General features: G+C 75.0%; 49 protein-coding genes (1 of these 49 cut by a window edge). 27 read left to right on the top strand and 22 right to left on the bottom strand.

The window, feature by feature from the left end; all coding sequences use genetic code 11:
* Together ACWEO5_RS12785 and ACWEO5_RS12780 are read right to left on the bottom strand one after the other, a co-directional pair.
* On the bottom strand, window positions 1–269 hold the beginning of the coding sequence (locus ACWEO5_RS12785; protein WP_452162430.1) for an MFS transporter. 1015 nt of this gene lie to the left of the window's left edge; 269 of the gene's 1284 nt are visible here — the first part of the coding sequence; the start codon lies at window positions 267–269; its stop codon lies beyond the left edge, outside the window.
* On the bottom strand, window positions 266–772 hold the full coding sequence (locus ACWEO5_RS12780) for a MarR family winged helix-turn-helix transcriptional regulator (RefSeq protein WP_452162426.1): 507 nt from the start codon (window positions 770–772) through the stop codon (window positions 266–268). Before ACWEO5_RS12780 ends, ACWEO5_RS12785 begins: the two co-directional genes overlap by 4 nt.
* Window positions 773–893: 121 nt before the next feature.
* On the opposite strand from ACWEO5_RS12780, the gene ACWEO5_RS12775 reads away from it, so the two are divergent.
* From ACWEO5_RS12775 to ACWEO5_RS12765, 3 genes are all read left to right on the top strand, one after another.
* Entirely contained in the window at window positions 894–1220 is a 327-nt protein-coding gene (locus ACWEO5_RS12775; RefSeq protein WP_452162425.1) for a hypothetical protein, read from the top strand.
* A gap of 67 nt (window positions 1221–1287) precedes the next feature.
* Window positions 1288–1653: a hypothetical protein gene (locus ACWEO5_RS12770; RefSeq protein WP_452162424.1), complete on the top strand. Its 366-nt coding sequence runs from the start codon at window positions 1288–1290 to the stop codon at window positions 1651–1653.
* A 51-nt stretch (window positions 1654–1704) separates the two neighbouring features.
* Window positions 1705–2703 (top strand): SDR family oxidoreductase, encoded by a 999-nt coding sequence (locus ACWEO5_RS12765; RefSeq protein WP_452162423.1) that lies wholly within the window; start codon window positions 1705–1707, stop codon window positions 2701–2703.
* Here ACWEO5_RS12765 and ACWEO5_RS12760 read toward each other — a convergent pair.
* The 3 genes from ACWEO5_RS12760 to ACWEO5_RS12750 all read right to left on the bottom strand — a co-directional run bounded on the left by ACWEO5_RS12760 (window position 2694) and on the right by ACWEO5_RS12750 (window position 9241).
* Window positions 2694–3782 carry a helix-turn-helix transcriptional regulator gene (locus ACWEO5_RS12760; protein ID WP_452162422.1) on the bottom strand — a complete coding sequence of 363 codons (1089 nt, stop codon included), beginning with the start codon at window positions 3780–3782 and terminating at the stop codon, window positions 2694–2696. The genes ACWEO5_RS12765 and ACWEO5_RS12760 overlap by 10 nt on opposite strands.
* A gap of 193 nt (window positions 3783–3975) precedes the next feature.
* Entirely contained in the window at window positions 3976–6246 is a 2271-nt protein-coding gene (yicI, locus tag ACWEO5_RS12755; RefSeq protein ID WP_452162421.1) for an alpha-xylosidase, read from the bottom strand.
* A gap of 145 nt (window positions 6247–6391) precedes the next feature.
* Window positions 6392–9241: a beta-glucosidase gene (locus ACWEO5_RS12750; protein ID WP_452162429.1), complete on the bottom strand. Its 2850-nt coding sequence runs from the start codon at window positions 9239–9241 to the stop codon at window positions 6392–6394.
* A 228-nt stretch (window positions 9242–9469) separates the two neighbouring features.
* On the opposite strand from ACWEO5_RS12750, the gene ACWEO5_RS12745 reads away from it, so the two are divergent.
* The 8 genes from ACWEO5_RS12745 to ACWEO5_RS12710 all read left to right on the top strand — a co-directional run bounded on the left by ACWEO5_RS12745 (window position 9470) and on the right by ACWEO5_RS12710 (window position 21006).
* Window positions 9470–11152: an ABC transporter substrate-binding protein gene (locus tag ACWEO5_RS12745; RefSeq protein WP_452162420.1), complete on the top strand. Its 1683-nt coding sequence runs from the start codon at window positions 9470–9472 to the stop codon at window positions 11150–11152.
* Window positions 11149–12129: an ABC transporter permease gene (locus tag ACWEO5_RS12740; protein ID WP_344553366.1), complete on the top strand. Its 981-nt coding sequence runs from the start codon at window positions 11149–11151 to the stop codon at window positions 12127–12129. Before ACWEO5_RS12745 ends, ACWEO5_RS12740 begins: the two co-directional genes overlap by 4 nt.
* Complete coding sequence (locus tag ACWEO5_RS12735; RefSeq protein ID WP_452162419.1) at window positions 12126–13121, top strand: carbohydrate ABC transporter permease; 996 nt, start codon at window positions 12126–12128, stop codon at window positions 13119–13121. Before ACWEO5_RS12740 ends, ACWEO5_RS12735 begins: the two co-directional genes overlap by 4 nt.
* A gap of 92 nt (window positions 13122–13213) precedes the next feature.
* Window positions 13214–14260: a LacI family DNA-binding transcriptional regulator gene (locus ACWEO5_RS12730; protein ID WP_452162418.1), complete on the top strand. Its 1047-nt coding sequence runs from the start codon at window positions 13214–13216 to the stop codon at window positions 14258–14260.
* Window positions 14261–14268: 8 nt separating this feature from the next.
* On the top strand, window positions 14269–15753 hold the full coding sequence (locus ACWEO5_RS12725; RefSeq protein ID WP_452162417.1) for a glycoside hydrolase family 43 protein: 1485 nt from the start codon (window positions 14269–14271) through the stop codon (window positions 15751–15753).
* Window positions 15754–15829: 76 nt separating this feature from the next.
* A complete protein-coding gene (locus ACWEO5_RS12720; protein ID WP_452162416.1) occupies window positions 15830–17839 on the top strand; it encodes a beta-galactosidase in 2010 nt (669 codons plus the stop codon).
* The gene (locus ACWEO5_RS12715; protein WP_452162415.1) at window positions 17836–20019 is read left to right on the top strand and encodes a glycosyl hydrolase family 95 catalytic domain-containing protein; all 2184 of its coding nucleotides are present in this window, start codon (window positions 17836–17838) and stop codon (window positions 20017–20019) included. Before ACWEO5_RS12720 ends, ACWEO5_RS12715 begins: the two co-directional genes overlap by 4 nt.
* Window positions 20020–20025: 6 nt before the next feature.
* Window positions 20026–21006 carry an acetylxylan esterase gene (locus tag ACWEO5_RS12710; RefSeq protein ID WP_452162414.1) on the top strand — a complete coding sequence of 327 codons (981 nt, stop codon included), beginning with the start codon at window positions 20026–20028 and terminating at the stop codon, window positions 21004–21006.
* Window positions 21007–21069: 63 nt separating this feature from the next.
* Here ACWEO5_RS12710 and ACWEO5_RS12705 read toward each other — a convergent pair whose 3' ends face one another.
* A complete protein-coding gene (locus tag ACWEO5_RS12705; protein WP_452162413.1) occupies window positions 21070–21756 on the bottom strand; it encodes an MBL fold metallo-hydrolase in 687 nt (228 codons plus the stop codon).
* A 144-nt stretch (window positions 21757–21900) separates the two neighbouring features.
* On the opposite strand from ACWEO5_RS12705, the gene ACWEO5_RS12700 reads away from it, so the two are divergent.
* Window positions 21901–22758, top strand: coding sequence for a CHAD domain-containing protein (locus ACWEO5_RS12700; RefSeq protein WP_452162412.1), 858 nt, complete (start codon window positions 21901–21903; stop codon window positions 22756–22758).
* A gap of 178 nt (window positions 22759–22936) precedes the next feature.
* On the opposite strand, the gene ACWEO5_RS12695 is transcribed toward ACWEO5_RS12700, so the two are convergent.
* A complete protein-coding gene (locus ACWEO5_RS12695) occupies window positions 22937–23683 on the bottom strand; it encodes a uracil-DNA glycosylase (RefSeq protein WP_452162411.1) in 747 nt (248 codons plus the stop codon).
* 108 nt (window positions 23684–23791) lie between these two features.
* Between ACWEO5_RS12695 and ACWEO5_RS12690 the strand changes: the two genes are divergently transcribed.
* Window positions 23792–24706: a slipin family protein gene (locus ACWEO5_RS12690; protein WP_452162410.1), complete on the top strand. Its 915-nt coding sequence runs from the start codon at window positions 23792–23794 to the stop codon at window positions 24704–24706.
* 108 nt (window positions 24707–24814) lie between these two features.
* A complete protein-coding gene (locus tag ACWEO5_RS12685; RefSeq protein ID WP_344553378.1) occupies window positions 24815–25237 on the top strand; it encodes a CBS domain-containing protein in 423 nt (140 codons plus the stop codon).
* 353 nt (window positions 25238–25590) lie between these two features.
* Here ACWEO5_RS12685 and ACWEO5_RS12680 read toward each other — a convergent pair whose 3' ends face one another.
* Window positions 25591–26052: a PaaI family thioesterase gene (locus ACWEO5_RS12680; protein WP_452162409.1), complete on the bottom strand. Its 462-nt coding sequence runs from the start codon at window positions 26050–26052 to the stop codon at window positions 25591–25593.
* Window positions 26053–26151: 99 nt separating this feature from the next.
* Between ACWEO5_RS12680 and ACWEO5_RS12675 the strand changes: the two genes are divergently transcribed.
* Together ACWEO5_RS12675 and ACWEO5_RS12670 are read left to right on the top strand one after the other, a co-directional pair.
* Window positions 26152–27255: a PP2C family protein-serine/threonine phosphatase gene (locus ACWEO5_RS12675; protein ID WP_452162408.1), complete on the top strand. Its 1104-nt coding sequence runs from the start codon at window positions 26152–26154 to the stop codon at window positions 27253–27255.
* 297 nt (window positions 27256–27552) lie between these two features.
* Entirely contained in the window at window positions 27553–28551 is a 999-nt protein-coding gene (locus ACWEO5_RS12670) for a Gfo/Idh/MocA family protein (protein ID WP_452162407.1), read from the top strand.
* On the opposite strand, the gene ACWEO5_RS12665 is transcribed toward ACWEO5_RS12670, so the two are convergent.
* The 4 genes from ACWEO5_RS12665 to ACWEO5_RS12650 all read right to left on the bottom strand — a co-directional run bounded on the left by ACWEO5_RS12665 (window position 28536) and on the right by ACWEO5_RS12650 (window position 34752).
* The gene (locus ACWEO5_RS12665; protein ID WP_452162406.1) at window positions 28536–31424 is read right to left on the bottom strand and encodes an FAD-binding and (Fe-S)-binding domain-containing protein; all 2889 of its coding nucleotides are present in this window, start codon (window positions 31422–31424) and stop codon (window positions 28536–28538) included. The genes ACWEO5_RS12670 and ACWEO5_RS12665 overlap by 16 nt on opposite strands.
* 219 nt (window positions 31425–31643) lie before the next feature.
* Window positions 31644–32471 (bottom strand): hypothetical protein, encoded by an 828-nt coding sequence (locus ACWEO5_RS12660; protein WP_452162405.1) that lies wholly within the window; start codon window positions 32469–32471, stop codon window positions 31644–31646.
* 228 nt (window positions 32472–32699) lie between these two features.
* Window positions 32700–33695 carry a glycosyltransferase family 2 protein gene (locus ACWEO5_RS12655; RefSeq protein WP_452162404.1) on the bottom strand — a complete coding sequence of 332 codons (996 nt, stop codon included), beginning with the start codon at window positions 33693–33695 and terminating at the stop codon, window positions 32700–32702.
* 235 nt (window positions 33696–33930) lie between these two features.
* Window positions 33931–34752 carry an aggregation-promoting factor C-terminal-like domain-containing protein gene (locus ACWEO5_RS12650; RefSeq protein WP_452162403.1) on the bottom strand — a complete coding sequence of 274 codons (822 nt, stop codon included), beginning with the start codon at window positions 34750–34752 and terminating at the stop codon, window positions 33931–33933.
* Between the two features lie 560 nt (window positions 34753–35312).
* Here ACWEO5_RS12650 and ACWEO5_RS12645 point away from each other — a divergent pair.
* On the top strand, window positions 35313–36662 hold the full coding sequence (locus ACWEO5_RS12645; protein ID WP_452162402.1) for a metallophosphoesterase: 1350 nt from the start codon (window positions 35313–35315) through the stop codon (window positions 36660–36662).
* Between the two features lie 52 nt (window positions 36663–36714).
* Here ACWEO5_RS12645 and ACWEO5_RS12640 read toward each other — a convergent pair whose 3' ends face one another.
* Window positions 36715–37155 (bottom strand): DUF2000 family protein, encoded by a 441-nt coding sequence (locus ACWEO5_RS12640; protein ID WP_452162401.1) that lies wholly within the window; start codon window positions 37153–37155, stop codon window positions 36715–36717.
* A 49-nt stretch (window positions 37156–37204) separates the two neighbouring features.
* Here ACWEO5_RS12640 and ACWEO5_RS12635 point away from each other — a divergent pair, with 49 nt between their 5' ends.
* Window positions 37205–38002, top strand: coding sequence for an AraC family transcriptional regulator (locus ACWEO5_RS12635; protein ID WP_452162400.1), 798 nt, complete (start codon window positions 37205–37207; stop codon window positions 38000–38002).
* Between the two features lie 68 nt (window positions 38003–38070).
* On the opposite strand, the gene ACWEO5_RS12630 is transcribed toward ACWEO5_RS12635, so the two are convergent.
* Window positions 38071–38520 (bottom strand): hypothetical protein, encoded by a 450-nt coding sequence (locus tag ACWEO5_RS12630; RefSeq protein ID WP_452162399.1) that lies wholly within the window; start codon window positions 38518–38520, stop codon window positions 38071–38073.
* 242 nt (window positions 38521–38762) lie between these two features.
* On the opposite strand from ACWEO5_RS12630, the gene ACWEO5_RS12625 reads away from it, so the two are divergent.
* On the top strand, window positions 38763–39989 hold the full coding sequence (locus ACWEO5_RS12625; protein ID WP_452162398.1) for a glycoside hydrolase family 6 protein: 1227 nt from the start codon (window positions 38763–38765) through the stop codon (window positions 39987–39989).
* Window positions 39990–40036: 47 nt separating this feature from the next.
* Here ACWEO5_RS12625 and ACWEO5_RS12620 read toward each other — a convergent pair whose 3' ends face one another.
* Window positions 40037–40414: a hypothetical protein gene (locus ACWEO5_RS12620; RefSeq protein ID WP_344553399.1), complete on the bottom strand. Its 378-nt coding sequence runs from the start codon at window positions 40412–40414 to the stop codon at window positions 40037–40039.
* On the bottom strand, window positions 40398–40934 hold the full coding sequence (locus ACWEO5_RS12615; RefSeq protein WP_452162397.1) for a MarR family winged helix-turn-helix transcriptional regulator: 537 nt from the start codon (window positions 40932–40934) through the stop codon (window positions 40398–40400). The genes ACWEO5_RS12620 and ACWEO5_RS12615 overlap by 17 nt, the downstream gene beginning before the upstream one ends.
* Window positions 40935–41073: 139 nt before the next feature.
* Here ACWEO5_RS12615 and ACWEO5_RS12610 point away from each other — a divergent pair, with 139 nt between their 5' ends.
* From ACWEO5_RS12610 to ACWEO5_RS12600, 3 genes are all read left to right on the top strand, one after another.
* Window positions 41074–41922, top strand: coding sequence for an alpha/beta fold hydrolase (locus tag ACWEO5_RS12610; protein WP_452162396.1), 849 nt, complete (start codon window positions 41074–41076; stop codon window positions 41920–41922).
* A gap of 83 nt (window positions 41923–42005) precedes the next feature.
* Complete coding sequence (locus ACWEO5_RS12605; RefSeq protein WP_452162395.1) at window positions 42006–42734, top strand: ABC transporter ATP-binding protein; 729 nt, start codon at window positions 42006–42008, stop codon at window positions 42732–42734.
* Window positions 42731–44485, top strand: coding sequence for a hypothetical protein (locus tag ACWEO5_RS12600; RefSeq protein ID WP_452162394.1), 1755 nt, complete (start codon window positions 42731–42733; stop codon window positions 44483–44485). Before ACWEO5_RS12605 ends, ACWEO5_RS12600 begins: the two co-directional genes overlap by 4 nt.
* 45 nt (window positions 44486–44530) lie before the next feature.
* Here the strand turns inward: ACWEO5_RS12600 and ACWEO5_RS12595 are convergent, their stop codons facing one another.
* Entirely contained in the window at window positions 44531–44890 is a 360-nt protein-coding gene (locus ACWEO5_RS12595) for a 5-carboxymethyl-2-hydroxymuconate Delta-isomerase (protein WP_344553407.1), read from the bottom strand.
* A 704-nt stretch (window positions 44891–45594) separates the two neighbouring features.
* On the opposite strand from ACWEO5_RS12595, the gene ACWEO5_RS12590 reads away from it, so the two are divergent.
* Window positions 45595–47607, top strand: coding sequence for a SpoIIE family protein phosphatase (locus ACWEO5_RS12590; protein WP_452162393.1), 2013 nt, complete (start codon window positions 45595–45597; stop codon window positions 47605–47607).
* Between the two features lie 72 nt (window positions 47608–47679).
* Here ACWEO5_RS12590 and ACWEO5_RS12585 read toward each other — a convergent pair whose 3' ends face one another.
* The 5 genes from ACWEO5_RS12585 to ACWEO5_RS12565 form a co-directional block, all read right to left on the bottom strand.
* On the bottom strand, window positions 47680–48105 hold the full coding sequence (locus ACWEO5_RS12585) for an SRPBCC family protein (RefSeq protein WP_452162392.1): 426 nt from the start codon (window positions 48103–48105) through the stop codon (window positions 47680–47682).
* 117 nt (window positions 48106–48222) lie between these two features.
* Entirely contained in the window at window positions 48223–48594 is a 372-nt protein-coding gene (locus tag ACWEO5_RS12580) for a tetratricopeptide repeat protein (RefSeq protein WP_452162391.1), read from the bottom strand.
* A 100-nt stretch (window positions 48595–48694) separates the two neighbouring features.
* Window positions 48695–50101: a hypothetical protein gene (locus ACWEO5_RS12575; protein WP_452162390.1), complete on the bottom strand. Its 1407-nt coding sequence runs from the start codon at window positions 50099–50101 to the stop codon at window positions 48695–48697.
* 235 nt (window positions 50102–50336) lie between these two features.
* The gene (locus ACWEO5_RS12570) at window positions 50337–50762 is read right to left on the bottom strand and encodes a Zn-ribbon domain-containing OB-fold protein (RefSeq protein ID WP_452162389.1); all 426 of its coding nucleotides are present in this window, start codon (window positions 50760–50762) and stop codon (window positions 50337–50339) included.
* 178 nt (window positions 50763–50940) lie between these two features.
* On the bottom strand, window positions 50941–51669 hold the full coding sequence (locus tag ACWEO5_RS12565; RefSeq protein ID WP_452162388.1) for a TetR family transcriptional regulator: 729 nt from the start codon (window positions 51667–51669) through the stop codon (window positions 50941–50943).
* A 97-nt stretch (window positions 51670–51766) separates the two neighbouring features.
* On the opposite strand from ACWEO5_RS12565, the gene ACWEO5_RS12560 reads away from it, so the two are divergent.
* From ACWEO5_RS12560 to efeU, 4 genes are all read left to right on the top strand, one after another.
* A complete protein-coding gene (locus ACWEO5_RS12560) occupies window positions 51767–52918 on the top strand; it encodes an acyl-CoA dehydrogenase family protein (protein WP_344553414.1) in 1152 nt (383 codons plus the stop codon).
* Between the two features lie 324 nt (window positions 52919–53242).
* Complete coding sequence (gene efeO / locus ACWEO5_RS12555; RefSeq protein ID WP_452162387.1) at window positions 53243–54397, top strand: iron uptake system protein EfeO; 1155 nt, start codon at window positions 53243–53245, stop codon at window positions 54395–54397.
* A 172-nt stretch (window positions 54398–54569) separates the two neighbouring features.
* A complete protein-coding gene (gene efeB, locus ACWEO5_RS12550; RefSeq protein ID WP_452162386.1) occupies window positions 54570–55865 on the top strand; it encodes an iron uptake transporter deferrochelatase/peroxidase subunit in 1296 nt (431 codons plus the stop codon).
* Window positions 55866–55908: 43 nt separating this feature from the next.
* Window positions 55909–56760 (top strand): iron uptake transporter permease EfeU, encoded by an 852-nt coding sequence (efeU, locus tag ACWEO5_RS12545; protein ID WP_452162385.1) that lies wholly within the window; start codon window positions 55909–55911, stop codon window positions 56758–56760.
* The last annotated feature ends 100 nt before the right edge of the window (window positions 56761–56860 follow it).

The following is a 56860-nucleotide window of genomic DNA, read 5'->3' as shown; positions in this document are numbered from 1 at the left end:
GCGACGGACAGCAGGTACAGCGCCCGCCGGTCCGCGCGGTCCACCAGCGCGCCCGCGAACATCCCGAGCAGCAGCAGCGGCAACGCCTGCGCCAGGCCCACCGCGCCGGTCCACACCGTACTGCGGGTGTCCTCCCAGACCTGGAACACCACTGCGACCAGGGCCAGTTGGCTGCCGAAGCCGGACATCGCCCCGCCGGTCCAGAGCCGCCGGAACGCCGCCGAACCGCGCAGCGGGGCGAGGTCGAGCAGCAGCCGCCGTCCGGTCACCGCCACCGCGGGTCCTCGGCGAGCTTCGCGGTGAGCCGGTCGTGGAAGCCACGGCGGGCCAGCGCCTGCTCGATGTCCGCCACCACCCGGCTGAGCGGGTACGGCAGTTCGGCCTCCAGCTCGACCAGCGCGGCCTCGGTGGCCTCCCACTCGGCCGCCAGCCGCCCGACCACCTCCCGGGCCTTCGGCGTCAGCGCGACCCGCTTGCTCCGGGCGTCCTCCCCCGGCAGCGTCTCCACCCACCCGGCCCGCCGCATCGCGGCCACCTTCTGGCTGAGCGCCGAATGCGTGCGGTGCACCGACTCGGCCAGCTCGGTGATGGTCATCGGCCCGCGGGCGTGCAGTCGCAGCAGCTCCATCACGAAGCTCGACCGCAGCCCCTCGACGGGTGCCTCGGCGTACACCCGGGCGATGTCGGCCTCGATCGCGTCCTGCAGCAGGCGCAGCGGGCGCCACAGGCTCTGCTCGGTGGGGTCGGTGCCGGGAGACGGGTTCTCGGTCATGGCGCAATCGTAACAGTGCTTGTATAAGTGCTGTTGGATTTGGCGGGGAACCAGACGGACGCGGAAGGACCCGGCGGGGAAGGGTGGTCGACGGGCGAACGCCCGGCAGGAGAATGGGGTCATGAGACCTGAAGTGCGGGCGTTCGCCGCCGACGGCCCACTGCCCGACTGGGACGCGGAGGAAGCGGAGATCGACCGGCGGGGCGGGCAGATCGAGGCGATCCCGCGGCCGGTCACGGCGGAGGAGGCGGCCGCCCTGGCCGACTGCTTCGGCCCCGACGACTGCTACGGCGTCGCCTGGACGCTGCTGCACCTGATCGAGACCGGCCCCGGTCCGGCGGTGACCGTCCGCCCCGATCCGGAGACGGACGAGTGGCGCCACCGCCTGTGGCGGCGGGCCGTCAACGGCGGCTTGCTGCCCGGGGAACCGGGCGACGACGGGCGGTGAGCGCGGTGAGCCGGGCCGCGGGCCGAAACCGGCGGCGGGGGCGGCCGCCCGTTCGGTAGCCTCCGGCATGGACTTCACCTCGGGCGGGACGGACGGGCCGCGCTTGGACGCCGCCGCCCTCGAACGGATCGGCCTCGGCGACAACGTGTGGGGCTTCCTGCCGGGGGCGGCCGACGCGCGGAGCGCGGCCGAGGCGTTCTACCGGGCCGGATGGCGGGTGCGCAGGTCGGCCTCGGACGAGTACCGGGTCGAGTGCGCGTACGCGGAACTCACGCTCGCCCCCGGGGCGCCGGTGTCCTTCGGCGGCTTCGTGGACCCCGAGCGGATGGCCGAGTGGACGGCGGCGCTGGAGCGGACGGGACCGGCCTCCGACGTCGAGTTCGCGGACGCGCCCCCGGACGCGCCGATCGCTGGGGACGTGATCGAATGGTGAAGAAAAGAAAGGTGACGCGTTCTGTCACCTTTGGGGTCGATCGTTGAAGGCATGGAGAACATGAACGATGCCGGTGAACGCTCCCGCGACAGCCTCCCCGCCCGCCCGCTGACCGGCCGGATCGCCCTGGTCGCGGGCGCCACCCGGGGCGCCGGCCGGGCGCTGGCGGTGGAACTCGGCCGGGCGGGCGCGACGGTCTACGTGACCGGGCGGACCACCCGCGCCCGGGTGAGCGAGGTCGGCCGGACGACCGAGACGATCGAGGAGACCGGGGAACTGGTGACGGCGGCCGGCGGCACCGGGATCGCGGTGCCCACCGACCACCTGGACGAGGAGCAGGTGCGGGCACTGTTCGGGCGGATCGAGGCGGAGCACGGGCACCTCGACGTCCTGGTCAACGACCTGTGGGGCGGCGAGCACCTGACGGCCGGGTCGATCTTCGGGAAGAAGAGCTGGGAGACCCCGCTCGCCGACGGCCTGCGGGTCCTGGAGCTCGGCGTCCGCTCGCACGTCGTCACGGCGGCGCTCGGCCTGCCGCTGCTGGTGCGCTCGGACGGGCCGGTGCTGGTGGAGGTCACCGACGGCACGGCGGAGTACAACCGCCGGTACCGGGAGAACCTCTACTACGACCTGGCGAAGAACGCCCCGATCCGGATGGCCTACGGGCTGGGCCGGGAACTGGCGGAGTACGGCGGCACGGCGGTCTGCGTGACGCCGGGCTTCCTGCGCTCCGAGCAGATGCTCGCGCACTTCGGCGCGGCGGAGCGGAGCTGGCGGGACGTCATCGCCGTCGAGCCGACCTTCGCGATCGCGGAATCGCCGCAGTACCTCGCCCGCGGGGTGGCCGCGCTGGCCGCCGACCCGCGCCGGGCCGAGCGGTGGAACCGGAAGTCCACCTCCAGCGCCGAACTCGCCCGGGTCTACGGCGTCACGGACGCGGACGGCAGCCGGCCGGACGCCTGGGCGTACTTCGCGGCGCTGGAGGAGCAGGGGAAGCGGGAGGAGCAGGGGGAGCAGGGGCACCCGGTTTCGGCGGAGGACTACCGCTGAGAACCGGCGGGGCCTGAGCCCGGCTCCGCGCCCGGCTCCGCGCCCGGGTCCGGGTCCGCGTCCGGGTCCGCGTCCGGTTCCGCTGCCGCGTCGCGGTAGAGCGCGGCGAGGGACCGGGCGTGCCGGGCGAAGCGGGCGCGGAGGGCGGGCGGGGCGAGCACCTCGGCGTCCGCGCCGAGCCGGACCAGTTCGGCGAACGCGATCTCCTCGGACTCCACGGCGAGTTCGAGGGTGACGCGGCCCTCCGGGTCCGGCGCCGGTGCGGCGGCCAGCGCCCGGCCGGCCGCGGTCGGGTCGGTGACCCCGGGCAGGCGGCGCGCGCCCTCCGGGGTGAGCCGCAGCGTGACGGCGGCGCGCAGCAGGGAGCGGGCGAACCGGGCGCTGTGCTCCTGCCAGTACGCGGCCAGGTCGAAGGACGGATCGCGGGTGAACGCCCCGTCCGGGAGCGTGCGCAGCGCGGTGATCCGGTCGGCGCGGTGGGTCAGGAAGGCCGGACTCCCCGCCGGACCGGGGACCCGGCCCACCAGGTACCAGACGCCCGCCTTCAGGACCAGCCCGTACGGCTCCACCCGGCGGGGCGCGCCGGGCTCGCGGCCGGGGCGGGCGTAGCCGAACTCGACCGCCAGGTCCGCCCAGAGGGCGCGGGCCAGTTCCGGCAGCAGGTCGGGGGTGGACGGTTCGCGGAACCAGGCCGGGGCGTCCAGGTGGAAGCGCCGGGCCGAGGACTCGGCGGCCGCCCGCAGCGAGGGCAGCAGGGTGGCGGACAGCTTCAGCCGGGCGGTGTCGGCCGCGTCGGACAGCCCGAGGTCGCGCAGCGCGGAGGGCAGGCCGGACAGGTACAGGGTCTCGGCCTCGGTGGGGTGCAGCGTGGTGAGCCGGGTGCGGTGGCCGGGCGCGAGCCGGTAGCCGCCGGTCCGGCCGCGCTCCGACCGGACCGGGACCCCGGCGTCCTGGAGCGCCTGGACGTCGCGGATGACGGTCCGTTCGGAGACCTCCAGCTCCCGGGCCAGTTCGGCGGCGGTGAGGCCGGGGGTGGACTGGAGCAGGAGGGCCATGCGGATCAGGCGGGCGGCGCGCATGCGCACCAGCATCGCCGATCCGCGACCCGAGCGGGTACGGGAGGCCGAACGCGCGGCCCGGACGGATCCGCAGCGAGCGGACGTGCGTGCGCGGCCCACGCGGACGTGCGGCTCGCGCGGACGCGCCTGCGCGGCTCGGGCGGGGGAGTTCCCCGGGGGCGCGGCCCCGCCCCCGGGGAAGTGTGAACGGCGCTCAGGCCAGCGGCAGTTCGGCCTCGGTGGTGCCCGCCGGGAAGGCGTGCTCGCGGCCCGCGTGCCGCAGGTTCCAGGGCTTGCCGCTGTCGGTGGAGACCAGCAGCCGGTCGCCCGCGCGGCGGACGGTGAAGCGGGCCGCCGTGCCGGTGCCGGAGGTCTCCGGGACGGCGACCTCGCGCACGGCGCCGTCGGCGAAGGCGTGCACCAGCAGGGTGACGCCGTCGGCCCAGTCGGAGACCGGGCGGCTCTCGTCGGCGGCCAGCGGGACCACCGAGTCCGGGCGGGCCAGCAGCGGCAGGGTGTCGAAGCCGTGCCGCTCGCGGACCCAGCGCGGGCCGGTGACCTCGTCGCCGGTGAGCACGTTCGTCCAGACGCCCGCGGGCACGTAGTAGTCGACCGTGCCCTCCTCGGTGAACACTGGCGCCACCAGCAGGTCGCCGCCGAGCAGGTACTGCCGGTCCAGCGTCGCCACCGCCGGGTCGTCGGGGAACTCCAGCAGCATCGCCCGCATCACCGGGGTGCCGTGCAGGTGGGCCTCCTGGGCGGCGTGCTGGAGGTAGGGGGCGAGGCGGTGCTTGAGCCGGGTGAAGGCGCGGGTGACCTCGACCGCCTCCTCGCCGTAGTCCCACGGCACCCGGTACGACTTGGAGCCGTGCAGCCGGCTGTGCGAGGAGAGCAGGCCGAACTGCACCCAGCGCTTGAACAGCGCCTCGGTCGGGGTGCCCTCGAAGCCGCCGATGTCGTGGCTCCAGAAGCCGAAGCCGGACAGGCCCAGTGACAGGCCGCCGCGCAGCGACTCCGCCATCGCGGTGAAGGTCGACTCGCAGTCGCCGCCCCAGTGCACCGGGAACTGCTGCCCGCCCGCCGTCGCGGACCGGGCGAAGAGCACCGCCTCGCCCTCGCCGCGCTCCTCGCGCAGCAGCTCGAAGACGGCCTCGTTGTACCGCTGGGTGTACAGGTTGTGCATCTGCTCCGGGTCGCTGCCGTCGTGCCACACCACGTCGGTGGGGATCCGCTCGCCGAAGTCGGTCTTGAAGCAGTCCACGCCCTGGTGCAGCAGCCGGCGCAGCCGCTCGGTGAACCAGGCGGTCGCCGCCGGGTTGGTGAAGTCGACCAGCGCCATGCCGGGCTGCCACAGGTCCCACTGCCAGACCGTGCCGTCGGTGCGGCGCACCAGGTAGCCCTCGCGCAGCCCCTCCTCGAACAGCTCGGAGCGCTGCGCCAGGTACGGGTTGATCCACACGCACAGCTTGAGTCCCTGCTCCTTGAGCCGGGCCAGCATGCCGGCCGGGTCCGGGAAGGTGTCCGGGTCCCAGACGAAGTCGCTCCAGTGGTAGCCGCGCATCCAGAAGCAGTCGAAGTGGAAGACGCTCAGCGGGATGCCGCGCTCGGCCATGCCCCGGGTGAACCGGGTGACCGTCGCCTCGTCGTAGTCGGTGGTGAACGAGGTGGACAGCCACAGGCCCAGCGCCCAGGCGGGCGGCAGCGCGGGACGGCCGAGCAGGCCGGTGTAGCGGGTCAGCACCTCCTTGGGGGTGGGCCCCTGGAAGACCAGGAACTCCATCGACTGGTCCTCGACGCTGAACTGCACCTGCCCGACGGCCTCCGAGGCCACCTCGTAGGAGACCCGTCCGGGGTGGTTGACCAGCACGCCGTAGCCGCGGCTGCTCAGGTGGAACGGGACGTTCTTGTACGCCTGTTCGCTGCTGGTGCCGCCGTCGGCCTGCCAGATGTCCACCGTCTGGCCGTTCTTGACGAACGGGGTGAACCGCTCGCCCAGGCCGTACACCGACTCGCCGACGCCGAGCGCCAGTTGGGCCACCATGTGGTGCCTGCCGTCGGCGTCGACGGCGAAGCCGAGGCCGCGCTCGCCGAGCGAGGTGAGCAACTCGCCGCCGGAGAGGAAGTCGGCCCGCCACGGCCCCTCGGTGTCCACCCGCAAGGTCAGCGCGCCGGAACGGAGTTCGACCACCGAGCCGTCCCGGACCACCGTGCCCGCGCCGTCGGTGCGGCTGACCAGTTCGAAGCCGCCGCCGGGGCGGACCGACCCGGCGTGGTGGGTGAACCGGACGGCGATCACGCCCTCCGCGGGGGAGTGGCAATCCACGGTCAGCAGGGGGGAGTTGAGCGTGTCGGCCCGGTTGGTGACCCGGCGCAGCGGCGCCCAGAGGGTGAACCGGTCCGACTCGGTGCGGACGTCGGCCACCTCGGCGGCGTAGCGGTTGGTCACGCCCGGGCGCATCAGCCAGTAGCCGTCGGTGAACTTCATCGGGGGGATCTCCAAGCGGGAGGGCAGGAAGGCGGGGTGCGGCGGGGCCGCGCCCACGGCGGTCAGGTGCGCGTGGGCGCGGCCCCGCCCGGCCCCGGGGGCGGAAGCGGGTCGCGCTCCCGGGGCGGTCGGTCCACCGGCGCGGTCAGGCGACGGTGAAGGCGGCGAGCCGGACCGGCCCGCGCAGGGTGACCCGCAGGTCGTGCACGCCGTGCGGCGCGGCCGCCAGCGCGGCGGTGGCGGTCGTCCAGGCGTAGCGGCCGCCGGTCGGCCGGACGGCGAGGGTGGCGAGCACCTGCCCGTCCACCGCGAACTCCAGCTCGGCGGCGTCCGCGCCGGCCAGGGCGCCGTCCAGCGCGACCTCCGTCGAGACCTCCTGGGCACCCGTCAACTCGACGGCGGAGAACAGGAGTTCGGCGTCGGTGGCGGAGCCGGCCGGGGTGACCGCGTCGCCTTCGGTCCGGGTGGCGTCGACCAGGGCGATGCCCCGGTGCGCGTCGAAGTCGGCCGCCCCGGTGCGCCGGCCGAGGACGGCACGGGGAGCGGGGGCGTCGCCCTCGACGGTGAGCTCCGCGGTGGCGCGGACGTCCTCCGCGGAGGCGGCGGCGAGCAGCTGGTAGCGGCCCGGGTCGACGGTGAACGCGCCGGTGGCGACGTCCCAGTGGGCCAGGTGTGCGGCGGCCGGGAGGTCGAAGACCAGGCGGCGGCTCTGGCCGGGCGCGAGGGTGATCTTCCGGAAGTCGGCCAGCCGGCGGCGCGGCGCCTGGTAGCGGGCCCCCAGCGGGCGCACGTACAGCTGCACCACCTCGGTGCCGCCGCGGCTGCCGGTGTTGCTGACGGTCAGCGCGGCCCGGACGGTGCCGTCCCGGCCGAGGGTGGCCGATTCGACCTCCAACTCGCCGTACTGGAAGGTGCCGTAGGACAGGCCGTGGCCGAACGGGTAGCGCGGCGCGCCCTCGTGGTACTGGTACGTCCAGCCCGCCTGGATGATGTCGTAGTCCAGCGGGTGCGGCAGCTCGTCGTCGCCGCGGTACCAGGTCTGCGGGAGCCGGCCGGCCGGGTCGGCGTCGCCGAACAGCACGTCGGCGAGGGCGTGCCCGGTCTCCTGGCCGCCGTGCGAGCTCCACAGGACGGCGGGCAGGTGCTCGTCGGCCCAGTCGAGGGCGTACGGGTAGCTGCTCATCACGATCAGCGCGGTGTCCGGGCGGACGGCCGCGACGGCGCGCAGCAGCTCCTCCTGGGCGGGCGGCAGGGCGATGCCCTGGCGGTCCAGGGTCTCGCGGCCGTGGATCAGCGGGTGGTTGCCGAGCACGACCACGGCGAGGTCGGCGGCGGCGGCCGCGGCGACGGCCTCCGCCCGTCCGTCGCGCAGCAGTTCGCGGGTGAAGCGCTCGGCACCGGTGGCGTCCTCGGCGGTCACCGCGAGGGTGCCGGCGGCCGCGTACCTGCCGGTCAGCACGGACTGCAGCAGCACGGCGCCGCCGTCCGCCTCGACCAGCCGGAAGGTCTCGTGCACGTCCCAGCTCTTGATGACGGCCTGGTCGGCGACCAGCGAGCCGTCCTCCTTGACCGAGAGGAACCGCCCGTTGTCGACGGCGCGCAGGGTGAGCACGCCCAGGCCCCAGTCGCCTAGGTCGAAGGCGGTGCCGTTCAGCGGCTCGCCGGTGGAGGCGGCCCGCAGCAGGATCCGGTCGATGCCCTCGTGCACGGTCAACTCGCCGCCCGCGGGGGCGAGTCGGGCGCGCAGGCCGTCGGCGACGGTGACCGCGTAGGGCAGCGTGCCGGAGTACCAGTCCTCGAACAGCGCGTCGCCGTGCGGGCCGATCACGGCGATCTTCTTCGCCGGGTCGGTGAGCGGCAGCAGGCCGGTGTTCTTCAGCAGGACGGTCGACTCGGCGGCCGCCCGGCGGGCCAGCGCGCGGTGCGGGGCGCTGTCGACCACCTCGGCGCCGATGTGCGCGTACGGGTCCAGCTCGGGGTCGAACTCGCCCATCCGGAAGCGGAGTTCGAACTGGCGGCGGACCGCGAGGTCGATGTCCTCCTGGTCGATCAGGCCGCGCTCCAGGGCGTCGCGCAGCCGGCCGATGACGGTCTCGCTGTCCTCGCCGTGGTCGGTGAAGGAGTCGATGCCCGCCTTCAGCGCGGCCGCGTGGCCCTCGGCGTGGTCGTCGAAGTAGTGCTCCGGGTCGACCAGGTTGGACGGGGCCTCGGCGTCGGAGACCACGAACAGCTCCCGGCCGGTCGGCTCGGCCCAGCGCCGCAACTCGGTCTCCAGCAGCGGGGAGACGTGGCAGGGGCGGCCGTTGACCAGGTTGTACGCGGCCATCACCCCGGTGGCCGCGCCGGAGGCGACGGCCGGCTTGAAGGCCGCCAGGTCGTACTCGTGCAGGACGCGCGGGCGCAGGCCGGAGGAGGTGGTGCAGCGGTCGTCCTCGTTGTTGTACGCGAGGAAGTGCTTGAGCACCGGGGCGGCCCGCAGGTAGGTCGGGTCGTCGCCGGCCAGGCCGCGGCAGAACGCCTCGCCGAGGCGGGCGGTGTGCACCGGGTCCTCGGAGTAGCCCTCCTCGTTGCGGCCCCAGCGCGGGTCGCGCAGCAGGTTCAGCACCGGGGCCCACGCCTGCAGGCTGTTCGGGCCGCGGTCGGGGGCGATGGCGGGGGAGCGGTGGTGGTGGAAGGCGCGCAGTTCGATCGAGGTCGCCTCGGCGACCTCGCGGACCAGTTCCTCGTCCCAGCTCGCGCCGAGGCCGACGGCCTGCGGGAACGCGGTGGCCACGCCCAGCCAGGAGACGCCGTGCAGGGCCTCCGCGCCGGTGCGGAAGGCGCCGATGCCCAGCCGGGGCACGGCGGGGGCGTACTGGTGGAGCATCGACAGGCGCTCGGCGGGGGAGAGCCTGGACAGCAGATCGTCGACGCGCTTGTCCAGTGGAAGCGCGGAATCGCGGAACGGGTACCGCTCGGCCGAGGTCTCGGCGGCGGAGGAGGACGGGGAACTCAACGGGCTCACCCCAGGATGATGGTGCGGTGCGGTCGGTCGTCGAAGCGAATCGACGCTGACACGAAGCATCGACCATGTCAACTCCCTGTAGCAACGGGGAGAATGAATTTGTCCAGGCACTTGTCTAACCGGAAACGCGCCGTTAGTGTCGCCGCAACATCAAGCGCTTCGACAGTCAAGCGCTTCGACAGCGCCCAGTGCAGGGCGCCGCGGAAGGGCCTCCCCACCATGAGAACCGAGCTGAACCGCAGATCCTTCGTCACCGCCGCCGTCTCCGTCGCCGGAGCAGTAGTGATGACCCCCCTGCTGGCCGCCTGCGGGGGCGGCGGCTCGAAGCACAAGACCGGCGCGAACTCCGCCGACGGCGTCAAGTCGGCCCTGCCGGCCTTCGTCGCCAGCACCTCCGTGGCCGCCGACATCCCCTCGGTCACCGGCGCGGACGGCGCGATGACCGACCCGGCGTTCCTCACCTACCCGGCCAGCCCGGTCGCCACGGTCACCGGCGTGCCCGGCAAGGGCGGCAGCTACACGGCCGTCACTCCGCTGTGGGGCACCGTCCCGCCCGCGGGCAACTCCTTCTACACCGCGATGAACAAGGCCCTGGGCATCACGATGGAGATGAAGCCCGCCGACGGCAACAACTACGCCACCATCATCCCCACCATGACCGCGGCCAAGAAGCTGCCGGACTGGATCCAGCTCCCGACCTGGTGGAACCCGAACTTCAACGTCGGCGAGCTCGCCGCCAGCCAGTTCGCCGACCTCACCCCCCACCTGGCCGGCGACAACATCAAGAAGTACCCGAACCTGGCCGCCATCCCGACCGGCGCCTGGCAGGCCGGCATCTGGGGCGACAAGCTCTACGGCATCCCCTCCTTCTCCACCGGCTTCTCCATCGCGGGCACCACCTTCTACCGCCGCGACCTGCTGGAGCCCAAGGGCATCACCGCGGACCAGGTCAAGACCCTCGACGACCTGATGGCCCTGGGCAAGGAGCTCACCGACGAGAAGGGCGGCACCTGGGCCTTCGACGACGTGTGGACCTACCTCTTCCCGTTCTTCGGCGTCCCCAACAAGTGGAAGCTCACCGACGGCAAGCTGGTCCACAAGTACGAGACCCCGGAGCTGCTCGAAGCGCTCGACTGGCACTACAAGCTCGCCACCGCCGGCTACCTGCACCCCGACGCCATCGCCGGCAACAACGCCGACGCCAACACCCGCTTCTACGCGGGCAAGACCCTGATCCAGGGCGGCGGCACCGGCGCCTGGAACCTCGCCGACCACCAGTCCGGCACCGCCGCCACCCCCGGTTTCCGGCGCGGCTCCTTCGACTTCCTCACCGCGAAGGCCGGCGCCACCCCGTCGCTGTTCATGGGCTCCTCCACCAGCCTGATGAGCTACCTGAACGCCAAGCTCAAGCCCGAGCAGATCGAGGAACTCCTCGCCGTCGCCAACTACCTGGCCGCGCCGTACGGCTCCGCCGAGTACACGATGGTCAACTTCGGCGTCGAGGGCACCCACTACACCCGGGTCGACGGCGTGCCCACCGCCAACGACGAGGGCAAGAAGGACGTCCAGGCGCAGACCTACCCCTTCCTCGCCACCGCCTCCTCGGTCATCTCCAACCCCGGCGCCGACCAGGTCACCAAGGACATCGCCGCCTTCCAGGCCGCCAACGTCAAGTACCTGTACAAGCCGCTGTTCTGGAACATGAACATCTCGATGCCGCAGAACATCGCGACCATCGACACCGCGCAGGCCGTCGAGGACACCATCAAGGACTGCTACCACGGCAAGAAGAAGGTCTCCGACGTCCAGGCGGCCATCTCCACCTGGAAGTCCGGCGGCGGCGACCGCCTCAAGCAGTGGATGACCGACAACGTCCTGAGCAAGTACGGAACGGGTCAGTGAGCACAGCGCGATCGGAGCGGGGTAAGAGCACCGCAGGCCGGAGGACCACCGGCAAGAACGGTGCCGTCCGGCTGAACTGGCGGGTCCGGCTGCGGCGCGACAAGACGCTGCTGCTGATGACCGTCCCGGCCGTGGTCCTGCTGCTGATCTTCAACTACGCGCCGCTGTTCGGCCTGATCACCGCGTTCCAGTACTACGACCCGCTGGTCGGCGTGCGCGACAGCGAATGGGCCGGCCTCGCGCAGTTCCAGCAGCTGTTCCACGACCCGCTGTTCTGGGGGGCGCTGAAGAACACCCTCTGGCTCAGCCTGGTCCAGCTGGTGCTGTTCTTCCCCGTTCCGATCGCGCTGGCCCTGCTGCTCAACACGGTGCTCAGCGAACGGCTGCGCAACTTCATCCAGTCCGTGGTCTACCTGCCGCACTTCTTCTCCTGGGTGCTGGCCATCACGATCTTCCAGCAGATGCTCGGCGGCGCGGGAATCCTCAACCACTTCCTGCGGCAGAACGACATGGCCCCCTGGGACATCACCACCAACCCGCACACCTTCGCCCTCCTGGTCACCTCGCAGGCGATCTGGAAGGAGGCCGGCTGGGGCATCATCGTCTTCCTCGCCGCACTGGCCGCCATCAACACCGACCTGTACGAGGCGGCCGCGGTCGACGGCGCCGGACGCTGGCGCCGGATGTGGCACATCACCCTGCCCGGCCTGCGCGGCGTGATCGTGCTGATGCTGGTGCTCCGCCTGGGCAACGCGCTGACCGTCGGCTTCGAGCAGTTCCTGATCCAGCGCGAGGCGGTCGGCCACGAATCGGCCGACGTGCTCGACACCTTCTCCTTCTACTACGGCATCGCCACCGGCAACTACAGCTTCGGCGCCGCGGCCGGCCTCTTCAAGAGCGTCATCTCGCTGCTGCTGATCTGGGGCGCCAACAAACTGGCACACGCCTTCGGCGAGGACGGGTTGTACCGCAGATGAGCCACTCACCCACCACCGTCCGCGAGGGCGCCGCACAGCCGGCGCCCGCCGCCCCCGCGCCCCGCCCGGCCCGGACCGGCCGCCCCCGCGCCCGGGCCGGGCGGGCCCCCTGGGAGGAACCGCCCACCCTGATCGGCCAGGGCGCCAAGGGCATCACCCTGGCCGGCGTGATCGCCGCCGTGGCCGTCCCGCTCTGGATCATCGGACTGACCAGCATCTCCACCCCCGGCGCCGTCAACCGGGCCGGCGGGCTGGTGATCTGGCCCGACGGCATCACCTTCGACGCCTACCAGCAGATGCTCAGCGACGGCACCGTCCGCACCGCCCTGATGGTCAGCTTCGCGATCACCGTCGTCGGCACCCTGGTGTCCATGATCGTCTCGGTGATGGCGGCCTACGGCCTCTCCCGCTCCGAGTCCTTCGCGCACCGCCCGATCCTGACCCTGCTGATCGTCACCATGTTCGTCAGCGGCGGCCTGATCCCGACCTTCCTGGTGGTCACCGGACTCGGCGGCTACGACCAGTGGTGGTCGCTGATCCTGCCCAGCGCCGTCTCGGTGTTCAACATCCTGGTGCTGCGCTCGTTCTACTCCACCACCTCCGCCGACCTGATCGACGCCGCCCGCCTCGACGGCGCCGGCGACTGGCGGATCCTGTGGTCCGTGGTGCTCCCCACCTCCCGGGCGGTCACCGCCGTGATCGCGCTGTTCTACGCGGTCGGCTACTGGAACTCGTTCTTCAACGTGATGCTCTACATGCCGACCTCGGCCGAGAAGTGGCCGCTGCAGTACGTGCTGCTGACCTACGTCAACCGCGGCAACGGCCTGCCCGGCTCCGTCAACTCCGGCTTCGGGGCGGCCAACTCGCAGACCGCCCCGCTCACCCTCCAGATGGCCGTCGTGGTCCTCACCCTGGTGCCGCTGCTCATGGTCTACCCGTTCATGCAGAAGCACTTCCGCACCGGCGTCCTGACCGGCGCCATCAAGGGCTGAACCGGAGCGGGAACAACGCACGACCCGGCGTCAGTAACCTGGCGCCACAGGGGCCGCACACCCCACCGACCAGGAAAGCAGGAACCCCACCCATGGTGACACTCGCCGACGTGGCCCGGCACGCGGGCGTCTCGCCCAGCACCGTCAGCTACGTGCTCAGCGGCAAGCGCTCGATCTCGGAGGCCACCCGCCGCCGCGTCCAGCACGCCGTCGAGGAGCTCGGCTACCACCCCAACGCCGGCGCCCGCGCGCTCGCCGGACGGCGCTCCCACATCATCGCCCTCGTCGTGCCGCTGCGCACCGACGTGTACGTGCCGATCATGATGGAGATCGCCGTCTCGGTCACCATGGCGGCCCGCCAGCACGGCTACGACGTGCTGCTGATCACCAACGACGAAGGCCCCGACGGGGTCCGCCGGGTCGCCGCCAGCGGCCTGGCGGACGGGGTCATCCTGATGGACGTCGAACTCGACGACGAACGCATCCCCGTCCTGCGCGAACAGGGCATCCAGGCGTCGATGATCGGCCTGCCCGCCGACAGCTCCGGTCTGTCCTGCGTCGACCACGACTTCGCCGCGGCCGGCGCCCAGTGCGCCGACCACCTCGCCGACCTCGGCCACCGGGACGTCGCCTTCATCGGCTACGCGCCCGCCGTCTACCACCGGCACGCCGGCTACGCCGAACGCACCCTGACCGGATTCCGGGAGCGCGCCCTCGAACGCGGCCTGAGATTCCTGCACCGGCCCTGCGAAGGCACCTACGAATCCACGGCCGGCACCCTGGCCCGGATCCTCGCCGACCGCCCCGACACCACCGGCTTCGTGGTGCAGAACGAGAACGCCATCGGCCCGCTGCTGCAACTGCTGCCCACCAGCGGACGCACCGTCCCCGAGGACGCCTCGGTGGTCGCGCTCTGCCCCGAACAGCTCGCCGAGCAGTACGCCCCCGGCCTGACCGCCGTCACCGGACCCGCCCAGGAACTCGGCCGGGTCGCCGTCGACCAGGTGATGCGCCGGATCGCCGCCGCCGAACGCGGCACCGACCCCGAGGACGAACTCGTCCTGCTCGCACCCGTCCTGACCCCCCGGCAGAGCAGCGGACCGCTGCTCGCCCCCGTCCCGCCCGCCCGAAGGAGGTAGCGCCGCCCGTGACGGCCAGCAACCCGGCGCCCGGCCCGGCCGACCGCCCGCACAACCCCGTCGTCCCCGGATTCCACCCCGACCCGAGCGTCTGCCGGGTCGGCGAGGACTACTACCTGGCCTGCTCCAGCTTCGAGTACCACCCCGGCGTGCCGATCCTGCACAGCCGCGACCTGGTCCACTGGCGGCAGATCGGCAACGCCCTCGCCGACCTGCCGCTCCCCGCGGAAACCCCCTCCTCCGGCGGCGTCTACGCCCCCACCCTGCGCCACCACGACGGCCGGTTCCACCTGATCACCACCGAGGTCGGCACCGGCAACCTGCTGGTCACCGCCGAGGACCCGGCCGGACCGTGGTCCGCCCCCGTCCGGCTGCCCGACGTCCCCGGCATCGACCCCGACCTGGCCTGGGACGAGGACGGCACCTGCTGGTGCACCGTCGCCGGCGTCGCCCAGCTGCGGATCGACCCGGCCACCGGCAAGGCCCTGGAGGCCCCCCGCCCGCTGTGGTCCGGCACCCGGCAGGCCCCCGAGGCGCCGCACCTGTACCGGATCGGCGACTGGTGGTACCTGCTGATCGCCGAGGGCGGCACCGAACGCGCCCACAGCGTCTCGATCGCCCGCTCCCGCCGCCCCGACGGCCCCTTCGAGCCCTGCCCCGACAACCCGCTGCTCACCCACGCCGGAAGCCACAGCCCGATCCAGAACACCGGCCACGCCGACCTGGTCCAGGGCCCCGACGGCAGCTGGTGGGCCCTGCTGCTCGGCGTCCGTCCGCAGGGCGGCACCCCCGGCTGGCACCCGCTCGGCCGCGAGACCTACCTGACGCCCGTCAGCTGGGTCGACGACTGGCCGGTGATCGCCGAGGTGCCCGTCGAACTCCCGGACCTCCCCTGGGAGTCGCACCCCTGGCCGGCCGAGCCGACCCGGGAGGACTTCGACGGCCCGCTGCCCCCGCAGTGGCTCTCCGTCCGCGACCGCCCCGCCGCCCACGTCAGCACCGAGCGCCGCCCCGGCTCGCTCACCCTGCACGCCCGCGACGGCCACTTCGACGGCACCTTCACCGGCCGCCGCCAGCAGCAGCACGCCGTCCGGGCCCGCACCCGGCTCGACGCCACCGAGGGCACCGGCGGCCTCACCGTCCGCCTCGACGACGAACACGCCTACAGCGTCGAGGCCGACGGCCGCAGCGTCCGGGTCGTCACCCACCTCGGCGGCCAGATCACCGTCGCCGCCGAACGGCAACTCCCGCACCACGACGTGGTGCTGCGCGTCGAGACCGCCCCCGCCGCCCCGCGCGGCCCGCGCACCGGCCCCGACGCCCTCGCCCTCGGCTACGAGCGGCCCGACGGCGGTTTCGAGGTGCTCGCCACCCTCGACGGCCGCTACCTCACCACCGAAGTGGCCGGCGGCTTCACCGGCCGCGTCATCGGCCTCCACGCCGCCGAAGGCACCGCGCACTTCGACTGGTTCGAACTCCAGCCCCTGGACTGAGGTCCCGGCGCGCCCCCCGGCCACCGGCCGGGGCCGCCGACCTCCCCCGACCGCTGAACCGGACAGGAACACCCCCATGCCCGACCTGAACGACGCCACCCGCGGCCGCATCCTCTACGGCGGCGACTACAACCCCGAGCAGTGGCCCGAGGAGACCTGGCCCGAGGACGTCCGCCTGATGCGGCAGGCCGGCGTCACCAGCGTCACCGTCGGCGTGTTCTCCTGGGCCCGGCTCGAACCCACCCCCGGCGCCTACGACTTCGGCTGGCTCGACCGCCTGCTCGACCTGCTGCACGAGGCCGGGATCGGCGTCGTCCTGGCCACCCCCACCGCCTCCCCGCCCCCGTGGCTCGGCCACCTCCACCCCGAGACCCTGCCGCGGGCCGAGAACGGCACCACCGTCTGGTACGGCTCCCGCAACCAGTTCTGCGCCTCCTCCCCGGAGTACCGCCGCCGCGCCGCCGCCGTCACCGAGCAACTCGCCGCCCGCTACGGCGCGCACCCCGCGCTCACCATGTGGCACGTCAACAACGAGTACGGCACGCACTGCTGGTGCGACGGGACCGCCGCCCACTTCCGGCGCTGGCTGCAGGACCGGCACGGCACCCTGGAGGAACTCAACTCCGCCTGGGGCACCGCCTTCTGGAGCCAGCACTACGCCGACTGGGCGGAGATCCTGCCGCCCCGCCAGGCCCAGTACATCCGCAACCCCGCCCAACTGCTCGACTTCGCCCGCTTCACCTCCGACGCCCTGCTGGAGTGCTACACCGCCGAGCACGCCATCGTCGCCCGGCACAGCCCCGCCGTCCCCGTCACCACCAACCACATGCCGTTCTGGCGTGGCCAGGACGGCTGGGCCTGGGCGCAGCGCCAGGACGTCGTCGCGCTCGACATCTACCCCGACCCCGACGACGCCCTCGGCGCCCAGCACGGCGCCCTCGTCCAGGACCTCGCCCGCTCGATGGCCGGCGGCCCCTGGATGCTGATGGAGCAGGCCACCGGCGCCGTCAACTGGCGCCCCGTCAACCGCCCCAAGCCGGCCGGCCTCAACCGGCTCTGGTCGCTGCAGGCCGTCGCCCGCGGCGCCGACGCGATCTGCTTCTTCCAGTGGCGCCAGTCCCGGCAGGGCGCCGAGAAGTTCCACTCCGCGATGCTCCCGCACTCCGGCACCGGCAACCGGGTGTACCGCGAGGCCGCCGCCCTCGGCGCCGACCTCGACCGGCTCGGCCCCGCCGTCTGCGGCACCCCCGTCACCGCCGAGGTCGCCCTGCTGCACGACTGGGACGCCTGGTGGGCGAGCGAGCAGCCCGGCCGCCCCTCCGAACTGCTCACCTACCAGGAGAACGTCACCGCCTGGCACCGCGCCCTGTGGGAGGCCAACCACACCACCGACCTGGCCCACCCCGCCGCCGACCTCGGCCGCTACCGCCTGGTCGTCGTCCCCTCGCTCTACCTGCTCACCGACGCCGCCCTCGACAACCTCGCCCACTACGTCCGCTCCGGCGGCACCCTGGTGGTCGGCTACTTCACCGGCGTCGCCGACCACCAGGACCGGATCCGCCCCGGCGGCGTCGACGCCCGGCTGCGCGAGGTGCTCGGCCTCGCCGCCGTCCACCAGTGGTGGCCGCTGAACGAGGGCGAGACCCTGCGGTGCACCGGCGAAGCGGACTTCCGCGGCTCCCTGTGGGCCGAGGAACTGGAGACCGCCGGGGCCGAGACCGTGGCCCGCTACGCGGACGGCGAACTCGCCGGACTCCCCGCCGTCACCCGCCACACCCACGGCGAGGGCACCGCCTGGTACCTCTCCACCCGCCCCGAACCCGACGCCCTGCGCGCCCTGCTCACCCGCGCCGCCCGCGAAGCCGGACTGCGCCCGGTCGTCGACGGCCTGCCCGCCGGCGTCGAGGCGGTCCGCCGCGGCGAACTGCTCTTCCTGCTCAACCACGGCCCCCAGCAGGCCAGTTGCGAACTGTCCGGGCACTGGGAGGACCTGCTGACCGGCAAGCCCGGCACCGGCGCCCTCACCCTGGAACGCCACGGCGCCGCCGTCCTGCGCCCGGCCGCCCCGCACCCGGCCGCCTCATGAAGGGCCCGCGCCGACGCGGAAGTTGGGAACCCACCCCGGCCGCCCGCTGGGAGGACGCCTTCCTCACCGGCAACGGCACCCACGGCGCCATGGCGCACGGCCGCACCCACGACGAACTGATCGTCGTCAACCACCATCTGCTGCTGCGCCCCAACGGCGGCGAACGGGCCCTCGCCCCCGACCTGGCAGGGCAGTTGGAGGACCTGCGGGACGCCGTCCTGACCGGCCGGGCCCGCGCGGCCGTCGCCCGCCACGTCACCGCACCGCTCCAGTGGGTCCGCCCCTTCCACCCCGCGCTCGCCCTCCGGCTGCGCCGCACCGCCGCCCCCGTCGGCGACTACCGGCGCGAAGTCGACCACCGCACCGGCGTCCTGGCCACCCGCTGGGACGGCCGGCGCGCCGAAACCTTCGCCTCGCGCGCCGACGACCTGATCGTCCACCGCGAAGTGCGCACCGGCGACGTCGAGTTGACCCACCACTGGCAACTCGACGGCGCTCCCGGCGACTTGGAGGTCCGCACCGCCGCCACGGCCGAACCCGGCGGGGCCGTGCTGCGCACCGACGTCCGCCACCCCGGCGACTCCGGCACCGGCTACACCTGCTGGACGCACCTCCGCGCCACCGGCGGCACCCTGCGCGCCGAAGGGGAAGCCGTCCGCGCCGAGGGCTGCGCCGAGATCCTGCTGCTCACCCGGGTCCACCCCTGGGAGGACCCGCAGCCGCCCGCCCTCCCCGACCGCCCGTACCCCGAACTGCTGGAACGCCACCTCGCCCGGCACACCCCCGCCTACGACCGGGTCGACCTCGACCTCGGCGCCCCCGAGGAACACCGCGCCCTGCCCGGATCCGCCCTGCTCGCCGACCCCGACGAACACCGGGCCGCCCTGCTGGAACGGCTCTTCGACGCCGGCCGCCACCACCTGCTCAGCTCCGCCGGCGTCCTGCCGCCCCGGCTCACCGGCCTGTGGACCGGCTCCTGGGACACCGCCTGGAGCGGCGCCCTCACCTGCGACGCCAACCTCAACCTCCAGGTCTCCTCCGCCGCCGCGGCCGCCCTCCCCGAAGTCAGCCACGCCCACGCCGCCTTCGTCGCACGCCAGTTGGACGACTGGCGGAGCAACGCCCGCCGGCTGTTCGGCCTGCCCGGCATCGTCGCCCCCGCCCACACCGACGGCCGCTCCGGCCACGCCTACCACTACAGCGAGGACTACCCGCTGCACCTGTGGACCGCCGGCGCCCACTGGCTGCTGCAACCCCTGCTCGACCACGTCGACACCACCGGCGACACCGCCACGGACCGGGAACTCGTCCGCCCCGCGCTCGCCGAGGCCGCCGACTTCTACCGCGCCTTCCTCACCCGCACCGGCCCCGACGGCCGCCTGCTGCTCGTCCCCTCCTACTCGCCCGAGAACACCCCCCGCGGCGCCGACAGCCCGATCAGCGTCAACGCCGCCATGGACCTCGCCGCCGCCCGCCACACCCTCACCGCCACCGGCCACCACCGGCTCGCCGACCGACTGCCCCCCTACCGGATCAACCCCGAAGGCGCCCTGGCCGAATGGGCCTGGCCCGCCGCCCCCGACAACCAGGAGCACCGGCACCTCAGCCACCTGCACCCGGTCTGGCCGCTCGGCGAGATCAACCCCCTCGACACCCCCGACCTCGCCGCCGCCGCCCACCGCGCCCTGCACCTGCGCGGCAGCGAGAACCACTCCGCCCACGGCCACCTGCACCGCGCCCTGATCGCCGCCCGGCTCGGCGACGCCGACCTGCTCGGCGAAGCCCTCGACGCCGTCCTGCACGGCCGCTTCTTCCACCCCTCGCTGATGAGCTCGCACTACCCGCACCTCGACGTCTACAACGCCGACGCCGCCCACACCCTCCCCGGCGTGCTGATCGAAGCGCTGCTGCACTCCACCCCCGAGCGCATCGTGCTGCTCCCCGCCCCGCCCGCGCACCTGCCCCGCGGCACCGTCCGCGGCCTGCGCACCCGCTGCCGCACCACCCTCACCACCCTCGACTGGGACACCGCCGAGGGCCGGGTCGACGCCGTCCTGACCGCCGACACCGACCGCAGCATCACCGTTCACCTCGGCACCGACCCCGACCGGCCCCCGGTCCGCCTCGACCTGCGCGCCGGCCACCCCACCCCCCTGCACCTCGACCCCACCCGGAGCTGAACCGCCGTGCCGCTCACCGACCTCGACCTCGACGACCTCCGGACCTACCGCCCCGACCTCACGGCCCCCGCCGGCTTCGACGCCTTCTGGGCCGACACCCTCGCCGGCGCCCGCGCCGCCGACGGCCCCGTCACCGCACGGCTGCGCACCGACACCCGGCTCACCGCCTTCGACGTGTACGACGTCCGCTTCCCCGGCTGGCGCGGCGAACCCGTCGCCGCCTGGCTGATCCTGCCCCGCCGCACCACCGAACCGCTGCCCGTCATCGTCAAGTACATCGGCTACAGCGGCGGCCGCGCCCTGCCCGGCGAACACCTGCTGCCGCCCGCCGCCGGCTACGCCCACCTGGTCGTCGACAGCCGCGGCCAGGGCCACGACACCCCCGACCACGGCGAGGGCGACGGCACCCAGTGGGCCGAGGGCTTCATGACCCGCGGCATCGACTCCCCGGAGAACTACTACTACCGCCGCCTGATCACCGACTGCGTCCGCGCCCTCGACGCCCTCCCGCACCTGCCCGGCACCGACCCGGCCCGGGCGATCGTCTCCGGCGCCAGCCAGGGCGGCGGCCTCGCCCTCGCCGTCGCCGCCCTCGCCCCCGGACAGGTCGCCGCACTGCTCAGCGACGTCCCGTTCCTGTGCCACTTCCGGCGCGCCGTGCGGATCACCGGCGACGGCCCCTACCCCGAGATCGCCAAGTACCTGCGCTGGCACAGCCGGGAGAAGGAGGAGCAGACCCTCGCCACCCTCGACCACTTCGACGGCGTCCACTTCGCCCCCCGGGCCAGCGCCCCCGCGCTGTTCAGCGTCGGCCTGATGGACCCGGTCTGCCCGCCCTCCACCGTCTTCGCCGCCTACCACCGCTACGGCGGCCCCGCCGCCATCGAGGTCTGGAACTTCGCCGACCACGGCGGCGGCTACGGCTCCACCCCGCTCAAGCAGCTCGACTGGCTCGCCGAACAGGGCCTCGCCCCGAAGAGCGCCTGACGCCACTCCCGGGCCCGCACCGCCCGGGCCCGGGCGCCCCCGCGGCCCGGCGGGCTCAGCGGCTCACCTGAAGGCCGCCGACGCCGCCTTCAGACCCTCCGCCGCGTTCCCGACCAGCGGCGTCCCGTGCCCGAACACCGCGTTCGCGGCGCCGAGTCCGGCCAGCCGGTGCAGCGAGGCGATCGCCTGGGCCCGGTCGGTGTTGAACACGCCCAGCATGGTCTCCCCCATGTTGGCCGCCGCGTCCCCCGTGAACAGCAGGTCCGGACCCGGCAGGTGCAGCGCCAGCGAACCGTCCGTGTGCCCCGGCGCACCCAGCACCCGGGCCCCGCCGCCGAACGGCAGCACGTCGCCGTCCCGGACCTCCACGTCCACCCGGCACGGCGGCGCGGGCGGCAGGTCCGGCACCGAGGCCCGGATCGGACGCTCGAACTCCTCCAGCACCGGCGGCGCCCCCACCTCCTCGCCCCGGATCACCGGCGCCTCCAGGCGGTGCGCCACCACCGGCACGCCCCCGAACCGCGCCGCCAGGTGGGCCGCGCCGCCGGTGTGGTCCTCGTGCCAGTGGGTCAGCACGATCCGCGCCAGCTCCCCGCCCGGCACCGACTCCACCAGCGCCGCCACCTGCTCCTCGAACCCCACCGGCCCGCTGTCCACCAGCGTCAGTTCCCGACCGTCCGACCACAAGTAGGCCGCCCCGACCGGGAGGACCAGCATCCGCAGACCGGGCAGCACCTCGATGACATCCATGCCGACCAGTCTGCGCACCCGCCCCGCCCACAGCCTCCCGTTTAGCCCACAGCAGACCCCCGGCGCGCCGCGCCGCCCGGAGCGTTCGTGACCGTCCCACCCCGAACCGGCCTACCCTGGGAGGGCACGGAAGGACGTGACCACGTGGCCCACCGGACGCACCGCAGCGCGGGAGACGCCGTCACCGCACGCCTGCGCACCCAGACCGCCGAACTCGCCGCCCTCGCACCCGACGTCCGCGCCGACCGCCCCGACGCCGTCCACCGGATGCGGGTCGCCGCCCGCCGCCTGCGCAGCGCCCTGCGCACCCACCGGCGCCACCTGCGCGGCGACCACACCGCCGCCGAGGACGGACTGCGCCGCCTCGGCCGGGCCCTCGGACCGGCCCGCGACACCGAAGTGCTCGGCGCCCGCCTGCTCGCCCAGGCCCGCGAACTGCCCCCCGGCGCCGACCGCGAACGCGTCCTCGCCGAACTCGCCGCCTGGACCGCCCGCGAGACCCGCGACGCCCGCACCCGCGCCCTCGCCGCCCTCGACGGCGAACCCTTCCGGCACCTGCTCGCCACCCTCACCGCCCTCGCCGTCGACCCGCCGCTCAACTCCCGCGCCGCGAAGCCCTACGGGCCCGAACTCACCCGCACCCTGCGCCGCGAACACCGCCGCACCGCGGAACGGATCGACGCCGCCCGCCGCACCCCCGAGGGCCCCGCCCTCGAACGCGCCCTGCACGACGCCCGCAAGGCCGCCAAACGCGCCCGCTACGCCGGCGAGACCGCGGGCCGGCCCGCCCGCGCCTTCACCCGCCGGATGAAAGCCCTCCAGGACGTCCTCGGCCGCCACCAGGACGCCGTCGTCGCCCGTGACACCCTCCGCACCCTCTCCGACGGCGGTTTCGGCTACGGCGCCCTCTACGGCCGCCAGACCGCCGAACTCGGCTTCGCCCGCGAGCTGCTCCCGCAGGTCTGGGAGCAGGCCGCCCGCCGACCGAAGAAGCTCCGCTGAGCGGAGAGCACCATCAGGGGCTCGGGGAACGGCGAGGCCCGGTCTGCGAGCGGTTCACTGCCGTAGCGCGCATCGGCTTCGGGTTCTCTTGAAGACACGCAGCAGCACGGACACTTCGACGGGCTCCGGCCGTCAGCAGCATCGACCCGCCGTTCCCCGGGCCCCTGAACGCACGCCGCTACAGCCCGGCGGTCGTGGCCGCCTCGCGCAGGAGGTCGTCGACCATGGCGGGGGTGAGGCGGCCGGTGTAGGTGTTGCGGGGGCTGACGTGGAAGCAGCCGAAGAGGTGCATCTCGGGGCCGCCGTCGGTGGCGGGGAGGACGGCGTGCGCGCCGTGGCCGAAGACCGGCTTGGGGCGGGGGACCTGCCAGCCGGCGGCGGCCAGGACCGGGAGGAGGGCCTGCCAGGCGAAGCCGCCGAGGGCGACCACGGCGCGGACGGTGGGGCGCATCTCCTCGAACTCGCGGACGATCCAGGGGCGGCAGGTGTCGCGTTCGGCGTTGGTGGGCTTGTTCTCCGGCGGGGCGCAGCGCACCGGGTCGGTGATCCGGACGCCGTGCAGCCGCAGGCCGTCGTCGCGCCAGGTGGACTCCGGCCGGTTGGCGAGGCCGAGCCGGTGCAGCGAGGCGTACAGCAGGTCCCCGGAGGGGTCGCCGGTGAAGATCCGGCCGGTCCGGTTGCCGCCGTGCGCGGCGGGGGCGAGGCCGACCAGCACCAGTCTGGCGTCGTAGGGGCCGAAGCCGGGGATCGGCCGGGCCCAGTACTCCTGGTCCTGGAAGGCCCGGCGCTTGACCAGCGCGGTCTCCTCGCGCCAGGCGACCAGCCGGGGGCAGGCCCGGCAGTGGACCACCAGTTCGTCCAGCTCGGCGATGCTCCGGGTCTGCGGGGCCAGGACGGCGGGGGAGAAGTCCGAGGGCGGTTCCATGCCCGGAATCCTACGGTCGGTGCCCGGCCCGGGAGGGGAGGGCGCGGAGTAGCGTGGAGGTACGGGTCCGGGCGCGGTCCGGGCGCCGATCGGGTCGAGGTGACGGCGATGATCGTGGTCGACGCGTTGATCGCGCTGCTGCTGGTGCTGGCGGTGTACGCGGGGCTGAGCGTGCGGCTGGTGCAGCAGACCCAGCGCGGGGTGGTGTTCCGGTTCGGCCGGGTGCTGGACGAGGTGCGCGGCCCGGGGCTGGCCCGGATCCGGCCGGTGGCGGACCGGCTGCGGCGGGTGAACGTGCAGACCGTCACGATGCCGATCCCCGCCCAGGAGGGCATCACCCGGGACAACGTGACCGTCCGGGTGGACGCGGTGGTGTACTTCAAGGTGGTCGACCCGGTGAAGGCGATCGTCGACGTCCAGGACTACGGGTTCGCGATGTCGCAGGTCGCGCAGACCTCGCTGCGGTCGATCATCGGCAAGAGCGAGCTGGACGACCTGCTGGCCAACCGGGAGCCGATCAACCAGGGGCTCGAACTGATGCTGGACAGCCCGGCGCTGGGCTGGGGCATCCAGATCGACCGGGTCGAGATCAAGGACGTGGCGCTGCCCGAGTCGATGAAGCGCTCGATGGCCCGGCAGGCCGAGGCCGACCGGGAGCGGCGGGCCCGGATCATCACCGCCGACGGCGAGTTCCAGGCGTCCGCGCGGCTCTCGGAGGCCGCGAAGGTGATGTCCGCGACGCCCGCCGCGCTCCAACTGCGGCTGCTGCAGACGGTGGTGGAGGTCGCCGCGGAGAAGAACTCCACCCTGGTGCTGCCGTTCCCGGTGGAGCTGCTGCGCTTCCTGGAGAGCTCCACCGAACGGGCCGCCGCCCAGGCCGCCGAGGCCGCCGGAGCGGCCCGGCCGGACCCGGAGGCGGAGCCCCGGGGCGTCGAGCAGCTGGAACTCCCGCAGGACGCCGCCGCCGTCGAACTCGTCGACGGGCAGGGGCCGTTGCGGCCCGCCCCGCCGCACGCGGCCTGACCGGCCCGCGCCTGCGGTGGCGGGCCCACCCGGCCCGGGGCGAGCATGGAGGGACGGACGTACCGTGCACGGGACCGCCGTGCGCCAGCCACCCCGGGAGGTCCGGCCATGACGACCGCGAAAGAGATCATGCACCCCGGAGCGGAGTGCGTCACCGGCGACCAGACGCTCGCCGAAGCCGCCCGGCTGATGCGCGACCGGGGCGTCGGCGCGCTGCCGATCTGCGGCGAGCAGCAGAAACTGCTCGGCATCCTCACCGACCGGGACATCGTCCTCAAGTGCGTCGCCGAGGGACTCGACCCCGCCACCGTGCGCTGCGTCGAACTCGCCGCCGGACGCCCGATGGTGATCGAGGAGGACGAGGAGGCCGACCTGGTGCTGGAGGTCATGGAGGAGCGCCGGGTGCGCCGGCTGCCGGTGATCAACCACCCCGACCACCAGCTGGTCGGCATGATCAGCGAGGCGGACATCGCCCGCCACCTCTCGCAGGAGCGGCTCGCCGAGTTCGTCACCACCATCACCGCGCGCTGACCCCGCCGACCGGCCGGACGGCCTGCGGCCCTCCACCGGCGAGGACTTCCTGATCGCCGCCACCCGAGAGCCGCAGCCCGCTCCTGACGGAGCGTCAGTTGTGGTGGTGCTCGGGCAGCTCGGCCAGGAACGGGTCGTACGGGTTCATCCCGACGATCCGGGTGTGCGGGCCCGCCGCCGCCCGCAGCTCGCCCAGGATCCGGTCCAGCCCGGTGCGGACCTGCTCGATGGGTCGGGATCGAATCGACCAGGGGAGGCTACTGCCCGGTACCGCCCGCGCGCGGGGGTTTCGGCCCGACTGCCGGTCCGACTGCCGGTCCGGGGGCCGGAGGGGAGCCGGACGGGGAGGGCGGTCAGCCGGGGAAGGCGTACACGGCGGTGGCGTGCGCCACCGGCTGCTCCGGGGCGTCCGGCGCGGTCAGCGCGACGTCCACGAAGGCCACCCGGCGGCCCAGCTTGGTCAGCCGCGCCGTGACCAGCAGGTCGGTGCCGCGGGCCGCCCGCTGGAAGGTGGTGGACAGCTGGACGGTCGTCATCGGCGCGAACCCCCCGAGCGCCGCGCAGACCGCGATCGCCGCGGCGGTGTCGGCCGCCGCCGCCATCGCCTGCCCCGACAGCCCGCCGCCCTCCCGGGCCAGCCGCTCCGACCAGGGCAGCCGCAGCACCGCGTGCCGCTCGCCCGTCCCCACGACGGACAGCCCCAGCTCCCGCACCCAGGGGGCGAAGTTCCCGGCGAGGATCCCGTCCGCCTCGGCGGGGGTGAGCTTGCCGCCCGTCCCGTCGTCGGCGGCAGCGGTGGCACTGGTGGTGGTCATGGAGCCGATGGTAGGGGCGGCCGGTCACGCAGCGCCATAGCCCGTGCGCGCAGCGTGCACCGGGTCGTGGGGGCGGCGTCCGCAAGGCATGGTGGTGGGGTGGGAGTGCGGCGGAGACTGGCCGGCCTGCTGAGCGAGTGGCGCACCGGACACCTGATGGTGCTGCTGCCGCTCGGCCTGATCGTGCTGATCTCCGCCGTCGACATCGCGATCTCCCCGAACATCCACCTCGGCCCGCTGCTGGTGGTCGCCCCCGCGATCACCCCCTCCTTCGGCGGCACCCGGCTGACCGCCCTGATCGGGGTCCTCGCCCTGATCGCCCAGCTCGTCATCGCCTCCCTGCACGGCGGCCTGCTCACCCCCAACCACCAGGCGCAACTGCTCGCCCTCGCCGTGGTGACCGCCGTCATCCTCGCCTACACCCGGATCCACGAACGCCACGACCGCGAACTCGACCGGGTCCGCACCGTCTCCGACGCCGTCCAGCGCGTCATGATGCGCCCGCTGCCCGACCGCGCCGGACCCCTGCGGATCGCCACCCGCTACCTCGCCGCCGACGACGAGGCCAACGTCGGCGGCGACCTGTACGCCGCCGTCCGCACCCCGCACGCCACCCGCCTGCTGATCGGCGACGTCCGGGGCAAGGGCCTCGGCGCCGTCGGCGACGCCGCCGCCCTGCTCGGCGCGTTCCGCGAACTCGCCCACCGGCACGAGGACCCCGCCCGGCTGGCCGACGCGCTCGAAGCCTCCTACCGCCGCCACCTCGCCGAACTCGCCGACAGCGGCCAGGACGTCCAGGAGAACTTCGTCACCGCCCTGGTCCTCGACCTCCCCGACGACCGCCCCGCCGCCCGGGTCGCCGACTGCGGACACCCCCCGCCGCTGCTCCTCACCCCCGCCGGCGCCCACCCGCTGCCGCTGCGCCGCACCGCGCCGCCGCTCGGCATGAGCGCCCTGGGCCCCGTCGACCGCCGCACCGAGGAGTTCGACTTCCCGCCCGGCAGCACCCTGCTCCTCCACACCGACGGCGTCACCGAGGCCCGCGCCGCCGACGGCACCTTCTACCCCCTGTCGGCCCGCGCCGCGAGCCTCCCCGCCGAGAGCCCCCGCGCCCTGCTGGACGCGCTCCGCCGCGACCTCCTCGACCACGTCGGCGGGCGGCTGATGGACGACGCGGCGATGGTCGCGGTGGCGCGGGAGTAGGGGGATATCAGGGGCTCGCCGAGAACGGCGAAGGGGGACGAACCAGGGGCTCGGGGAACGGCGAGCCCGGGTCTGCCGGCGGTTCACTGCCGTGGCGCGCATCGGCTTCCGGGTCCTGTCACGGCACGCAGCAGCACGGACACTTCGATGGGCTCCGGCCGTCAGCAGCACGGACCCGCCGTTCCCCGGGCCCCTGATTTCGCCTCCCGCCGTTCTCGCCCAGCCCCTGGCGATGCTCTTTTGCCTGGTGGATAGGGTGGGGCAGCCCGTACCACCGCCGGACCGGAGGAGTTTTCCGTGCAGCCGATCATCGACCGTCCGATCCGCTGGGGGATCCTCGCCACCGGCGGGATCGCCACCTCCTTCGTGGAGGACCTGCTCGCCGTTCCCGGCGCCGAGGCGTTCGCGGTCGCCTCCCGGCGGGAGGAGTCCGCCCGGGCCTTCGCCGGACGGCACGGCATCGCGCACGCGTACGGCAGCTGGCAGGAGCTGGCGGCCGACCCGGAGGTCGACGTGGTCTACGTGGCGACCCCGCACGCCGCGCACCACGCGGCGACCGCGCTGCTGCTGGAGGCGGGGAAGGCGGTGCTGTGCGAGAAGCCGTTCACGCTGAACTCGGGGCAGGCCGCCGAGCTGGTCGCGCTGGCCCGCAAGCGCGAGGTCTTCCTGATGGAGGCCATGTGGACGTACCTGGACCCGACGGTGCGGCGGATCACCGAACTGGTCGCGGACGGGGCGATCGGTGAAGTCCGTTCCGTGCAGGCCGAGTTCGGGTTCACCGCCAAGGAGGACCCGACCCACCGGCTGTGGGACCCGGCGGCGGGCGGCGGCGCCCTGCTCGACCTCGGGGTGTACCCCGTCGCGTTCGCCCAACTGCTGCTCGGCGCACCGGAGTCGGTGCAGGCGTGGGCGCGGCTGACCGAGCTCGGGGTGGACGCCAACACCGGCATCCTGCTCGGCCACCCGGGCGGCGCGACCGCGCTGCTGTCCTGCTCGCTCGACGTGCAGTGCGGCCAGCGCGCCTCCGTCCAGGGCAGCGCGGGCCGGATCGAGATCGACCGGGACTTCTTCCACCCGGCCGGGTTCACCCTGCACCGGGACGGCGCCGAGCCCGAGGTCTTCACCGGCCCGGCGAAGGCCGGGCACGGCTACGGGCTGGAGGCGGCCGAGGTGATGCGCTGCCTGCGGGCCGGGGAGCCGGAGTCGCCGCTGGTGCCGCTGGACTCCACGCTGTCCGTGATGCGCACCCTGGACGCCGTCCGGGAACGGATCGGGGTCCGCTACCCGGGCGAGTGACCGGGCGCTTCCCCGTCCTGCTCGAAGGCCCGCAGCAGTACCTCCGCCAGGTGCAACGGCCGCGCGGAGGGCTCCAGTTGGGTGAGCTGGGTGCGGCAGCTGAGCCCGTCGGCGAGGAGCAGCGTCTCCGGCGCGGCGGCCCGGACGGCGGGCAGCAGGGCGCGTTCGGCGGCGGCCACCGACACCTCCCAGTGGCCGCGCTCGAAGCCGAACGCGCCCGCCAACCCGCAGCAGCCGGCGTCCAGTTCGCGGTTCTCCAGGCCGAGGCGGGCGGTGATCCGCCGGTCGGCGGCGGTGCCGAGGACGGCGTGCTGGTGGCAGTGCACCTGGGTCATCGCCGTCCCGGTCAACCCGGGCAGCTCGACCTCCCGTTCGTCCAGGAACTCGGCCAGCGTGCGGACCCGGGACGGCAGTTCGGGCGTCCGGTCGAGGAGCAGCCGGGCCCAGTCCGACCGCAGGGTGGCCGTGCAGGACGGCTCCAGGCCCACCACCGGCAGGTCGGGCGGCAGTTCGCCCAGGTTGCGCAGCGAGCGGGTGACCACCCGGCGGGCCAGGCCGAGTTGGCCGCTGGCGATCAGGGTCAGTCCGCAGCACACCGGGCCGGACGGCAGCAGCACCCGGAAGCCGAGGCGTTCCAGCACCAGGACGGCGGCCCGGGCCGGGGCCGGGTCGAGGAGCTCGGACATCGAGTCGGGCCACAGCAGCACCGCCGGGGCGTCCGGGTCCGCCGGGTGCGCGGCCCGGTGGTCGCGGAACCAGGCGCTGAACCGCCGCTCCGGCAGCGCGGGCAGTTCCCGGTGCGGGTCGACACCGCCGAGCCGCTTGAGCACCGGCCCGCTGAACCGGCCGCGCAGCGCGGCGTTGGCGGCGCGCGGCGCCAGGTGGGCCAGCCGGAGCCACAGCGGCAGCCAGCCGAAGGACAGGTGCGCCGCCGGGCGCGGCCGGAACCGGTAGTGGTGGTACAGGAACTCGGACCGGTAGGCGGCCATGTCCACGTGCACCGGGCAGTCGCTCGCACAGCCCTTGCAGCCCAGGCAGAGGTCCAGTGCCTCGCGCACCTCGGGCGAGCGCCAGCCGTCGGTGACCAGCTCGCCGCGCAGCATCTCGCCGAGCAGCCGGGCCCGACCCCGGGTCGAGTGCCGCTCCTCGCCGGTCACCATGTAGCTCGGGCACATCACCCCCGACGCGGTGTCCACGCACTTGCCCACGCCCACGCAGCGGTGCACCGCCGACAGCAGGCTGCCGCCGTCCTCCGGATAGGCCAGGGCGAGCGGCAACTCCCGCCCGGGGAACCGCAGATCGGCGTCCAGCGGGCGCGGGTCGACCAGCAGGCCCGGGTTCAGCAGGCCGTCCGGGTCCCAGATCCGCTTGAACCGGGCGAACAGGTCGATCACCCGCGGCGGGAACATCCGGGGCAGCAGCTCGGCCCGGGCCTGCCCGTCGCCGTGCTCGCCCGACAGCGAACCTCCGTGCGCCACCACCAGGTCCGCCGCCTCCGTCATGAACTCCCGAAAACCCTCCGGCCGTTCGCGCAGCGGGAAGTCCAACCGCAGGTGCACGCAGCCCTCGCCGAAGTGCCCGAACGGCACCCCGCGCAGCCCGTGCCGCTTCAGCAGCGTCCGCAACTGCCTCAGGTACGAACCCAGTTGCTCGACCGGGACGGCGGAGTCCTCCCAGCCCGGCCAGGCCGCGCCGCCCGGCCGCCCGTCCGGGCCCGGCGGCAGCCGGGTGACGATGCCCGCGCCGGCCTCCCGGATCGCCCACAGCGCCCGCTGCTCGCCCGGGTCGGTCACCAGGGCGACCGCCGCGGCCCGCTCCCGCCGCACCGCGTCCGCCAACTGCCGGGCCCGGTCGGCGGCTTCGGCGGGCGTCGCGCCGCCGGTCTCCAGGAACAGCCAGCACGCGCCGGCCGGCAGCCGGTCCAGCACCGGCGGGCGCGGGCCGGAGGCCAGCAGCGCGGCCACCAGGTCGGCGGCCATCCCCTCGCAGGTCAGCGGCTCCAGCGGGAGCAGCGCGGGCACCGCGTCGGCCGCCGCCGTCTCGTCCGGGTACCCGGCCACCACCAGCGCCCGGGCGGCCGGTTCGGGTACCAGCCGCACCGTCGCCTCCAGCAGCAGCGCGCACGTCCCCTCGGTGCCGGTCACCGCCCGCACCAGGTCGTAGCCGCGCTCGGGCAGCAGCGCGTCCAGCGGGTAGCCCGAGCCGCGCCGGGGCAGCACCGGCATCGCCCGGCGCAGCAGCGCCAGGTTGTCGGCGGCCAGCGCCTGCAACTCCCGGTGCAGCCGGCCGACCCGGCCCGGGGCGGCGGCCAGCGCGGCCCGCTCGGCGGGCGGCAGCGGGCCGGCGACGGACAGTTCGGTGCCGTCGGCCAGCAGCAGGTCGAGGGCGTGCAGGTTGTCGGAGGTCCGGCCCCAGGCCAGCGAGTGCGAACCGCAGGCGTCGTTCCCGATCATCCCGCCGACCGTGCACCGGCTGTGGGTGGACGGGTCCGGCCCGAAGCGCAGCCCGAACGGCCGTGCCGCGCGCTGGAGTTCGTCCAGCACCGCACCCGGCTCGACCCGGGCGGTGCGCCGCTCCGGATCCACCTCCAGCACCCGCCCGAAGTGCCGCCGGAAGTCCAGCACCACCGCGCCCGGCCCGATCGCCTGCCCGCCGATGCTCGTCCCCGACCCGCGCGCCACCACCGGCACCCCGCGCTCCCGGCACACCCGCAGCGCCGCCCGCACGTCCGCCCGGTCGACGGGCTTCACCACCCCGCGCGGCACCTGCCGGTAGTTCGACGCGTCCTGCCCGTACACGGCGCGCTCGGCGGTGTCGAAACGGACCTCGCCACGGACGGCGGCGGCGAGGGCGCGGGCGAGATCGGAGGCCATGCCCCCGATCATCCCAGGCGGAGCCGGACACCGGCGGACGCGACGGGCGGGGACGGAGGCGGAGTCGCTGAAGGCGTTCGTCTCGGCGGCGACGGACCGGGCGACCCCGCACCACGCCCGCACCGCGCCGAGGCCGGCACCAACCCGGAGAACCTGCCCTCGCAGCGCGTACTGCGCCGCAACGGCTTCATCCCGTACGGGGGGCGAACTGGCGGACCGTCAGGGGCTCTCCGAGGAGGCGGAGGGCTGCTGCGGGATGACCGGCAGGCTCGGGTCCACCGGTTCGGGCCGGGGGAGTGCGGCCTGGACGGGCACGGTGAGCACGACGGGTGCGGCGGGTGCCGTGGCGGGTGCAGCGGGGGAGGTGGGCGCGGCGGCCTGGATCTTGTCGTCGCGTTCGTCGTCGCCCGCGCCGTCCCTGGTGGTCAGGACGGTGTCGAAGACCTCGCGGAGCTTGTCGGTGGCCTGCTTGGAGAACAGGCCGCAGAGTCCGGCGATCCCGGCGAAGCCGTACGGGTTGGTGGCCGTGCCGTCGGTGCCGTTGGCGAACAGGCCGCCGCGCAGCAGGAAGTAGACCAGCAGGGCGAGCGCGCCGCCGATCGCGGTGCGCAGCAGGTACCAGGGCAGCCAACTGGGCAGCAGCTGCCGGTTCCCGGCGTAGGTGGCGAAGGAGGTGGCGGCGTGCACGAAGCTGCCCAGACCGCTGGCGGCGAGCACGGCCAGCAGCATCGCGGTGTTGGAGGTCAGGTGCCAGGGGCCGAGGCCGAGCACCGTCCACGGCATCGGGTCGCCGGTCGGGGCGTGTTCGGCGGTCAGCGTGGTGAGCGGCGTCCACACGCTGATCAGCACGGCCATGCAGGCGAACGCCTCGGCCAGCAGCAGGGCCCCCAGCAGCAGGAGCGTCCAGTTGGACATCAGCCGTTGCGGCGGGAGTTGGCCCGCAGTCTCCGGGCCGGGCCCGTCGGCGGTCTCGGTCGGGTCGGCGACCGAGGGGTCCGGGGCCGGGTCCGGCGTCGGGGCCGCTGACGGGGAAGCAGGGGAGGACATCGGGGAGTTCGCCTTCCGGTCCGGTGGGTGCGTGCACGGAACTGGGCGCGGTGAGCTGCGGTTGCGGGACGGACTCTACCCCGCGGCCCCGGCCGACGGGGCGTCAGGACACCGCCGCTGACGTGTCGTTCGCAACGACCCGACCGGACGACCGGACGACTGCCCGGACGACCGCCCGAGCGCCCGGCCGGAGGCTCGGCCCCGTCCCGCCGGTGCCCCGGCGGCGGCTCAGCGGCGGCCGCCCGCCAGCCGGGAGAACTTGGCGACCTCGAAGGTGGCGTACGAATTCGAGGCCAGCAGCGAGAACTTGATGCCCTCGCGGCCCTCGGGGCGCCGGTACCCGTTGGGCAGGAAGCGCTTGTAGTGTTCGGCGGCGCGCTGGAAGAACTGCGGGCGCTCGGCGCGGGTCAGGCAGCCGGGCAGGTCGAAGACGAACAGGTAGTGCCGGATCATCCTGGTGAACAGGTGCGGGCGCACCGTGGAGGTGACCGGTTCGGCCTCGGCGGGCTGGGCGTCCAGCAGTTCGAAGGTGCTCTGGTAGCGGTCGAACACGTCGAAGTGGGTGGCGCCCTCGCTGCCCGCCGGGTGCAGGGTGTGGCGGCGGCGGATGGTGACGCACTCGCGGTCCAGCACCGCGACCCGGGTCGCGGCCAGCAGCGAGCGGTGCACCGCCGAGACCTCCTCGTAGAAGCCGTCCGGGAAGGCCGGGATGGTCCCGCTGCGCATCAGCCGGTCCCAGACCAGCGGCGGGGCGCCGAACAGTTCGGGGCGCTCGGCGGGGGAGAACACCTCCGGCCCGGCGGCGGCCAGCAGTTCGGCCGCGTTGCCCGGCCAGCGCTTGCCCCGGTACTCCCGGGCGTGGCCGAACAGCAGCACGTCGACCTCGCCGGTCTCGGCGAGCCGGGCCTCCATCGCTTCGAAGGCGTCCTCCGGCAGCAGGTGGTCGGCGTCCAGGAACAGCAGGTACTGCCCGCGGGCGTGCGCCGCCCCCGCCATCCGGGCCCGCCCGATGCCGGTCTCGGTGTCCGTCCGCAGCACCCGCACCCGGGCGTCACGCAGTTCGTACGCCTCGACCAGCCGCTCCGGACAGTGCTCGGACGGGGTCTGCACCACGATGATCTCGAATTCGCGGAAGGACTGCCCGAGCAGCGAGTCGAGGCATTCCTTCAGTTGTCCTTGCTCGTCGTAAGCGGGCAGCACGACGGTGATCAGTGGTGGGGCCATGGCCGGGAGGCTAGGGGCGGGGACAGCCCCAGGCAAAGGTCGGAAGCCGCACCAAAGCGGTGATACCGGACACCGGCCACGGGAAGTTCGCCAAATCTTCACCGAACGGACACGTGTGTGCGCTGAAATGTCCGGATACAGGACGGATCGCCGTGACTTGCTGACGTATCGTCAGATGTACGCACCGTGCTGGAGCTGCGGAGACGCCGTGCGGGCGGCCCGCACGGCGGCCCGGTCAGTACCAGTTGTGCGACTGCCAGAACGACCACGCCGCGCACGGGCTGCCGTACGCCTCGTTCATGTACTGCAGGCCCCACTTGATCTGCGTCACCGGGTTGTCCCGCCAGTCGGAACCCGCCGAGGCCATCTTCGACCCCGGCAGCGCCTGCATCAGCCCGTACGCGCCCGAGGACGCGTTGGTCGCGTGCACGTCCCAGCTGCTCTCCCGCTCCACGATGTTGGAGAAGCACTGCAGCTGGCCCGCCGGCACGATCTGCGCCGCGATCTGCTGCGGCGTGCCGCTGTACGCGGACGAGGACGAGGACGAGCCGGACGCGGTGGCCGAGGGCGAGGCGGTCGCGGCCAGCGACGGGCGCTGCTGCGCCCGGGAGGCCGCCGAGGCCGACGCGGACGCCCGGGCCTTCGCCTCCGCGGACGCCTGGGCCTCCGCCGCGGCCTCCGCCTTGGCCTTCGCCTTCGCGGCGGCCTCCGCCTTGGCGTCCGCCTCCGCCTGCGCCGACGCGGACGCGCTGGCACTGGCCTCCGCCGACGCCTGCGCGGACGCCGAAGCGGCCGCGTCGGCCTCCGCCCGGGCCTGCCGGGAGGCGGCGGCCGAGGCCGAGGCGGCGGCGGACCGCGAGGCGAAGGCGTCCGCGGCCTGCTGCGGCCCGGCGGCCGGGGTCGGGTCCGCGACGGCGTCGGCGGTGGCCGCGCCCTGCGGCAGTGCGAGCGCCAGGGTGGCGGTCCCGGCGACGGCGAGCGTCGCGATGCCCGTCACCAGGGCGGCCCGGTGGCGGTGGAGCTTCTCCGAAAGGGTCAGGGTCCTGCGATGGTGCACGGAGACCTCTCCTCGCGCGGGGGCCGGACGGCCGGACGGACACGGTGGCCGCCGACCGGGACGCGGAGCGGGCCGGGGCCCGGCGGCCGGGGAACGGCCGGGGCGCGGCGGACGCACGCGGTGGCAGGGAGTGCGGCGGACGGACCGGCCGGCCCCTGGCGGACGGGACATTCTTGGCAGACGCCGGAGAGCCGAACAATGGCCCCCGAAACTACGCACCGTAGTAGCCGAACCGGTGGCGGAGGCGGTGAAGGCCGGGCTTACCCGGCCCGCCGAGCGGACAAACCCACCCGCACCCGACTCTTCGTCCACCCATCGCTGACCTGCGCGTTCGCCGCCCCCGCGACCCGCCCGTCGGTCACCGCCGGCGCCCGCCCCCGCGATCCGCCGCACACCCACTATCCGGGGCAGTAGACCACCGCCCCGATGTGCTCGGGCTCACAGGGGGTGACCGGGAACCGGAGCCGCACCACCACCCACCGCAGCCGCCCGGACACCCGCCGTCCACCGCCCGCCGACCCGCCGTCCGGCGCCCCCGGCCCGGTACGGATACTGGCCCCATGATGATCGCGGTGGTGGCGGTGGCGGCCCTCGGGCTGCTCGGGGTGGCGCACTGGTACCTGTGGCGGCGCACGGTCCGCGACGTCTCCCGCCCCGGCGGCCGGTACCGGCGCACCGGCACCGTCCTGGCCTTCCTGCTGCCCGTGCTCATGGTGCTGGCCCCGATCGGCGGCCGGGCCTTCCCGCTCGCCGTGGAACGCTGGTTCGCCTGGCCCGGCTACCTCTGGATGGCCGTCAGCATCTACCTCCTGCTCGCCCTGCTGGCCGGCGAGGCCCTGCGCCCGCTGCTGCTCCGCCTGCACCGCCGCCACGCCCGCCGCCGGACGCCCGCGGCGGCCGTCACCGCCCCCGCGCCGGTCACCGTCCCCGCCGGGCCGACAGAGACCGCCGCACCCGCCGCGCCGGCAGAGGCCGCCGCACCCGCCGCGCCGGCAGAGGCCGCCGCACCCGGCGTCCCCGCCGCACCTGCCGGGCCCGCCGCACCCGGCGTCCCCGCCGCGCCTGCCGGGCCCGCCGCCGTCGAGGCGTCCCGGCGGCTGTTCGTCTCCCGGGTGGTGGCCGGGGGCGCGGCGGCGGTGGCCGTCGGCGTGGTCGGCAACGGCGCGTACGGGGTGCTGCGCGGGCCGCGGGTCAAGCAGGTGACGGTGCCCCTGGCCAAGCTCCCGCGCGCGGCGCACGGCTACCGGATCGCGGTGGTCAGCGACATCCACCTCGGGCCGATCCTCGGCAAGGCGCACACCCGGCGGATCGTCGACACCATCAACGCCGTCCAGCCCGACCTGATCACCGTGGTCGGCGACCTGGTCGACGGCACCGTCCCCGAGCTCGGCCCGGCCGCCCGCCCGCTGGCGGACCTGCGGGCCAGGGACGGGGCGTACTTCGTCACCGGCAACCACGAGTACTTCTCCGGCGCCGCGCCCTGGGTCGAGTTCGTCCGCGAGCTGGGTGTCCACCCGCTGGAGAACGCCCGGGTCGAACTGCCCTGGTTCGACCTGGCCGGGGTCAACGACATCGCCGGCACCGCGCAGGGCCAGGGCCCCGACTACGCGCGGGCGCTGGACGACCGCGACCGGACCCGCGCCGCCGTGCTGATGGCCCACCAGCCGGTCACCGTCCACGACAGCGTGCGGCACGGCGTCGACCTCCAGCTCTCCGGCCACACCCACGGCGGCCAGCTCTGGCCCGGCAACTACCTCGCCGAACTGGCCAACCCCACCGTCGCGGGCCTGGAGCGCTACGGCGACACCCAGCTCTACGTCACCCGCGGCGCGGGCGCCTGGGGCCCGCCGGTCCGGGTCGGCGCGCCCTCCGACATCACGGTGGTCACCCTCGCCTCGCTGCGGGCCTGAGCCCCGTTCGCGGGCCCGAGCCCCGTGCGCGGGCCCGGGACCCCGGGGCCGTTCAGGGGTGCATCCGAGCCCCCTTGAGCGCCTTGTCCACCGCGTTGCGCGGCCCGTGCACGGCCAGCCCGACCAGCTCCAGCCCCGCTGTCGGCACCGCCCGGACCGCCGCCCGGTTGTCCCGGTCGTTGCCGGTGGCGAACAGGTCCGCGGTGAACACCGCCACCGGCAGCCCGCGCGACAGCGCCCGCCCGTGCGCCGCGGACAGCAGCTCCGACCCGCCCTCGAAGACCAGCACCGGCTGGCGGAACATCGGCAGGTAGCCCACCCCGTCCGCGTCCCGGTACGGCTCGCCGACCAGCTCCGGCACGGCGGTGCCGAGCCCGCTCACCAGGAAGGCGGTCACGTTCAGCCGCTGCCACGACGCGAGGTCCTCGCGGAGCAGCACGGCGATCTTGCTGTCGAAGCGGACGGGAACGGGGGCGGTCGAGGTGTTGTCCATGCACCGAGCGTGCCGCCCGGAACCGCACCCGGTCTTGTACGTTCTTCGCATGCCCGCAGCGCCGCCGGAGGAGACCACCGCCTGGCGGCCGCGCGTCCCCGGCGTGGTCGAGGTGTTCCACGCGCACTTCACCGCCCACCGGTACCCCATGCACGTCCACGACTCCTGGACGCTGCTGATCGTCGACGACGGCGCCGTCCGCTACGACCTCGACCGCCACCGCCGGGGCACCCCGCGCGACACCGTCAGCCTGCTGCCCCCGGACGTCCCGCACAACGGCTCGCCCGCCACCGAGGACGGCTTCCGCAAACGCGTGATCTACCTCGAACCCGACCGGCTCGGACGGGAGCTGATCGGCCCCGCGGTCGACGGCCCCGACCTCGCGGACCCGCTGCTGCGCCGCCGGGTCGGACAGCTGCACACCGCCCTCGGCACCCCGGGCGAAGAGCTCCAGGCCGAGAGCCGGCTGGCCCTGGTCGCCGAACGCCTCCGCCACCACCTGCGCCCGGGCCCGGCCGCGGCACCCCCCGACTCCGGCCTCGCCCGCGACCTGCGCGACCTGCTCGACGCCCGCCTCACCGAACGCACCACCCTCGCCGACGCCGCGGCCCGGCTGCACGCCCACCCCGCCCACCTGGTCCGGGCCTTCACCACCGCGTTCGGCCTGCCCCCGCACCAGTACCTCACCACCCGCCGGATCGACCGGGCCCGCCACCTCCTCCTCGACGGCCACCCCCCGACCGCCGTCGCCACCGCCCTCGGCTTCCACGACCAGTCCCACCTGACCCGCCACTTCCGCCGCATCGTCGGCACCACCCCGGGCCGCTTCGCCCGCAGGGGGCGGTGACGGGGGCGGCGGCGGGGGCGGAGGAGCGGGCACCGGCGGTCGGTCGGCGCGGCAGCACGGTCCTCCGCTCAGGGCAGGGGACGGGGGCGCAGCGGGCCGAGGGCGGCGAGGAGGGCGTCGTCCAGCGGGTGCTCCCAGGAGGCCAGGCAGACGTGGGTGCGTTCCCAGTCGAAGACCAGCAGGGCCACCCGCCGGTCCGCCCAGCGGTGGCGGACCCCGGGCCGGGGCACCCCGGTGACGGTGACGGCGGTCTCCTCCAGGTCGGCCGGCCCGAGCAGCCCGGCGTGCTCCGGGCGCCCGCGGTGGCCCAGCAGGTTGCGCAGCGCGGCCCCGCTCTGCTCCCGCCCCACGGACTGGGCGATCACCAGCAGCGGGGCGGAGCGGCGTCCGGCGGTCAGGTAGGAGTGGATCACCGAGTCCACCACGCGCGGCCCGCCGCCGCTGTCCGTCCCGCCGACGGCGGCCGGGCCGCGCTGCCCGCTCCAGCCGGGGATCCCGAGAACCGGAAAGTCCGTCATCTCTCCTCCGCCCGCAGTCACCTCGGCCCGCCGCCGACGGTACCCGACCGGACCGTCCGGCCGAGGGGCCCCGAGGAGGGCCCGCCGCCCGGGGGTGAAAGTTTCACCGGGGCGGGGAGGTCCGGGCGGTTCCTGCTGCGGGTTCGGCGGGGGGCGGGCCCGGCGGCCTTGACGGGGGGTCACGGGGCTGGCTGCATGGGCGCCTCCGCCGACCGACGATCCCTGCCGGGAGAAGACCTGCCATGCGCTCACCCCACCCCGTTCGAGCCGCGCTCTCGCTGACCGTGCTGCTCGCGTCCGGACTCGGACTCGCCACCGCCCCGGCCCAGGCCGCGCCCGCCAAGCCCGCCGCGTCCGGGGCGCGGACCCTCGCGCCGGACACCCGGTTCTACGTCGACCCGGCGAGCAAGGCCGCCCAGCAGGCGCTGACCGACCTCAAGGCCCACGACCTGCAGGGCGCCCTGGCGATGGCCGAGTTGGCGTCCTGGCCGGTCGCGCAGTGGTTCAACGGGACGGCGACCCCGCAGCAGACCACCGACGCGATGGCCGCGCTGCAGGCCAAGGCGGCCCGGGCCAAGCAGGTGCCGGTCACCGTCGCCTACAACGTGCCGGGCCGGGACTGCTCGCAGTACTCGGCGGGCGGCGCGTCCAACAGCACCGAGTACGCGGCCTGGATCGACGCGCTGGCCCGCGGCATCGGCGACCGCAAGACCGTCGTGATCCTGGAGCCGGACGGCCTCGCGCTGTCGCCCGCGTTCTGCGGCGGCACCGCCGCCCAGCAGCAGGACCGCCTCGCCGAGATCTCCGGCGCGGTGAACCGGCTGGAGCAGCAGCGCGGCGCGATCGTCTACCTGGACGCCGGGCACAGCACCTGGCAGAACGTCGGCACCCAGGCCCAGTTGCTGATCGACGGCGGCGTCGCGAACGCGCAGGGCTTCTTCCTGAACGTGTCGAACTACCAGACGGACGCCTCGCTGACCCGCTACGGCACGCTGGTCTCCAAGTGCGTCTGGTACCTGCAGAACACGCCGGGCGCCACCGCCGACTCCTGCGCCAACCAGTACTGGCCCGCCGCGGACGCCGACGCCTGGTACGCCGAGCGCGTCCCGGCCGGCGCGAAGCTCACCCACTTCGTGATCGACAGCAGCCGCAACGGCCAGGGCCCGTGGACGCCGGAGCCCGGCAAGTACACCGGCGACCCGCAGACCTGGTGCAACCCGCCGGCCCGCGGCCTGGGCACCCGCCCCACCGCCGACACCGGCCAGGCCCTGCTGGACGCCTTCCTCTGGATCAAGGTCCCCGGCGAGTCCGACGGCAGCTGCACCCGCGGCACCGCCGGCCCGGCCGACCCCGAGTACGGCTCGGTCGACCCGATCGCGGGCGGCTGGTGGCCCGAGCAGGCCCGCTCCCTGGTGGCCGGCGCCGCCCCGAAGCTGACCTTCAACACCAACCTGCTGCCGCAGCACTGACACCGCGGCACTGACACCGCGGCACCCACGGACGCCCGGGCGGGCACTCACCCGCCCGGGCGTCCGCCGTACTGCCCCCGCAGCACCGGGCCCAGCTTGCGCTGGACCGAGCGCAGCCGGCGCAGGGACTCCGCGTCGTCCCACCCCGTGGTGGTGCTCCACTCGGTGCCCGAGCCCACCAGGTCGCTGGCGAAGACGACCTCGGCGGCGAGCAGGACCCGGGCCCAGTCCGCCGCGGACAGCGGCAGGTCCCCGCGGAGCTCCGCCGCCAGCCGCCCGCAGCCCGCCAGCAGGTCCGCGGCGTCGGCGAAGCCCAGCGCGTAGGCCATCGCGTCCCCGCTGCGGGCCGGCCCGCCCCACTCGCCCAGCGCCCGCGCCAGGAACCGGCACTCCGCCGCGTCCAGCAGCTCACTCGGCCTCGGCATCCCGACCACCCCTCCCGTCGCCGTCGCCGTCGCCGTCGCCGTCGCCGTTGTCGTTCCCGTTCCCGTCGCCCTCCGCGTGCCGGGCGACGACCTCCCGCACGGAGGCCAGGAAACCCTCCACAACGGCCCGTTCGGTCGCCGACAGCCCCTCGACCAGGGCGGCCACCTCGCCGATCAGCGGGCCGAAGAAGCCCTGGCCGAGTTCCACCGCCCGCCCGGTGACCTCCAGCAGGACGCGCCGCCGGTCGTGCGGATCCCGGGTGCGGCGGACCAGGCCCAGCCGCTCCAGCCGGTCCAGGACGGCGGTGGTGCCCGCCGAGTTGACGCCCAGCTCGCGGCCGAGCCGCCCGGGCGTGGCGGGCACGCCCTCCCGGGCGGCGTCCAGCAGGGCGATCAGCGCCCGCAGGTCGGTCGGGTGCAGGCCGTGCCGCTGGGCGAACGAGGCCGCCAGCAGGTCGAGTTCGACGGTGAGCGCGCGCAGCCGGTGCACGGTGCGCAGGCCCGGTCCGGGATCGTCCATCGGTTCGTCCTCTCGTCGGGGCGGGTTGTCCGCAGGGGCTCCGGCGTGCATATTATCTCGCTCGGCGAGAAGATTGCCGAACGAGAAGATCGCCGAGTGAGAAACCTGTCCACGAGTCGCCCGTCCAGGGGAGAACCGCATGGGATTCGACCGGTCCGCCTTCCTGTCCGCCTACGACACCCTGCTCGACCGCTGGCCCGTCCAGGTCGACACCCTCGACCTGGACACCCCCTGGGGCACCACCCGGGTCAACGCCGCCGGACCGCCCGGCGCCCCGCCCCTGCTGCTGCTCCACGGCGGCGGCGCCACCGCCGCGAGCTGGTGGGCCAACGCCGCCGAACTCGCCCGCACCGCCCGGGTGTTCGCCGTCGACCGGATCGGCGAGGCCGGCCGCTCCACGGCCGACGGCCGCACGCCCCCGCGCACCCCCGAGCAGTTGCACGGCTGGCTCGACGCCGTCCTCGACGCGCTCGGCGCCGACCGCGCCGACCTGTGCGGCCACTCCTACGGCGGCTGGATCGCGCTGACCTACGCGCTGCGCCGCCCCGACCGGGTCGCCCGGCTGGCCCTGCTCGACCCCACCGGCTGCTTCACCGGCTACCGCCCCTCCTACCTGCTGCACGCCGCCCCGATGCTGGCCCGCCCCAGCGAGCGCCGGGCCCGCGCCTTCCTCGGCTGGGAGACCGGCGGCGCCCCGCTCGACCCGGACTGGACCCGCCTGTACGGCCTGGCCGCGACCTTCCCCGCCACCCGCCCGGTCACCGGCCCCCGCCCCGCCCCGCAGGCCCTCGCCGCACTGGAGGCCCGCTGCCTGCTGCTCCCCGCCGCCGACAGCCGCACCCACGACCCGCGCGCCCTGGCCGCCCGCGCCGCCCGGCTGCTCCCGCGCGCCGAGGTCCGCACCCTGGCGGGCGTCTCCCACCACGGCCTCCCGTACCTGCGCCCGGACGCGCTGAACGCCGAACTGGCCGGCTTCCTGGCCCGCTGAGGCCCGGAGCCGGGCCCCGGGGCGGAGGGCTCCGGGAGGCGGTCCATACTTGGGCGATCCGTTCGTCGAGAGGCGCCGCCCGCATGGCCGAGAACCCCACCGCCCCGCGCAGGGCGCTGCTGCAACTGACCGGCGTGAGCCGCTCGTACGGCGGCCGGGAGGTGCTGCACCCCGTCGACCTCGCGCTGGCGGCCGGCGAGTGCGTGGCGCTGCTCGGGCACAACGGCTCCGGCAAGTCGACCCTGCTGCGGGTCGCGGCCGGCCGCGACCTGCCGACCGGGGGCACGGTGCGCTTCGACGGCCTGCCGATGGACGAGAACGACCCCCGGATCCGGGCCAGGGTCGCCGTGGTCGGCGACACCGTCGCCCACTACCCCGACCTGACGGTGCGCGAGCACCTGCTGCTGGTCGCCGTCGCGCACGGGGTCGCCGACGCCGCCGACTGGGTCGACCAGGTGCTGGAGGGCCGCTCGCTCACCGAACGGGCCGACGCGCTGCCCTCCGCCCTCTCCTCCGGCCAGTTGCAGGCCCTGCTGCTGGCCTGCGCCCTGGTCCGCCCGCGCGACCTGCTGCTGCTCGACGAGCCCGAGCAGCGCCTCGACCCGGAGGCCCGCCGCCGGCTCGCCGAACTCCTGAAGGCCGAACTCGCCGACGGCGTCGCGGTGCTGCTGGTCACCCACCACACCGACCTCGCCCTGGAGGTCGCCGACCGGGCGGTGGTCCTGGAGGACGGCCGGATCCTCCGGCAGGGCCCGCCCGCCCGGGTCCTCGCCGCCGGCCTCCCCGGCGCCGGAACGGCCGGCCCCCGGTGAGCCGCGCCGAGAGCGCGGCCGGGGCCGCGACCGGAACCGCGACCGGGACGGCGGTGGGCCCCGGGGAGCCGGACGCGGCCGCCGCGCCCGCCGAGTGGACGCCGGACGACGACTGGACCGACGAGGCGCTCGCCCTGCTGCGCGCCCTGCGCTCCCCGCACCGGCGCAACCGGGCCAAGCAGGTCGCCTTCGCGCTCTACTGCACCGTGCTGATCCTGCTGGTCTGGGGCGGCGTGCCCAGTCTCGGTCTGTTCCTGCAAGCCTCGATGGGCGCCGACTACACCGGCCGCGGTCCCGCCCTGCTGGCCGCCCTGCCCAGCGGCGCCGCCGCGGTCGGCCTCGCCGTCCTGCTGCTGGCCGTCCGGGACGGGCTGTGGCGCGGCCCGGTCGTCCCGCCCCGGGCCACCATCGACTGGCTGCTCGCACACCCCGTCCGGCCCCGCCCGGTCCTGCGGCCCTGGTTCTGGCTCTCCTGCGGCCTGGCCGCCTTCCCCGGCCTGGTGGCCGCGCTCGGCGGCATGGTCGTGCTCGGCCTGACCGTGCGCACCGGCCTGCCCGCCGCCCTCGGCTGGTGCCTGCCCGGCGCGCTCTGCCTGCCGCTGCTGGGCGTCTGCGCCGGCCTGCTGGTCCAGCGCGACCCGCGGGCCGCCCGCTGGGCCCGCCTGCTGACCCCGTACGCCACCGTGCTCGTCCTGGCGCTCGCCACCCAGAGCGCGCTGGCCGCCGCCGGGCACCCCGTGCACTGGCTGGAGCGGATCGAGCTGTGGTCGGGCCCGTGGGGCTGGGCGGGCCTCGCCGCGCTGGCCCCGACGCCCGCCGCCGTCCCCGGCGGCGGGCTCGCCGCGGCCCTGCTGGTGCTGCCGACCGTGCTGGGCCTGCTGGCCGCGGACCGGGCCGCCGGCACCGTGCCGCTGGGCCTGCTGCGGGAGCGGGCCCGGACCGCCGCCGGCGTGCTGGCCGCGCTGCGGACGGTCGAACTGCGCGCCGCCCGGCTGGTCGTCGCCTCCGCCTCCGGCGCCTCCGACGGCGGCCGCCGCCGCCGGGTGCGGCTGCCCGTGCCCCGCAAGCCCTGGCTGGCCCTGTACTGGCGCGACGCCCTCGCCCTGCTGCGCACGCCCGCCCGGCTCGGGCGCGCGGTGCTGCTGGCCGTGCCCGCCCTGCTCTGCGCCGTCCCGGCGCACGGCACCCGGGGCGTGCTCTCCTGGGCGGTCACGGTGCTCGCGCTGCTCTTCGGCTACCTGGCCCTCGCCCAGCTGCTGGAGCCCGCCCGGATCGAGACCGACGACGTGCGCCGCTCGTCCTGGTCCCCGTACCCGTTCGCCGGCCTGATGCTGCGCCACGCGGTGGTGCCCGCCGTGCTCGGTCTGGTCCTGGCGGTGGCCGGCGCGGTCGTGGTGCTGCTGCTCGGCGGCGGGGCGACGGCCTGGCTGGCGCCCCTCGCGGTGCCGCCGCTGATCGCGGCCGGCCTGGTGAACGCCTGCCGCGGCCCGGCCCGCCGCGACCTGCTCTACCGCTCGCCGCAGCCCACCGGCGGCGGGAACACCGGCGTCGCGATGTTCGCCGCCTGGTACGCGGCCGGCCCCGCGGTGGCCCTGCCGCTGCTGGCCCTGCCGCTCTCGGCGGCGCTGCGGGCCGGGACGGCGCTCGGCCTGCCGCAGGCCGCGCTGATCGGCGCGGTGCTGACCGCCACCCTGCTCCAGTGGGCCCGCGCCCGGGCCGCCGCCCTGCCCGCCCGGGCCCGCCACTCCTAGTGCCGCGTCAGGCGATCTTCGCCCCGGGCTCCCGGCGGGGCCGGCCTACCAGCCGGTGCGCAGGCGGTAGGAGGCGGCCAGGTCGCGGACCTCGGCCGAGCGGACCACCTCGCGGCCCAGCACCGGGCGCAGGTGCTTGTCCAGCAGCCGCAGCACCTCCTCGGACAGCCGGGCCTTGAGGCCCTCCGGCCGGCCGGGCAGCAGGCCGACGGCGATGTGCACGAAGGCGACCAACTGGCCGTCCGCGGTGTCGACCCAGGTCTCCGCCGCCGGGCGGAAGAAGGTCTTGCACACGCCCCTCGACGCCACCCACTCCCGCACCAGCGGGTGCAGTTCGCGGACGAAACCGGGGCGGTCGAAGGCGTCGGCGAGCTGCGGCGAGTAGTCGACGGTGATGTGGGGCATGACGGGAACCTCTTCGCGCAGACGCTTGGCTTCTACATCCACCCATCCTCCCCCCGCCCCGCCCCGGCCCCGCGCCCGGGGTGCCCGCCCAGCGGACGCCCCGGCCCGGACAGCGGTCACCGGGGTCGCCGGGGCAGGCGCGGCCGGGTCACCAGCGGCCCCACCACCCCGGCGGCGGCGGATCCGCGGGCACCGCCGAGGGCTGCTCCGGGTGCAGGCCGAGCCTGCGCAGCGCCGCCGCGTCCACACGCACCACCGCCACGCACCACCGCCGCCCGTCCGGCCCGAGGCAGTTCAGCAGGTCGAGGCGGACCTCACCGTCCCCCAGCGGGTACCAGTCGATGCCGCGGGCGCGCAGTCAAGCCCGCAACTGCTCCACCGCCGACGGCCGCTTCGCGGTGTTCCGGTACTCCAGCACGGCCACCCACTGCTCCTCGTCCTCGTTCACGCGGCCCATTCCGCCCCCGAGCCGACCCGCCGTCAGGCGAACAAGCCCCGGTCGAAACCGGCTCGTCAACCGGGAAATCCGGGCGCGGCCATTGGCCCGGTCCGAGCCGGGAGTGTAGGAATGGGCGTATGACCCGGTTTCGGGCGGCACCCGACGGACCCGGCGCGACGGACCAGGTCCCTCCGCGACGGCGGTCCGGCGCGCCGCGCCCCGTTCCTGCGGCGCCCCCGGCCCCCGCCCCCGCCGGACGGCCCGGATGACCGCCGCCGGGCCCGGGACCGGCCGGCACCGCGCGCCCGAACCCGTCCTGGTCCGCGAAGGCGTCCTGCTGCTCGACGCCGCCCTGGTGCTCCAGCACGCCAACGCCGAGGCCCGCCGCCTGCTCGACCTGCCCGCCGACTGCGAGGGCCGCCCGCTCGGCACGCTCGGCCTGCCCGAGGCACTCGGCGCCCTGCTGCGCCGCGGCGGCGAGCTCACCGACGCCCCCGTCCCCGTGCACGGCCGCGTCCTCACCGTCGACCTGCACCCCGCCGACCGCACCGGCGGCACCCCCTGCCGGATCGCCACCCTGCGCGACAGCGCCCCGCTGACCGGCCCCGACACCGCCCGGCTGCGGCTGGAACTGCTCTACCGGGCCGGCGCCTCGATCGGCACCACCCTCGACATCACCCGCACCTGCGAGGAACTCGCCGCCGCGTTGGTCCCCGCGTTCGCCGACTTCGCCAGCATCGACCTGTACGAGGGCGTCCCGGCGGGCGGCGAACCGCGCCCCGACCGGGGCCGCCCGCTGCGCCGCGCCGCGCTGGCCGGCGTCACCGACCTGTCGCCGCTGCTGGCGCCCGGCGCGCCCGTCCCGCTGATCCCCGGCACCCCCCGGGCCCGGGCCGTCGCCGGACAGTGCTCGGTGGTCGAACCCGACCTGTCCGCCGCCCTCGCCGCCTGGGACGACGTCAGCCCCGGCACCGTCGACGTGATGCGACAGCAGCAGGTGCACACCCTGGTGACCGTCCCGCTGGCGGTCGGCGGGACGCTGCTGGGCGTGGCCACCTTCTGGCGGGCCCGCCCGCGCCCGGCCTTCGACGAGGAGGACCGCACCCTCGCCGAGGAACTCACCGCCCGCGCCGCCGTCCTGGTCGAGAACGCCCGCCGCTACACCCGCGAGCACACCATGGCCGTCGCCCTCCAGCACAGCCTGCTGCCCGCCGGGCTCCCCGAGCAGCACGCCCTGGAGGTCGCCTCCCGCTACCTGCCCGCCCAGGCCGGGGTCGGCGGCGACTGGTTCGACGTGATCCCGCTCTCCGGCGCCCGGGTCGCCCTGGTGGTCGGCGACGTGGTCGGCCACGGCGTCCACGCGGTCGCCACCATGGGACGGCTGCGCACCGCCGTGCACACCTTCTCCTCGCTCGACCTCGCCCCGGACGAACTGCTCGGCCACCTCGACGCCCTGGTCAACCGCCTCGACCAGGAGCACCCCGCGCCCGACGGCGCCGAACGCCCGATCACCGGCGCGACCTGCCTGTACGCCGTCTACGACCCGGTCGCCCGCCGCTGCACGCTGGCCCGGGCCGGGCACCTGCCGCCCGCCCTGGTCCACCCCGACGGCCGGGTCGAGATCGTCGACCTGCCCGCCGGGCCGCCGCTCGGCGTCACCGGCCTGCCCTACGAGACCGCCGAACTCGAACTCCCCGAGGGCAGCAGCCTGGTGCTGTACACCGACGGGCTGCTCGCCCCCCGCGGCCAGGACCTCGACCACGGCCTGAAACTGCTGCGCGCCGCCCTGGCCCGCCCCGGCCGGGACCCCGGGCAGACCTGCGAGGACCTGCTCGCCGCGCTGCTGCCCAGCGACCCCGCCGACGACGTCGCCCTACTGGTCGCCCGCACCCGCGCGCTGCCCGCCGACCATGTCGCCGACTGGGACGTCCCCGCCGACCCCGCCGCCGTCGCCCGGATCCGCGCCGCCGTCACCCGCCGGCTCGACGACTGGGGCCTGGCCGAGCAGGCGTTCGCCGCCGAACTCGTGCTCAGCGAACTGATCACCAACGCCATCCGGCACGCCGCCGCGCCGATCCGGGTCCGGCTGCTCCGCGACCGGGCGCTGATCTGCGAGGTCTGGGACGGCTCGGCCACCTCCCCGCACCTGCGCTACGCCACCGACACCGACGAGGGCGGGCGCGGCCTGTTCCTGGTCGCCCAGCTCGCCGAGCGCTGGGGCACCCGCTACCCCGCCAGCGGGAAGGTCATCTGGGCCGAGCTCCCGCTGGGGGAGTGAACGGCCGCACCCCCGGCGACCGCGCCCCCGGCGGCCGGGCCCGCGTAGGGACAGCGGGCCCGCGCCGCGGCCTCACTCCTCGCAGAGCTGCTTGAACAGCTCCAGGTCGGCGCGCACCGCCTCCTCCACCGCCGTGCTCGGCACCGGGCCGTCCGTCGCGCCCAGCGCCCCCGCCAGCTCCCTCGGGTCGTACTCCAGGCGCAGCTGCACCCGGGTGTGCGCGGGGTCCAGCGGGCGCAGCGCGAAGGTGCCGCGCAGCGGCGGGCCGTCCACCGTCTCCCAGCTCATCACCCGGCCCCGCCCGTGGTCGGTCAGCTCCGCGTCCACCGCGTGCCGCCCGCCGCCGAACTCCACGTCCAGGTGCGCGTGGTGCCGGCCGTGCGCGCTGGCGCGCACCACCCCGGCGACGAACAGCGGGTACTCCGCCACCCGGTGCAACTGCGACCAGGCCGTCCCCACCGGGGCGGTCACCTCGATCTGCTCCTCCAGCGTCCGCATCGGCCGCACCTCCGCGTCGGGTCCCCCCTCCAGCCTGCCAGGGGCCGGGCCGGGAGACGACAGCACACCGCCCCCGGCCGTCGCGGCGGCCGGGGGCGGTGCGGGGGAGGGGCGCGGTCAGGCCGCCGGGAAGTCCCCGTCGAGGACCGCGGCCAGCCGCAGGTACGGGGCGGCCTCGGCGGCCCGGCCCTGGCGCTCCAGGACGCGGCCCAGCACCAGGTGCGCGTAGTGCTCGACCGGGTCGCGCGCGATCACCTCGCGCAGTTGCTCCTCGGCCCGCCGCAGCTGGGCCGAGTGGTAGTAGGCGCGGGCCAGCAGCAGGCGCGGGCCGACCTGCTCGGGCACCTCGTCGACCACCCCGGCCAGGATCAGCGCGGCGTCCGAGTACGCCTTGGAGTCGAAGAACAGCTGGGCGCGGGCCCAGCGCTCGGCGGTGGTCTCGTCCGGGGACACCAGGGACGCACTGCCGTGGCGGAGGTCGGTGGTCATGCCTGCTCCTTCCCGTTTCCGGGTCCTGCCGGGCCGCGGCGGCCCGACAGGTGGTTGAACATTCACCCACCGGGGGGTATTCCACCGCCCGCCGCACCGCTCAGGACAGCTCCAGCAGCCGGTGCATGAACGGCACCGGCAGCGCCGGGTTCGCCGCCGCCGCCTCCGGCTGCGCGTCCGGCTCCAGCGCCCCCAGCAGCACCCGCAGCGGCAGCCGCGGATCACCCGCCGCCGCCCGCGCCACCACCGGGTCCCCGTCCGCCGCCAGCGCGGCCAGCACCCCGGGCCCCGGATCCGGGTCGCGCAGCGCCGCCAGCCGCAGGGCCGGCTCCGCCCGCCCCGCCCAGGCCGCCAGGCCCGGCGCCGCGAACCGCCCGTCCGCCACCAGCGCGGCCGGACCGAGCAACTGCTCGTACACCGAGCGCAGCAGCTCGCCCGGCGCGTCCGTGCAGTGCTCCGCCAGCGCCAGGCGCACCATCAGCTCCCGGTCCGCCGCCAGCACCGCCACCACCTCGCCCGGCAGCCGCTCCAGCGCGGCCACCGCGCAGCGCACCAGCGGGTGCGCCGACCGGGCCAGCCGCAGCAGCTCCACCGGATCGCCCGCCCGCCGCGCCACCCACGGCAGGGCCGGCGGCGCGTCCGGCAGCCGGTAGGCCACCGCCGCCCGCTGCGCCTCCGTCAGGTCCGGGCGCAGCGACACCGCCAGGCGCACCGCCTCGTGCGGATCGGCCGCCAGCGCCAGCGCCAGGTCGGTGGGCAGCCGCGGATTGCCCGCCGCCGCGGCCCGGATCCGCGGGTCGTCGTCCAGCACCAGCCACTCGCCCAGCGCCCGCTCCAGCGGCGCCGAGGCCGCCGTCCGCTCCCGGCGCAGCGGGTCGCTCTCGGCGATGTACCCGGCCAGCGACACCGGCAGCTCGCGCTCCACCCGCAGCGCCCGGCGCACCGCGGCCCGCACCGCCTGGTCGCGGTCGGCCCGCAGCGCGGTGCGCACCGCCGGCGGCAGCTGCGGCCAGGAGTCCGCCCGCACCGCGGCGGCCCGCACCAGCGGCGAGGTGTCCTGGGCCAGTGCCACCAGCAGCTCCGGCGGCAGGCCCGCGCAGCCCGGCACCCGGCGGCGGGTCTCCGGATCGCGGTCGGCGGCCAGGCCCGCCAGCGCGGCCGGGGGCAGCGGCACCCGGTGCGCGGCCGAGGCGGCGGCCCGGCGCACCCGGCGCTCGTGGTCGCCGGCCAGCGCCGCCAGCACCGGCGCGGGCAGGTCGGGGCGCTCGGCCAGCGCCGCCCGCACCGTCCACTGCGGGTGCCGCCCCGCGGCCGCCAGCACCGGCGCGGGCAGCTCGGGCCGGCGGGCCAGCCAGCCGGGCTCCGCGCCGTCCTCCAGCAGCCGCTCCAGCACCTCGGCCGGCGCCTCCGGATTGGCCGCCAGGCCGCTGCGCCAGGCCCGCGCGGGCGGCGGGCCGGACAGCGGGCGCCAGCCGGCGGCCGACTGATGTGCGCTCAGTTCGAGCACGTGCGAGTACCTCCCCCGGAACGACAAACGCCAACGACCCTACCCGCGCGATCGGGTGGCGTGCACCGGTTCGCGCCAGGGAGGTGGCGAGGGGCGGGAGCGGCGTCGGAAGTGTGCGCACGACACGGACGTCCGAAGGAGGAACACCCCCGCCGGTGGCACCGGGTGCCAGTGACGGGGGCGTCGCCCCCGGCTTCAGGGGGGGGCTTCAGGGGGGGGCTCGGGTGGCGCCGGGTCAGGACCGGGGGGCGAGGCGGAAGGTCAGCACCCGGCCGCCCTCCTCGCTGGTCACCAGGTGCACCCGGGCGCCGATCGGCACCGCGCCCGGCAGGCCGCCGAGCACCGCCGCCTGCACGGTGAACCCCTCGTCGAGCACGATCAGGTATGCCCGTCCCGGCTGCGGGCCGCGGCGGGTCGGCCGCAGCAGGCGCTGCACGGTGCCCTGGCCGCAGGCCCGGGCCGGGGTCAGGTCGGCCGAGCCGCACACCGGGCACAGCAGGCAGGCTGCCGAGCTGGCCGAGTGGCACCAGCGGCAGCGCCGGTAGTCGAGCTCGGCCTCGCCGGGCTGCGCGGGGAACGCCGGTGCGGGGAACGGCTGCTGGGGGAAGGGGGTGAAGTGCTGCGGGGCGAGCGGTGCGGACGGGGCGAGCGTGAGGGTCATGGCCGTCTCCTCCCGGGGGACTGGGTGCGCCGCCGTACCGCCGCCCGGAGCGGGCGTGCGGTCGGTGCGCCTGCCAAAAGGAAGGTATGGCACTCAGTGCCTCATGTAAAGGTACCCAGTGCCAGTCCGTGCGGGCGGCCGACCGGCGGGCCGCCGGGACGGCCCGGGCGGCCGGGGCTCAGCCCTCCAGGGCCGCCTCCACGCCCTGCACCACCCGCCACATCGGGGTGCCCCGGCGGGCCACCATCACCACCACCTCGTCGTCCTGCGAGGCCGCGCCGGAACCGCCCTCGGCGCCGCCGCCCCAGGTGTCGACCACCAGTTGGAGCGCCTCGTCCACCGCCGCCCCCACGTCGCCCTCGCCGCCCGAGCGCAGCCAGGAGCGCAGCGCGTAGTTGTGCGCCGCCACCACCGCGGCCGCGATCACGTCCGCGCGCAGCGCGCCGTCCGAGCGGGCCGCGTACCGGGTGCGCAGGTGGCCCGCCAGGGTGCGCTCGTAGCGCCACACCACGGACAGCTCGTGGGTGCGCAGGGTGGGCACCTGCTTGGTCAGCCGGTAGCGCCCCACCGAGAAGGCCGGGTTGCCCGCGTACATCCGCAGCACCAGCCGGGCCGCGTCGCAGACCTGCTCCACCGGGTCGCCCGCCGGGTCGGCCGCGGCCAGGAAGGCCGTCATGTCGGCCAGGCAGCCGTCGTGGTCGGGGAACACCACCGCTTCCTTGGAGGGGAAGTAGCGGAAGAACGACCGGCGGCCGACGCCCGCCAGCGAGACGATGTCGTCGATCGTGGTCTGCTCGAAGCCCCGCTCGGAGAACAGCTCGAACGCCGCCTCCACCAGCGCGTCCCGCATCGTCGGCCGCGCCGGGCCGCCCCCGGCGGCCCGGTCCTGCTCCTGCACCTCGCTCATACCCGGACGGTAGCACCGAACAGGGTGTTCGGGCTGGGCTGGACGACACTCAGTGTGCATAATCGAGGGTACTGAGTGCCACACCGAGGAGACTGCCATGACCCAGGACTTCGACCTCTACCGGCTCGGCGAGGAGCACGAGATGCTTCGGGAGTCGGTGCGCGCGCTGGCGGAGGCGAAGATCGCCCCGTTCGCGGCCGCGGTGGACGAGGAGGGGCGTTTCCCGCAGGAGGCGCTGGACGCGCTGCAGGCCGCCGACCTGCACGCCGTGCACGTGCCGGAGGAGTACGGCGGCGCGGGCGCGGACGCGCTGGCCACGGTGCTGGTGATCGAGGAGGTGGCGCGGGCGTGCGCGTCCTCCTCGCTGATCCCGGCGGTCAACAAGCTGGGCTCGCTGCCGGTGCAGCTGGCCGGCTCGGAGGAGCTCAAGGCCAAGTACCTGGGCGCGCTGGCCCGCGGCGAGGGCATGTTCTCCTACTGCCTCTCCGAGCCCGAGGCCGGTTCGGACGCGGCGGGCATGCGCACCCGCGCGGTGCGCGACGGCGACTTCTGGGTGCTCAACGGCGTCAAGCGCTGGATCACCAACGCGGGCGTCTCCGAGTACTACACGGTGATGGCCGTGACCGACCCGGAGAAGCGCTCCAAGGGCATCTCGGCCTTCGTGGTGGAGAAGGGCGACGCGGGCGTCTCCTTCGGCGCGCCGGAGAAGAAGCTCGGCATCAAGGGCTCGCCGACCCGCGAGGTCTACTTCGACAACGTGCGGATCCCGGCCGACCGGATGATCGGCGAGGAGGGCACCGGCTTCGCCACCGCGATGCGCACCCTGGACCACACCCGGGTCACCATCGCCGCCCAGGCGCTCGGCATCGCCCAGGGCGCGCTGGACTACGCCAAGGGCTACGTCAAGGAGCGCAAGCAGTTCGGCAAGGCGATCGCCGACTTCCAGGGCGTCCAGTTCATGCTGGCCGACATGGCGATGAAGCTGGAGGCGGCCCGGCAGCTGACCTACGCGGCGGCGGCCAAGTCGCAGCGCACCGACGGCGACCTGACCTTCTTCGGCGCCGCGGCCAAGTGCTTCGCCTCCGACGTGGCGATGGAGATCACGGTGGACGCGGTGCAGCTGCTCGGCGGCTACGGCTACACCCGGGACTACCCGGTGGAGCGGATGATGCGGGACGCCAAGATCACCCAGATCTACGAGGGCACCAACCAGGTGCAGCGGATCGTGATGGCCCGCAACCTGCCCTAGCGGCACGGCGTTTCCCCTCGGGGGCGCGGGGAGCGAACCGGCTCCCCGCGCCCCCGGCGGCGTTCCGGGGCGAGTGGTTCCGGTCACAGGCGGGGCTCGGGCACGGTTCGCGGCGTGAGCGAAGTCCCGGGAGCCGGGCGGGAGTTGGCCGGAAATGACCGGGGAACGGAGCGTTCCGGAACGGCTCTCCGCGGCGCGGGGTGTCGACCCGATGTGGCGGGGGATCTAAGGTATGCCTTAGCTTACTGGGCGGTCGTCGGGGAGTTCCCCGGAGCGGCCGCCGCATCGGCCCGACCCCCGCGTCCCCTCGTCCCTGGAGTGAGCATGCCCGCCCGCCGCACGTCCGCCGCCGCCTTCCTCGTCCTCGCCGTGGCGAGCGCCGCGCTGGTGGGGTGCTCCAAGAAGGACGACGGCAAGGGCTCCGCGGACGGCGCCTCCGGGCCGGTGCAGGTGACCGCGACGGACAGCTCGTGCGAGCTGTCGAAGACCTCCTTCCCGGCCGGGCATGTCGAGCTGGCGGTGGCCAACAAGGGCGGCAAGGTCACCGAGGTGTACGTCTACGCCGAGGGCGACAAGATCGTCACCGAGCGGGAGAACATCGGCCCCGGCACCAAGGTGACCATCAACGCCGAGATCAAGGCCGGCACCTACGAGGTGGCCTGCAAGCCGGGCATGACCGGCGACGGCATCCGGCAGAAGATCACCGTCACGGCCGGCGCCTCGGCCTCCGCCAAGGCGGACGACCGGCTGACCCAGGCGGTCACCGACTACCGGAAGTACGCCCAGGAGCAGGCCGACGCGACCATCCCGGTGGTGGAGCAGTTCGCCGCCGCGGTCACCGCCGGGGACGTGGAGAAGGCCAAGTCGCTGTTCGCCGCCTCCCGGGTCGGCTGGGAGCGCACCGAGCCGGTGGCCGAGAGCTTCGGCGACATCGACCCGAAGACCGACACCCGCGAGGACGCGCTGGAGGAGGGCCAGAGCTGGACCGGCTGGCACCGGATCGAGAAGTCGCTCTGGGAGGACGGGAAGATCGGCGACGAGGAGAAGACCCTCGCCACCCAGCTGGTCGCCGACCTGAAGGACTGGCAGACCCGCATCCCCAGCGCCGAGATCACCCCCACCGGCATGGCCAACGGCGCCAAGGAACTGCTGGACGAGGTCTCCAAGAACAAGATCACCGGCGAGGAGGACCGCTACAGCCACACCGACCTGTCGGACTTCGCCGCCAACGTCGAGGGCGCCCGCCAGGCGTACGAGCTGCTCAAGCCGGTCGCCTCCGAGAACGAGCCGGAGCTGTCCAAGACCCTGGACGCCGAGTTCGAGAAGATCACCGAACTGCTCGGCAAGTACCGGGGCGCCGACGGCACCTACACCTCCTACGACAAGGTCACCGAGGACGAGCGCAAGACCTTCTCGGACGCGGTGAACTCGCTGGGCGAGCCGCTGTCCAAGCTGGCCGCCGCAGTCGTCGTCAAGTAACGGCGGCCCCGGGCCCGCGGGCGCGGCCGTCCGACGGTCAAGCCCAGGTCAAAGGGGACGGGCCGCGCCGGGAGTCCAGGTAAGGGCAGCGTAAGCTAAGTCTCCGTCAGGGTGCTGCCGCGACCGCGGCAGCACCCGTACCCGGTCACACGTCCGAGAGGGAACGCCAGAGATGGACGCCGAGAACGAGCAGCAGGCGGCCCCCGCCGAGGGCGGCGGCGGGCAGGCGCAGCGCGCCGGGCTCAGCCGACGGGCCGTCATAGGCTGGGCGGGCGCCGGTGTCGCGCTCGGCGCGGCCGCGGTGGGCACGGTGGCCGCCGCGACCATGGCGGGCGAGGACTCCGCCGCCGCGCCGCAGGACCCGGAGGTCCCGTTCTACGGCGAGCACCAGTCCGGCATCTCCACCCCCGTCCAGGACCGGCTGCACTTCGCCGCCTTCGACGTGATCACCGACGACCGGGACGCCCTGGTCAAGATGCTCAAGGAGTGGACGAAGGCGGCCGCCTCGATCACCGGCGGCCGCGAGGTCGGCGGCGGCGCGGTCGGCGTCGTCCCCGAGTCGCCGCCGGACGACACCGGCGAGGCGCTCGGCCTGCCGGCCTCCCGGCTCACCCTGACCATCGGCTTCGGGCCCACCCTGTTCGAGAAGGACGGCCAGGACCGGTTCGGGCTGAAGGCCAAGCGCCCCGAAGCCCTGGTCGACCTGCCCAAGTTCAAGGGCGACCGGCTGGAGGCCGCCCGCAGCGGCGGCGACCTCTGCGTCCAGGCGTGCGCCGACGACCCGCAGGTCGCGGTGCACGCGATCCGCAACCTGGCCCGGATCGGCATGGGCGTGGTCAACGTCCGCTGGTCGCAGCTCGGCTTCGGCAAGACCTCCTCCACCACGCCGGACAGCCAGACCCCGCGCAACCTGATGGGCTTCAAGGACGGCACCCACAACATCGCCGGGACCGACGCCGACGCGCTCGCCCAGCACGTGTGGGCCGCCCCCGGCGACGGCGCCGACTGGATGACCGGCGGCTCCTACCTGGTCGCCCGCCGGATCCGGATGACCGTCGAGACCTGGGACCGCGCCTCGCTCAAGGAGCAGGAGGAGACCTTCGGCCGCACCAAGATCGAGGGCGCCCCCTTCGGCAAGCAGAAGGAGCGCGACGCTCCCGACCTGTCGGCGATGCCCGCCGACTCGCACGTCCGCCTGGCGCACCCCGACAGCAACGACGGGCTGATGATCCTGCGCCGCGGCTACTCCTTCACCGACGGCACCGACGGCCTCGGCCGCCTGGACGCCGGACTGTTCTTCCTGGCGTACCAGCGCGACACCCGCAAGGCGTTCGTCCCGCTGCAGACCAAGCTCGCGGCCAACGACAAGCTGAACGAGTACATCACCCACGTCGGATCCGCCCACTTCGCCTGCCCGCCCGGTGTCCGCAAGCCCGGCGAGTGGTGGGGCCAGACCCTCTTCGGCTGACCCCCGCCCCTTCCCTCTCCCTTCCGAAACGAGGAGAACCGCCGTGTTCGCCAACTACCTGATCGGCCTGCGCGAGGGCCTCGAAGCCAGCCTGGTGGTCTGCATCCTGATCGCCTACCTGGTCAAGACCGGCCGCAAGGACCGGCTCGGCCCGGTGTGGACCGGCGTCGGAGCCGCCGTCGCGCTGGCCATGGCGTTCGGCGCGGTGCTGCAGTTCGGCTCCAACCAGCTCTCCTTCGAGGCCCAGGAGGCGCTCGGCGGCAGCCTGTCGATCATCGCCGTCGGCCTGGTCACCTGGATGGTCTTCTGGATGCGCCGCACCGCGCGGCACCTGAAGAGCGAACTCCAGGGCAAGCTGGACGCCGCGCTCGCCATGGGCACCGGCGCCCTGGTCGTCACCGCCTTCCTGGCCGTCGGCCGCGAGGGCCTGGAGACCTCGCTGTTCATCTGGACCGCCGTCCAGTCCACCGGCGACGGCTGGAACCCGCTGGTCGGCGCGACCCTGGGCCTGCTCACCTCGGTCGTCCTGGGCTGGCTGTTCTACCGCGGCGCGCTGAAGATCAACCTGGCGAAGTTCTTCACCTGGACCGGCGGCATGCTGGTCGTCGTCGCCGCGGGCGTCCTCGCCTACGGCGTGCACGACCTCCAGGAGGCCGACTGGATCCCCGGGCTGCACGCGCACGCCTTCGACATCTCCACCACCATCCCCGCCGACAGCTGGTACGGGACGCTGCTGAAGGGCGTGTTCAACTTCCAGCCCGACCCGACCAAGGCCCAGGTCTGGGTCTGGGCGCTGTACCTGGTGCCGACGCTGTACTTCTTCTTCCGCAAGCCCGCCGCCACCCCGCCGAAGACCGCGGCGCAGGCCCCGGCGGCGGAGGCCAAGGCCGGCTGAGCCCGCGGACCCGCGCACGAACCGCCCGGGCGCCGCGAGCACGCGGCGGGCGGGGGGGGGGGCGGTTTCCGGGCCGCCGCAGCCGAGCGGGCCGGAGAGG

This window comes from Kitasatospora sp. NPDC004272, from assembly GCF_053603035.1.
The sequence above is the reverse complement of the archived record's forward strand: the minus strand, read 5'-3'. Positions and strand labels throughout refer to the sequence as shown.

Coding starts and splice junctions, on each gene's coding strand:
- ACWEO5_RS12605 (WP_452162395.1), top strand. CDS start 42,006: ATGGCCGAGAACCCCACCGCCCCGCGCAGGGCGCTGCTGCAACTGACC.
- ACWEO5_RS12565 (WP_452162388.1), bottom strand. CDS start 51,669: ATGAGCGAGGTGCAGGAGCAGGACCGGGCCGCCGGGGGCGGCCCGGCG.
- efeO (WP_452162387.1), top strand. CDS start 53,243: ATGCCCGCCCGCCGCACGTCCGCCGCCGCCTTCCTCGTCCTCGCCGTG.
- ACWEO5_RS12570 (WP_452162389.1), bottom strand. CDS start 50,762: ATGACCCTCACGCTCGCCCCGTCCGCACCGCTCGCCCCGCAGCACTTC.
- ACWEO5_RS12655 (WP_452162404.1), bottom strand. CDS start 33,695: ATGGCCCCACCACTGATCACCGTCGTGCTGCCCGCTTACGACGAGCAA.
- ACWEO5_RS12765 (WP_452162423.1), top strand. CDS start 1,705: ATGGAGAACATGAACGATGCCGGTGAACGCTCCCGCGACAGCCTCCCC.
- ACWEO5_RS12630 (WP_452162399.1), bottom strand. CDS start 38,520: ATGACGGACTTTCCGGTTCTCGGGATCCCCGGCTGGAGCGGGCAGCGC.
- ACWEO5_RS12780 (WP_452162426.1), bottom strand. CDS start 772: ATGACCGAGAACCCGTCTCCCGGCACCGACCCCACCGAGCAGAGCCTG.
- ACWEO5_RS12645 (WP_452162402.1), top strand. CDS start 35,313: ATGATGATCGCGGTGGTGGCGGTGGCGGCCCTCGGGCTGCTCGGGGTG.
- ACWEO5_RS12685 (WP_344553378.1), top strand. CDS start 24,815: ATGACGACCGCGAAAGAGATCATGCACCCCGGAGCGGAGTGCGTCACC.
- ACWEO5_RS12680 (WP_452162409.1), bottom strand. CDS start 26,052: ATGACCACCACCAGTGCCACCGCTGCCGCCGACGACGGGACGGGCGGC.
- ACWEO5_RS12640 (WP_452162401.1), bottom strand. CDS start 37,155: ATGGACAACACCTCGACCGCCCCCGTTCCCGTCCGCTTCGACAGCAAG.
- ACWEO5_RS12560 (WP_344553414.1), top strand. CDS start 51,767: ATGACCCAGGACTTCGACCTCTACCGGCTCGGCGAGGAGCACGAGATG.
- ACWEO5_RS12690 (WP_452162410.1), top strand. CDS start 23,792: ATGATCGTGGTCGACGCGTTGATCGCGCTGCTGCTGGTGCTGGCGGTG.
- ACWEO5_RS12775 (WP_452162425.1), top strand. CDS start 894: ATGAGACCTGAAGTGCGGGCGTTCGCCGCCGACGGCCCACTGCCCGAC.
- ACWEO5_RS12705 (WP_452162413.1), bottom strand. CDS start 21,756: ATGGATGTCATCGAGGTGCTGCCCGGTCTGCGGATGCTGGTCCTCCCG.
- ACWEO5_RS12770 (WP_452162424.1), top strand. CDS start 1,288: ATGGACTTCACCTCGGGCGGGACGGACGGGCCGCGCTTGGACGCCGCC.
- ACWEO5_RS12745 (WP_452162420.1), top strand. CDS start 9,470: ATGAGAACCGAGCTGAACCGCAGATCCTTCGTCACCGCCGCCGTCTCC.
- ACWEO5_RS12660 (WP_452162405.1), bottom strand. CDS start 32,471: ATGTCCTCCCCTGCTTCCCCGTCAGCGGCCCCGACGCCGGACCCGGCC.
- ACWEO5_RS12580 (WP_452162391.1), bottom strand. CDS start 48,594: ATGACCACCGACCTCCGCCACGGCAGTGCGTCCCTGGTGTCCCCGGAC.
- ACWEO5_RS12610 (WP_452162396.1), top strand. CDS start 41,074: ATGGGATTCGACCGGTCCGCCTTCCTGTCCGCCTACGACACCCTGCTC.
- ACWEO5_RS12635 (WP_452162400.1), top strand. CDS start 37,205: ATGCCCGCAGCGCCGCCGGAGGAGACCACCGCCTGGCGGCCGCGCGTC.
- ACWEO5_RS12615 (WP_452162397.1), bottom strand. CDS start 40,934: ATGGACGATCCCGGACCGGGCCTGCGCACCGTGCACCGGCTGCGCGCG.
- ACWEO5_RS12665 (WP_452162406.1), bottom strand. CDS start 31,424: ATGGCCTCCGATCTCGCCCGCGCCCTCGCCGCCGCCGTCCGTGGCGAG.
- ACWEO5_RS12625 (WP_452162398.1), top strand. CDS start 38,763: ATGCGCTCACCCCACCCCGTTCGAGCCGCGCTCTCGCTGACCGTGCTG.
- ACWEO5_RS12595 (WP_344553407.1), bottom strand. CDS start 44,890: ATGCCCCACATCACCGTCGACTACTCGCCGCAGCTCGCCGACGCCTTC.
- ACWEO5_RS12760 (WP_452162422.1), bottom strand. CDS start 3,782: ATGCGCGCCGCCCGCCTGATCCGCATGGCCCTCCTGCTCCAGTCCACC.
- ACWEO5_RS12590 (WP_452162393.1), top strand. CDS start 45,595: ATGACCGCCGCCGGGCCCGGGACCGGCCGGCACCGCGCGCCCGAACCC.
- ACWEO5_RS12585 (WP_452162392.1), bottom strand. CDS start 48,105: ATGCGGACGCTGGAGGAGCAGATCGAGGTGACCGCCCCGGTGGGGACG.
- ACWEO5_RS12735 (WP_452162419.1), top strand. CDS start 12,126: ATGAGCCACTCACCCACCACCGTCCGCGAGGGCGCCGCACAGCCGGCG.
- ACWEO5_RS12720 (WP_452162416.1), top strand. CDS start 15,830: ATGCCCGACCTGAACGACGCCACCCGCGGCCGCATCCTCTACGGCGGC.
- ACWEO5_RS12715 (WP_452162415.1), top strand. CDS start 17,836: ATGAAGGGCCCGCGCCGACGCGGAAGTTGGGAACCCACCCCGGCCGCC.
- ACWEO5_RS12620 (WP_344553399.1), bottom strand. CDS start 40,414: ATGCCGAGGCCGAGTGAGCTGCTGGACGCGGCGGAGTGCCGGTTCCTG.
- ACWEO5_RS12730 (WP_452162418.1), top strand. CDS start 13,214: ATGGTGACACTCGCCGACGTGGCCCGGCACGCGGGCGTCTCGCCCAGC.
- yicI (WP_452162421.1), bottom strand. CDS start 6,246: ATGAAGTTCACCGACGGCTACTGGCTGATGCGCCCGGGCGTGACCAAC.
- ACWEO5_RS12695 (WP_452162411.1), bottom strand. CDS start 23,683: ATGGAACCGCCCTCGGACTTCTCCCCCGCCGTCCTGGCCCCGCAGACC.
- efeB (WP_452162386.1), top strand. CDS start 54,570: ATGGACGCCGAGAACGAGCAGCAGGCGGCCCCCGCCGAGGGCGGCGGC.